The 57,074-nt window shown below is 40.2% G+C and carries 65 protein-coding genes (2 of these 65 running past the window's edge); 44 read left to right on the forward strand and 21 right to left on the reverse strand.

Translation table 11 applies throughout. From position 1 onward, the window contains the following. From rpsH to rplQ, 13 genes are all read left to right on the forward strand, one after another. Positions 1–139 carry the 3' portion of a 30S ribosomal protein S8 gene (rpsH, locus tag F4V57_RS07125; protein ID WP_070070484.1) on the forward strand. The gene continues 257 nt to the left of window position 1, outside the view, so only the last 139 of its 396 coding nucleotides appear in the window; the start codon falls outside the window, past its left edge; the stop codon is at positions 137–139. Positions 140–152: 13 nt separating this feature from the next. After that, complete coding sequence (gene rplF, locus F4V57_RS07130) at positions 153–686, forward strand: 50S ribosomal protein L6 (RefSeq protein WP_070070483.1); 534 nt, start codon at positions 153–155, stop codon at positions 684–686. Between the two features lie 14 nt (positions 687–700). Then, entirely contained in the window at positions 701–1,051 is a 351-nt protein-coding gene (gene rplR / locus F4V57_RS07135; RefSeq protein ID WP_004683268.1) for a 50S ribosomal protein L18, read from the forward strand. A 2-nt stretch (positions 1,052–1,053) separates the two neighbouring features. Then, positions 1,054–1,551, forward strand: coding sequence for a 30S ribosomal protein S5 (gene rpsE, locus F4V57_RS07140; protein ID WP_070070482.1), 498 nt, complete (start codon positions 1,054–1,056; stop codon positions 1,549–1,551). 6 nt (positions 1,552–1,557) lie between these two features. Next, positions 1,558–1,734: a 50S ribosomal protein L30 gene (gene rpmD, locus F4V57_RS07145; RefSeq protein ID WP_004924142.1), complete on the forward strand. Its 177-nt coding sequence runs from the start codon at positions 1,558–1,560 to the stop codon at positions 1,732–1,734. A 3-nt stretch (positions 1,735–1,737) separates the two neighbouring features. Next, positions 1,738–2,178, forward strand: a complete 441-nt coding sequence (rplO, locus tag F4V57_RS07150; protein ID WP_070070481.1) for a 50S ribosomal protein L15 — start codon at positions 1,738–1,740, stop codon at positions 2,176–2,178. A gap of 12 nt (positions 2,179–2,190) precedes the next feature. Continuing rightward, a complete protein-coding gene (gene secY, locus F4V57_RS07155; RefSeq protein WP_070070480.1) occupies positions 2,191–3,543 on the forward strand; it encodes a preprotein translocase subunit SecY in 1,353 nt (450 codons plus the stop codon). Positions 3,544–3,561: 18 nt separating this feature from the next. Next, positions 3,562–3,678, forward strand: a complete 117-nt coding sequence (rpmJ, locus tag F4V57_RS07160; RefSeq protein WP_000867907.1) for a 50S ribosomal protein L36 — start codon at positions 3,562–3,564, stop codon at positions 3,676–3,678. Positions 3,679–3,784: 106 nt separating this feature from the next. Continuing rightward, positions 3,785–4,141 (forward strand): 30S ribosomal protein S13, encoded by a 357-nt coding sequence (gene rpsM / locus F4V57_RS07165; protein ID WP_070070479.1) that lies wholly within the window; start codon positions 3,785–3,787, stop codon positions 4,139–4,141. Positions 4,142–4,160: 19 nt separating this feature from the next. Next, positions 4,161–4,547, forward strand: coding sequence for a 30S ribosomal protein S11 (gene rpsK, locus F4V57_RS07170; RefSeq protein ID WP_004641037.1), 387 nt, complete (start codon positions 4,161–4,163; stop codon positions 4,545–4,547). 12 nt (positions 4,548–4,559) lie between these two features. Continuing rightward, on the forward strand, positions 4,560–5,183 hold the full coding sequence (gene rpsD / locus F4V57_RS07175; protein ID WP_070070478.1) for a 30S ribosomal protein S4: 624 nt from the start codon (positions 4,560–4,562) through the stop codon (positions 5,181–5,183). 16 nt (positions 5,184–5,199) lie between these two features. Continuing rightward, positions 5,200–6,207, forward strand: coding sequence for a DNA-directed RNA polymerase subunit alpha (locus F4V57_RS07180; RefSeq protein ID WP_070070477.1), 1,008 nt, complete (start codon positions 5,200–5,202; stop codon positions 6,205–6,207). Positions 6,208–6,226: 19 nt separating this feature from the next. Beyond that, positions 6,227–6,601, forward strand: coding sequence for a 50S ribosomal protein L17 (gene rplQ / locus F4V57_RS07185; protein WP_070070476.1), 375 nt, complete (start codon positions 6,227–6,229; stop codon positions 6,599–6,601). Positions 6,602–6,831: 230 nt separating this feature from the next. Here rplQ and F4V57_RS07190 read toward each other — a convergent pair whose 3' ends face one another. Together F4V57_RS07190 and F4V57_RS07195 are read right to left on the reverse strand one after the other, a co-directional pair. Continuing rightward, positions 6,832–7,947 carry an AI-2E family transporter gene (locus F4V57_RS07190; protein ID WP_070070475.1) on the reverse strand — a complete coding sequence of 372 codons (1,116 nt, stop codon included), beginning with the start codon at positions 7,945–7,947 and terminating at the stop codon, positions 6,832–6,834. 49 nt (positions 7,948–7,996) lie between these two features. Further along, positions 7,997–8,656 carry a ParA family protein gene (locus tag F4V57_RS07195; protein WP_070070474.1) on the reverse strand — a complete coding sequence of 220 codons (660 nt, stop codon included), beginning with the start codon at positions 8,654–8,656 and terminating at the stop codon, positions 7,997–7,999. Positions 8,657–8,819: 163 nt separating this feature from the next. Between F4V57_RS07195 and F4V57_RS07200 the strand changes: the two genes are divergently transcribed. From F4V57_RS07200 to F4V57_RS07210, 3 genes are all read left to right on the forward strand, one after another. Continuing rightward, positions 8,820–9,290 (forward strand): Holliday junction resolvase-like protein, encoded by a 471-nt coding sequence (locus F4V57_RS07200; protein ID WP_070070473.1) that lies wholly within the window; start codon positions 8,820–8,822, stop codon positions 9,288–9,290. 155 nt (positions 9,291–9,445) lie between these two features. Further along, complete coding sequence (locus F4V57_RS07205; RefSeq protein WP_406564530.1) at positions 9,446–9,979, forward strand: hypothetical protein; 534 nt, start codon at positions 9,446–9,448, stop codon at positions 9,977–9,979. An 88-nt stretch (positions 9,980–10,067) separates the two neighbouring features. Then, complete coding sequence (locus F4V57_RS07210) at positions 10,068–10,478, forward strand: protease inhibitor I42 family protein (RefSeq protein WP_070070471.1); 411 nt, start codon at positions 10,068–10,070, stop codon at positions 10,476–10,478. 68 nt (positions 10,479–10,546) lie between these two features. On the opposite strand, the gene F4V57_RS07215 is transcribed toward F4V57_RS07210, so the two are convergent. Beyond that, positions 10,547–11,326, reverse strand: coding sequence for a class I SAM-dependent methyltransferase (locus tag F4V57_RS07215; RefSeq protein WP_070070470.1), 780 nt, complete (start codon positions 11,324–11,326; stop codon positions 10,547–10,549). 250 nt (positions 11,327–11,576) lie between these two features. Between F4V57_RS07215 and F4V57_RS07220 the strand changes: the two genes are divergently transcribed. After that, the gene (locus F4V57_RS07220; RefSeq protein WP_070070557.1) at positions 11,577–13,097 is read left to right on the forward strand and encodes a hypothetical protein; all 1,521 of its coding nucleotides are present in this window, start codon (positions 11,577–11,579) and stop codon (positions 13,095–13,097) included. Between the two features lie 55 nt (positions 13,098–13,152). Here the strand turns inward: F4V57_RS07220 and F4V57_RS07225 are convergent, their stop codons facing one another. The 3 genes from F4V57_RS07225 to F4V57_RS07235 form a co-directional block, all read right to left on the reverse strand. Then, the gene (locus F4V57_RS07225) at positions 13,153–14,649 is read right to left on the reverse strand and encodes a catalase (protein WP_070070469.1); all 1,497 of its coding nucleotides are present in this window, start codon (positions 14,647–14,649) and stop codon (positions 13,153–13,155) included. A gap of 302 nt (positions 14,650–14,951) precedes the next feature. After that, positions 14,952–17,249 carry a phosphoenolpyruvate--protein phosphotransferase gene (ptsP, locus tag F4V57_RS07230; RefSeq protein ID WP_070070468.1) on the reverse strand — a complete coding sequence of 766 codons (2,298 nt, stop codon included), beginning with the start codon at positions 17,247–17,249 and terminating at the stop codon, positions 14,952–14,954. Positions 17,250–17,274: 25 nt separating this feature from the next. Further along, positions 17,275–17,778: an RNA pyrophosphohydrolase gene (locus F4V57_RS07235; RefSeq protein WP_070070467.1), complete on the reverse strand. Its 504-nt coding sequence runs from the start codon at positions 17,776–17,778 to the stop codon at positions 17,275–17,277. A 183-nt stretch (positions 17,779–17,961) separates the two neighbouring features. On the opposite strand from F4V57_RS07235, the gene F4V57_RS07240 reads away from it, so the two are divergent. Both F4V57_RS07240 and F4V57_RS07245 read left to right on the forward strand, forming a co-directional pair. Further along, a complete protein-coding gene (locus F4V57_RS07240) occupies positions 17,962–18,612 on the forward strand; it encodes an HAD family hydrolase (RefSeq protein WP_070070466.1) in 651 nt (216 codons plus the stop codon). Positions 18,613–18,679: 67 nt separating this feature from the next. After that, positions 18,680–19,411, forward strand: a complete 732-nt coding sequence (locus tag F4V57_RS07245; RefSeq protein ID WP_070070465.1) for an acid phosphatase — start codon at positions 18,680–18,682, stop codon at positions 19,409–19,411. Positions 19,412–19,735: 324 nt separating this feature from the next. Here the strand turns inward: F4V57_RS07245 and F4V57_RS07250 are convergent, their stop codons facing one another. The 3 genes from F4V57_RS07250 to F4V57_RS07260 form a co-directional block, all read right to left on the reverse strand. Then, complete coding sequence (locus F4V57_RS07250; protein ID WP_070070464.1) at positions 19,736–20,875, reverse strand: 5-methyltetrahydropteroyltriglutamate--homocysteine S-methyltransferase; 1,140 nt, start codon at positions 20,873–20,875, stop codon at positions 19,736–19,738. 210 nt (positions 20,876–21,085) lie between these two features. Next, the gene (locus F4V57_RS07255) at positions 21,086–21,961 is read right to left on the reverse strand and encodes a LysR family transcriptional regulator (protein ID WP_070070463.1); all 876 of its coding nucleotides are present in this window, start codon (positions 21,959–21,961) and stop codon (positions 21,086–21,088) included. A gap of 130 nt (positions 21,962–22,091) precedes the next feature. Further along, a complete protein-coding gene (locus F4V57_RS07260; RefSeq protein ID WP_070070462.1) occupies positions 22,092–23,108 on the reverse strand; it encodes a CorA family divalent cation transporter in 1,017 nt (338 codons plus the stop codon). Between the two features lie 158 nt (positions 23,109–23,266). Between F4V57_RS07260 and F4V57_RS07265 the strand changes: the two genes are divergently transcribed. Then, positions 23,267–23,848: an LOG family protein gene (locus F4V57_RS07265; protein WP_070070461.1), complete on the forward strand. Its 582-nt coding sequence runs from the start codon at positions 23,267–23,269 to the stop codon at positions 23,846–23,848. Beyond that, entirely contained in the window at positions 23,835–24,266 is a 432-nt protein-coding gene (locus tag F4V57_RS07270) for an NUDIX hydrolase (protein WP_070070460.1), read from the forward strand. Before F4V57_RS07265 ends, F4V57_RS07270 begins: the two co-directional genes overlap by 14 nt. On the opposite strand, the gene F4V57_RS07275 is transcribed toward F4V57_RS07270, so the two are convergent. From F4V57_RS07275 to plsB, 3 genes are all read right to left on the reverse strand, one after another. Next, a complete protein-coding gene (locus F4V57_RS07275) occupies positions 24,237–24,851 on the reverse strand; it encodes a ComF family protein (RefSeq protein WP_070070459.1) in 615 nt (204 codons plus the stop codon). The two genes, F4V57_RS07270 and F4V57_RS07275, sit on opposite strands and share 30 nt — an antisense overlap. Then, positions 24,838–26,886 carry an ATP-dependent DNA helicase RecG gene (recG, locus tag F4V57_RS07280; RefSeq protein WP_070070458.1) on the reverse strand — a complete coding sequence of 683 codons (2,049 nt, stop codon included), beginning with the start codon at positions 26,884–26,886 and terminating at the stop codon, positions 24,838–24,840. Before recG ends, F4V57_RS07275 begins: the two co-directional genes overlap by 14 nt. Before the next feature lie 196 nt (positions 26,887–27,082). Continuing rightward, the gene (gene plsB, locus F4V57_RS07285; protein ID WP_070070457.1) at positions 27,083–29,653 is read right to left on the reverse strand and encodes a glycerol-3-phosphate 1-O-acyltransferase PlsB; all 2,571 of its coding nucleotides are present in this window, start codon (positions 29,651–29,653) and stop codon (positions 27,083–27,085) included. 434 nt (positions 29,654–30,087) lie between these two features. Here plsB and F4V57_RS07290 point away from each other — a divergent pair, with 434 nt between their 5' ends. The 21 genes from F4V57_RS07290 to F4V57_RS07390 all read left to right on the forward strand — a co-directional run bounded on the left by F4V57_RS07290 (position 30,088) and on the right by F4V57_RS07390 (position 47,109). Continuing rightward, positions 30,088–30,432, forward strand: coding sequence for a hotdog family protein (locus F4V57_RS07290; protein WP_070070456.1), 345 nt, complete (start codon positions 30,088–30,090; stop codon positions 30,430–30,432). Positions 30,433–30,445: 13 nt separating this feature from the next. Then, a complete protein-coding gene (locus F4V57_RS07295) occupies positions 30,446–30,907 on the forward strand; it encodes an ApeP family dehydratase (RefSeq protein ID WP_070070455.1) in 462 nt (153 codons plus the stop codon). A gap of 241 nt (positions 30,908–31,148) precedes the next feature. Further along, a complete protein-coding gene (locus F4V57_RS07300; RefSeq protein WP_070070454.1) occupies positions 31,149–31,799 on the forward strand; it encodes a beta-ketoacyl synthase chain length factor in 651 nt (216 codons plus the stop codon). Then, a complete protein-coding gene (locus tag F4V57_RS07305) occupies positions 31,793–32,575 on the forward strand; it encodes a lysophospholipid acyltransferase family protein (protein WP_141729268.1) in 783 nt (260 codons plus the stop codon). The genes F4V57_RS07300 and F4V57_RS07305 overlap by 7 nt, the downstream gene beginning before the upstream one ends. Continuing rightward, positions 32,572–32,829 carry a phosphopantetheine-binding protein gene (locus F4V57_RS07310; RefSeq protein WP_070070452.1) on the forward strand — a complete coding sequence of 86 codons (258 nt, stop codon included), beginning with the start codon at positions 32,572–32,574 and terminating at the stop codon, positions 32,827–32,829. The genes F4V57_RS07305 and F4V57_RS07310 overlap by 4 nt, the downstream gene beginning before the upstream one ends. Positions 32,830–32,874: 45 nt before the next feature. Next, entirely contained in the window at positions 32,875–33,126 is a 252-nt protein-coding gene (locus tag F4V57_RS07315; protein ID WP_070070451.1) for an acyl carrier protein, read from the forward strand. Between the two features lie 41 nt (positions 33,127–33,167). Continuing rightward, entirely contained in the window at positions 33,168–33,689 is a 522-nt protein-coding gene (locus tag F4V57_RS07320; RefSeq protein WP_406564529.1) for a COG4648 family protein, read from the forward strand. Beyond that, complete coding sequence (locus tag F4V57_RS07325) at positions 33,686–35,347, forward strand: AMP-binding protein (RefSeq protein ID WP_070070449.1); 1,662 nt, start codon at positions 33,686–33,688, stop codon at positions 35,345–35,347. The genes F4V57_RS07320 and F4V57_RS07325 overlap by 4 nt, the downstream gene beginning before the upstream one ends. Beyond that, complete coding sequence (locus F4V57_RS07330; RefSeq protein ID WP_070070448.1) at positions 35,344–36,075, forward strand: glycosyltransferase family 2 protein; 732 nt, start codon at positions 35,344–35,346, stop codon at positions 36,073–36,075. Before F4V57_RS07325 ends, F4V57_RS07330 begins: the two co-directional genes overlap by 4 nt. Positions 36,076–36,087: 12 nt before the next feature. Next, positions 36,088–37,020: an LpxL/LpxP family acyltransferase gene (locus tag F4V57_RS07335; protein ID WP_070070447.1), complete on the forward strand. Its 933-nt coding sequence runs from the start codon at positions 36,088–36,090 to the stop codon at positions 37,018–37,020. An 8-nt stretch (positions 37,021–37,028) separates the two neighbouring features. Further along, complete coding sequence (locus tag F4V57_RS07340) at positions 37,029–37,469, forward strand: acyl-CoA thioesterase (protein WP_070070446.1); 441 nt, start codon at positions 37,029–37,031, stop codon at positions 37,467–37,469. Further along, positions 37,462–38,136 (forward strand): LolA family protein, encoded by a 675-nt coding sequence (locus F4V57_RS07345; RefSeq protein ID WP_070070445.1) that lies wholly within the window; start codon positions 37,462–37,464, stop codon positions 38,134–38,136. The genes F4V57_RS07340 and F4V57_RS07345 overlap by 8 nt, the downstream gene beginning before the upstream one ends. Beyond that, entirely contained in the window at positions 38,111–40,432 is a 2,322-nt protein-coding gene (locus tag F4V57_RS07350) for an MMPL family transporter (protein WP_070070444.1), read from the forward strand. The genes F4V57_RS07345 and F4V57_RS07350 overlap by 26 nt, the downstream gene beginning before the upstream one ends. 47 nt (positions 40,433–40,479) lie before the next feature. Continuing rightward, positions 40,480–41,748 carry an NAD(P)/FAD-dependent oxidoreductase gene (locus F4V57_RS07355; protein WP_070070443.1) on the forward strand — a complete coding sequence of 423 codons (1,269 nt, stop codon included), beginning with the start codon at positions 40,480–40,482 and terminating at the stop codon, positions 41,746–41,748. A 24-nt stretch (positions 41,749–41,772) separates the two neighbouring features. Continuing rightward, positions 41,773–42,360: a DUF3261 domain-containing protein gene (locus tag F4V57_RS07360; protein WP_070070442.1), complete on the forward strand. Its 588-nt coding sequence runs from the start codon at positions 41,773–41,775 to the stop codon at positions 42,358–42,360. 37 nt (positions 42,361–42,397) lie between these two features. Continuing rightward, entirely contained in the window at positions 42,398–43,570 is a 1,173-nt protein-coding gene (locus F4V57_RS07365) for a beta-ketoacyl-ACP synthase (RefSeq protein ID WP_070070441.1), read from the forward strand. Next, positions 43,570–44,007, forward strand: a complete 438-nt coding sequence (locus tag F4V57_RS07370) for an ApeP family dehydratase (protein ID WP_070070440.1) — start codon at positions 43,570–43,572, stop codon at positions 44,005–44,007. The genes F4V57_RS07365 and F4V57_RS07370 overlap by 1 nt, the downstream gene beginning before the upstream one ends. Continuing rightward, positions 44,007–44,732 (forward strand): 3-ketoacyl-ACP reductase FabG2, encoded by a 726-nt coding sequence (locus tag F4V57_RS07375; protein WP_070070439.1) that lies wholly within the window; start codon positions 44,007–44,009, stop codon positions 44,730–44,732. Before F4V57_RS07370 ends, F4V57_RS07375 begins: the two co-directional genes overlap by 1 nt. Continuing rightward, complete coding sequence (locus tag F4V57_RS07380) at positions 44,732–45,955, forward strand: beta-ketoacyl-ACP synthase (protein WP_070070438.1); 1,224 nt, start codon at positions 44,732–44,734, stop codon at positions 45,953–45,955. Before F4V57_RS07375 ends, F4V57_RS07380 begins: the two co-directional genes overlap by 1 nt. 22 nt (positions 45,956–45,977) lie before the next feature. After that, on the forward strand, positions 45,978–46,406 hold the full coding sequence (locus F4V57_RS07385; protein WP_070070437.1) for an excinuclease: 429 nt from the start codon (positions 45,978–45,980) through the stop codon (positions 46,404–46,406). Positions 46,407–46,473: 67 nt separating this feature from the next. Then, positions 46,474–47,109: a 4'-phosphopantetheinyl transferase family protein gene (locus F4V57_RS07390; RefSeq protein ID WP_070070436.1), complete on the forward strand. Its 636-nt coding sequence runs from the start codon at positions 46,474–46,476 to the stop codon at positions 47,107–47,109. Here F4V57_RS07390 and F4V57_RS07395 read toward each other — a convergent pair. Further along, entirely contained in the window at positions 47,079–47,780 is a 702-nt protein-coding gene (locus F4V57_RS07395; RefSeq protein WP_070070435.1) for a Crp/Fnr family transcriptional regulator, read from the reverse strand. The genes F4V57_RS07390 and F4V57_RS07395 overlap by 31 nt on opposite strands. A gap of 90 nt (positions 47,781–47,870) precedes the next feature. On the opposite strand from F4V57_RS07395, the gene F4V57_RS07400 reads away from it, so the two are divergent. Then, a complete protein-coding gene (locus tag F4V57_RS07400) occupies positions 47,871–48,395 on the forward strand; it encodes an Mpo1 family 2-hydroxy fatty acid dioxygenase (protein ID WP_070070434.1) in 525 nt (174 codons plus the stop codon). Between the two features lie 280 nt (positions 48,396–48,675). On the opposite strand, the gene secF is transcribed toward F4V57_RS07400, so the two are convergent. The 4 genes from secF to tgt all read right to left on the reverse strand — a co-directional run bounded on the left by secF (position 48,676) and on the right by tgt (position 53,174). Next, positions 48,676–49,650, reverse strand: coding sequence for a protein translocase subunit SecF (gene secF, locus F4V57_RS07405; protein WP_070070433.1), 975 nt, complete (start codon positions 49,648–49,650; stop codon positions 48,676–48,678). 10 nt (positions 49,651–49,660) lie between these two features. After that, a complete protein-coding gene (secD, locus tag F4V57_RS07410) occupies positions 49,661–51,562 on the reverse strand; it encodes a protein translocase subunit SecD (RefSeq protein WP_070070432.1) in 1,902 nt (633 codons plus the stop codon). Positions 51,563–51,614: 52 nt separating this feature from the next. After that, positions 51,615–51,941, reverse strand: a complete 327-nt coding sequence (yajC, locus tag F4V57_RS07415) for a preprotein translocase subunit YajC (protein ID WP_070070431.1) — start codon at positions 51,939–51,941, stop codon at positions 51,615–51,617. Positions 51,942–52,037: 96 nt separating this feature from the next. Beyond that, on the reverse strand, positions 52,038–53,174 hold the full coding sequence (gene tgt, locus F4V57_RS07420) for a tRNA guanosine(34) transglycosylase Tgt (protein WP_070070556.1): 1,137 nt from the start codon (positions 53,172–53,174) through the stop codon (positions 52,038–52,040). 270 nt (positions 53,175–53,444) lie between these two features. On the opposite strand from tgt, the gene F4V57_RS07425 reads away from it, so the two are divergent. Continuing rightward, positions 53,445–54,023, forward strand: coding sequence for a L,D-transpeptidase family protein (locus tag F4V57_RS07425; protein WP_171257560.1), 579 nt, complete (start codon positions 53,445–53,447; stop codon positions 54,021–54,023). A gap of 13 nt (positions 54,024–54,036) precedes the next feature. Here the strand turns inward: F4V57_RS07425 and F4V57_RS07430 are convergent, their stop codons facing one another. From F4V57_RS07430 to queA, 4 genes are all read right to left on the reverse strand, one after another. Beyond that, entirely contained in the window at positions 54,037–54,600 is a 564-nt protein-coding gene (locus F4V57_RS07430; RefSeq protein ID WP_070070430.1) for a LemA family protein, read from the reverse strand. 30 nt (positions 54,601–54,630) lie between these two features. Then, positions 54,631–55,716 carry a hypothetical protein gene (locus F4V57_RS07435; protein WP_070070429.1) on the reverse strand — a complete coding sequence of 362 codons (1,086 nt, stop codon included), beginning with the start codon at positions 55,714–55,716 and terminating at the stop codon, positions 54,631–54,633. Positions 55,717–55,909: 193 nt separating this feature from the next. Next, positions 55,910–56,851, reverse strand: a complete 942-nt coding sequence (locus F4V57_RS07440) for a Dyp-type peroxidase (RefSeq protein ID WP_070070428.1) — start codon at positions 56,849–56,851, stop codon at positions 55,910–55,912. 108 nt (positions 56,852–56,959) lie between these two features. After that, on the reverse strand, positions 56,960–57,074 hold the 3' portion of the coding sequence (gene queA / locus F4V57_RS07445; RefSeq protein WP_070070427.1) for a tRNA preQ1(34) S-adenosylmethionine ribosyltransferase-isomerase QueA. The gene runs 923 nt beyond the window's last position; the window shows 115 of its 1,038 coding nt (coding positions 924–1,038); its start codon lies off the right edge, out of view; the stop codon is at positions 56,960–56,962.

Genomic DNA, 57,074 nt, shown 5'->3' on the forward strand with positions numbered 1-57,074 from the left:
ATACCGTGGCAAAGATAACTTACCTAGCGTTAAGCAAGGTTTAGGTATTGCAATTGTTTCTACAAGCAAAGGCATCATGACTGATCGCGCTGCACGTGCTGCGGGTATCGGTGGTGAAGTTATTGCTTTTGTTTCTTAATAGGTGATTCCTCATGTCTCGTGTGGCTAAAGCCCCAGTAACTGTACCAAATGGTGTAACAGTTACTCAGAACGGCCGGCAGGTCGAAGTGAAAGGTAGCAAAGGTACTTTGTCTTTCACCCTGCATGCGCTGGTCGAGCTAAAACAGGAAGAAGGTCAGCTGAAAATTGCTCCAACTCAAGAGTCTAAAGACGCTTGGATGCAAGCTGGTACTGCTCGCGCTGTTTTAAATAACCTTGTAAAAGGTGTTAATGAAGGCTTCGAACGTAAGCTACAGTTGATTGGTGTTGGTTATAAAGCTGCGGTTAAAGGTAACATTGTTAACTTAAACCTTGGTTATTCTCATCCAATCGATCATAACTTACCTGAAGGTGTAACTGCTGAAACACCAACTGCGACAGAAATCGTGTTGAAATCAGCAAACAAACAACTTTTAGGTCAAGTAGCTGCGGAAATCCGTGCATATCGTTCTCCTGAGCCATATAAAGGTAAAGGTGTTCGTTATTCGGATGAAGTTATTCTTCGTAAAGAAGCTAAGAAGAAATAAGGCGCGAGGTTCTTATGAACGAAAAGAAACAATCCCGTTTGCGTCGTGCCAAAAGCACACGCTTGCACATTCGTGCATTGGGTGCGACTCGTTTGTGTGTAAACCGCACGCCGCGTCACATCTATGCTCAAGTTATCTCAGCAGATGGTGGCAAAGTATTAGCGCAAGCTTCTACTTTGGATGCATCTTTGCGTAGTGGTGCAACTGGTAATATTGATGCAGCTACTAAAGTAGGTGCTTTAATCGCAGAACGTGCTAAAGCTGCTGGCGTTACCAAAGTAGCATTTGACCGTTCTGGTTTTAAATATCATGGTCGTATCAAAGCCTTGGCTGATGCTGCTCGTGAAAACGGCTTGGAGTTCTAATCATGGCTAAAGTTGAACAAAACGAAGGTCTTGTTGAAAAGCTGGTTGCCGTTGATCGTGTAGCCAAAGTTGTCAAGGGTGGTCGTATCTTCTCTTTCACAGCATTGACTGTGGTTGGTGATGGTAATGGTCGTGTAGGTTTTGGTCGTGGTAAAGCACGTGAAGTTCCGGCTGCTATTTCTAAAGCGCTTGAAGCTGCTCGTCGTAACATGATTACTGTTGACCTTAAAGGTACAACTTTACAACACCCTGTAAATGCTCGTCATGGTGCAAGCCGTGTATACATGCAACCAGCCTCTGAAGGTACTGGTGTAATTGCAGGCGGCGCAATGCGTGCTGTTCTGGAAGCTGCTGGTGTACATAACGTACTTGCTAAATGTTATGGTTCTACAAACGCTGCAAACGTAGTAAACGCGACTTTTAAAGGTTTGCGTGATATGACTTCTCCTGAGAAAGTCGCTGCGAAACGTGGTAAATCAGTAGAAGAAATTCAAGGGTAATCAATCATGAAAACGATTAAAGTTACCCAGATCAAATCTGCATCGCATCGTTTAAAGAATCATAAACTTTGCTTACAAGGTTTGGGTCTGCGTCGCATTGGTCACACTGTTGAAGTGCAAGACACGCCTTCTAACCGTGGTATGATCAATAAAGTCTACTATATGGTTAGTGTAGAGGAATAAGCCATGACTCTGCGTTTAAATGAACTAGCGCCTGCTGAAGGTGCTAAGCGCGAAAACCGCCGTGTTGGTCGTGGTATCGGTTCTGGTATCGGTAAAACTGGTGGTCGCGGTATTAAAGGTCAAAAATCACGTAAAAGTGGTGGTGTTCGTCCAGGCTTTGAAGGCGGTCAAACTGCACTTTATCGTCGTTTACCAAAATTTGGTTTTACTAGCCAAATCGCATTAAAAACTGCTGAAGTACGTTTATCTGAGCTGAATAAAATTGAAGGTGATATTATTTCACTTGAAACTTTGAAAGCTGCGAATGTGGTACGTCATGACCAACTTCGTGCACGTATTGTACTTTCTGGTGAAGTTACTCGTGTATTCACTGTACAAGGTGTTGCATTGACTAAAGGTGCGAAAGCTGCGATTGAAGCGGCTGGCGGTAAAGTCGAGGAGTAATCGTCTGTGTCTATGTCTCCTGGTTCATCTGGTCACGTGCACATGCAAAAAGGACAGCCTTTTTATGTGAAATACCGTGAAATCATTCGCCGATTAATGTTCCTGATAGGTGCATTATTGGTGTTTCGACTAGGAGCACATATACCTGTACCTGGTATTAATAATGCCGCACTAGATCGTTTGTTTAACGCAAATCAAGGAACTATCCTTGGTTTGTTTAACATGTTTTCTGGTGGTGCATTAGAACGTATGTCTATCCTTGCACTGGGGATTATGCCGTATATTTCGGCATCGATTATTGTGCAATTAATGTCAACAGTAGTTCCATCACTGGAAGCATTAAAAAAAGAAGGTGAACAGGGCAAGCGAAAAATTAATCAGTACACCCGTCAAGGTACATTGCTTCTGGCATTTGTACAGGCGATGGGAATGTGTGCTGGTTTAATTAGTCAAGGAATTACCTTATCTACAGGTTTGGGTTTTTATGTTCCAGCTGTAACTTCTCTAGTTGCAGGTACCATGTTTTTAATGTGGTTAGGCGAACAAATTACTGAACGTGGTGTTGGTAATGGTATTTCCATGATTATTTTTGCGGGGATTGTTGCAACACTACCTACACATGCAATGCAGACTTTTTCAGCGATTGAAAATGGTCAAAGTACATTAATTGGTGTGTTAGTTTTGATTGTAATTACAATTGCTGTTATGGCCGCAATTATTTTTATTGAAAAAGCGCAACGTCGTGTACCAGTAAACTATGCCCAAAAACAGCAAGGGCGCCGTATTTTTACAGCGCAGCAAACCCATTTGCCATTGAAAATTAATATGGCTGGTGTAATTCCTGCAATTTTTGCCAGTTCATTACTTTTATTTCCTGCAAGCCTAGGGCATTGGATAGGTAGTTCTGATGCAAATGCAAGTTTCTTTAAGCGTTCTTTACAAGATCTTGCACTTGTATTATCTCCAGGCCAACCATTGTATTTAGTGTTATTTGGCTCTTTGATTATCTTCTTTTGTTATTTTTATACTGCTTTAGTATTTAGTCCAAAAGAAGTTGCTGAAAATTTAAAACGCAGTGGTGCTTACGTTCCAGGTATTCGTCCAGGTGAACAGACAGCTCGTTATTTAGATCATATTCTCAATCGATTGACCTTTATTGGTGCAATTTATATTACGATTGTGTGTTTAATGCCAATGGTATTGCAAACTTCATTTGGGGTGCAATTTAACCTAGGTGGTACATCATTACTTATCGTAGTTGTAGTTGTAATGGATTTTATGGCGCAATTACAGGCGCACTTAACATCACATCAATATGATAATCAATCATTGATGAAAAAATCGACCGCTCATCCGAAAGGATAGTGCACATAGAGGTTTATCATGAAAGTTCAAGCTTCAGTGAAAAAAATTTGTGGTAGCTGTAAAGTTATCCGTCGTAATGGGGTTATCCGCGTAATTTGCAGCGCTGAGCCTCGTCATAAGCAGCGTCAAGGTTAATTTAATTAAGACCTGTTGATTAATTAGGTAATTTGGGTTACTATCCGCCCCTCAAGATTTTTGTGGGGCGGCTCGTTATCTCGACTGCCTTGTTGGAGAAAATTGAATGGCTCGTATTGCCGGTGTAAACATCCCGGATAACAAGCACGCTGTTATCTCTCTTACGTATATTTTTGGTATTGGTCGTCACACTGCTAAGAACATCTTAGCTGCTGCTGGTATTGCTACTACTACAAAGATCCGTGAGCTTGATGATGCTCAGCTCGATGCGATTCGTACAGAAGTTGCCAAAGTTCCTACTGAAGGTGATCTTCGTCGCGAAATTTCCATGAACATTAAACGTTTAATGGATTTAGGTTGCTACCGCGGCCTTCGTCATCGTCGCAGCTTGCCTGTCCGTGGTCAACGTACCAAAACTAACGCTCGTACCCGTAAAGGTCCGCGCAAACCGATTAAAAAGTAAGATTTCTGGAAGCTAAAAGATGGCTAAAGATACTCGCACACGCAAGAAGGTCTCTCGTACCGTCTCTGAAGGTGTTGCACACATTCACGCGTCTTTTAATAACACCATTGTAACGATTACCGATCGTCAAGGTAATGCATTGGCTTGGGCCACCTCAGGTGGACAAGGCTTCCGTGGTTCACGTAAATCAACTCCGTTCGCTGCTCAGGTAGCTGCTGAAGTTGCTGGTAAAGCAGCTTTGGATTACGGTTTGAAAAATCTAGACGTCCTTGTAAAAGGTCCTGGTCCAGGTCGTGAGTCTGCGGTACGTGCATTAGGCGCAGTGGGTTATAAGATTAACAGCATTACCGATGTGACTCCAATTCCTCACAACGGTTGCCGTCCACCTAAAAAACGTCGCGTGTAAGGAGAAACATTCATGGCTCGTTATATTGGTCCAAAATGCAAACTCTCTCGCCGCGAAGGGACAGACCTGCAACTTAAATCTGGCGTTAAACCATTTGACGTCAAAACTAAAAAACATGCAAAAGCACCTGGCCAACATGGTCAGTCTCGTGCCAAGCAATCTGAGTATTCACTACAATTACGTGAAAAACAAAAAGTACGTCGTATGTACGGTGTGTTAGAACGTCAATTTAGTAACTACTATAAAGAAGCTGCTCGTGTAAAAGGGGCAACAGGTGAAAACTTGTTACAACTTTTAGAAAGCCGTCTTGATAACGTTGTGTATCGTATGGGCTTTGGTTCTACTCGTGCAGAAGCTCGTCAGCTTGTAAGTCATCGTTCTATTACACTTAATGGTCGCCGTGTAAACATTGCGTCTATTCAAGTTAAGGCCGGTGATGTGATTGCAGTACACGAAGGTGCTAAACAACAATTACGTATTAAAAACGCAATCGAGTTAGCAACTCAACGTGGTATTCCTGGCTGGGTTGAAGTTGACCACAGCAAAATGGAAGGTACGTTTAAATCTGCACCTGATCGTTCAGATCTACCAGCTGAAATCAATGAAAGCTTGATTGTAGAATTGTATTCTAAATAATCCTTGAGGTAGCAATATGACGCGTACTGCAAACGAGTTTCTAACTCCGCAAGCGATTAAGGTCGAAGCGGTAAGCGGGACCTCGGCAAAAGTAATTCTTGAGCCTTTGGAGCGTGGTTTTGGCCATACTCTTGGCAATGCTTTGCGTCGCATTCTATTATCTTCTTTACCAGGCGCTGCCGTAGTAGAAGCAGAGATAGAAGGTGTTGAGCATGAGTACAGTACTTTAGAAGGCTTGCAGCAGGACATCGTCGAGCTCTTGCTGAACCTAAAAGGATTGTCAATTAAACTGTTCGATCAAAACGAAGCATATTTAACATTAGATAAACAAGGTCCTGGTGAAGTTACAGCAGCTGACTTACGTTTACCACATAATGTTGAAATTGCGAATCCAGAGCATTTGATTGGTACTTTGAGTGCAAATGGTCATTTAAAAATGCGCCTAAAAGTAACTCAAGGTCGTGGTTATGAACCTTCTGATGCACGTTTCCCTGAAGGTGAAACACGCCCAGTAGGTCGCTTGCAGCTTGATGCAAGTTATAGTCCAATTAAACGTGTTTCTTACACTGTAGAATCTGCACGTGTAGAGCAACGTACTGACTTGGATAAACTTGTTATTGATCTTGAAACGAATGGTACTGTTGATCCTGAAGAGGCAATTCGTAAGGCGGCAACCATTTTGCAACAACAGATCGCGATTTTTGTTGACTTGCAAAAAGATCAAGTACCTGTAGCACAAGAACCACGTGAAGAAGTAGATCCAATTCTTCTTCGTCCAGTGGATGATCTGGAGCTTACTGTTCGTTCTGCGAACTGTTTAAAAGCAGAAAATATTTACTACATTGGTGATCTTGTTCAACGTACAGAAGTTGAGTTGTTAAAAACTCCTAACTTAGGTAAAAAATCGTTGACTGAGATTAAAGATGTGTTGGCTTCCAAGGGCTTACAGCTCGGCATGCGTTTAGAAAACTGGCCACCAGCTAGTTTACGCATGGACGATCGTTTTGCCTATCGTAGCCGTTAATTGAGTAGGACTATTCACCATGCGTCATCGTAATAGTGGTGTGAAATTAGGCCGTACTAGCAGCCATCGTAAGGCGTTGTTTCAAAACTTAACCAATGCTCTTGTAGAGCATGAGTTGATTAAGACGACTTTGCCTAAAGCGAAAGAACTTCGCCGTGTTGCTGAGCCTTTAATCACTTTAGCGAAAAACGATACTGTTGCTAACCGCCGTTTGGCATTTGCACGTACTCGTTCAGCAGCAACTGTTGGTAAATTATTTACCGTTCTTGGCCCTCGTTACAAAGAACGTAATGGCGGTTATCTACGTGTTCTTAAAGCAGGTTTCCGTGCTGGTGATGCAGCACCGATGGCTTATGTAGAGCTTGTAGATCGTGAAATCAAAACTGCTGAATAATATTCAGTTAGTTGTAAAAAAAGACCAGATAATCTGGTCTTTTTTTATTTTACAATTTTTTGATAAAAAGATTTGAATGTCTTGAAATAAATTTCACTTTTTGGATTACTTTACCTTCTTTTTTGCAGGAGAAGGTAAAGTGAAATTTATCATTTATTAAAAGTATAAAGGTAATATGAAAGCAATGAGTAAATATAAAATAGATTATTGACTTTGCTCATCATAAACTTTTAGTTTTTGCTCGATTCATTGATGCAATTTAGATTTAGTTCAGGCTGAATTTCAGATTGTTGTGTACGTTCTTGTAGCCATTCTCTCCAACATGCCAAAAGAACTGCGAGAATGACTGGACCAATAAACAGGCCAACAAGTCCAAAACTGCTAATTCCACCTAAGACACCAAACATAATCAATAAGAAAGGAATTCTGGTGGCGCCGGAAATCACCAATGGTCGGATCACATTATCTGCACTACTGACGATACATACGCCCCATATCATCACGCCAATTGCCTCAACAGTATAGCCTTGTGAAAATAACCATAATGCAACGCCTGTATAAGCTACTGGAGTACCAAATGGAATTAGGGCAAGAACAAAAGTGACGATGGTGAGTACCATGGGGTTATTTACCCCAGCGACAAAATAACTAAGACCAGCAAGAAGCGCCTGAGCAACAGCAGTTAATCCTACACCATATACCACAGCACGTGTTGTTTCTGAAATGGTATCAAGATAATGATGAATACGATCACCAATAACCATTTCCAGAGCATGTTTAACTTGCCCAAGAATAATGCTGCCATCACGGTAAAAAAAGAATAAGGATAAAACTGCAAACGCTAATTTTGCCAAATTTCGGCTAATTTCAGCCAATACAAATCGTCCATAACCAAGATGCCCTTGAATCCATGCACCAATGCTATGTGTAAAACTGCTTGGATTGTTATTAAATTCTCGCAAAATACGCTGTATTTCCTTGCCAATAATAGGAAGGTCATTTAAGAATGCAGGTAAAACTAATTTTCCTGAATAAATTTGTTTTTGTAATTCAAAATATAAATTACGGCCTTCATGTTGCAAAATAAAAATTCCGGCAACAAATGGAATACCAACAACAAGTACTAGAATTGTTGTCATTAATAATGCGCTGAGATTTTTTCTATTCCCACACCAGCGATGAATGTGCTGATACATTGGCCATGTGACGTAGGCAATGATGGTTGCCCAGACCACAGGAATGATGAAGTATTTTAGGATCTCAAAACTTAAAAGAATTAAGCAGAAAAAAAGCCCGAATAACAACAAGCGTTGTAATATCGTTGCATTCTGTTGCACGTGTTGCATCCAATTATGATGGTGAGGGAAAGATCATGTTAGCCTAAATTTGTGTAAACTAGAACCAATTCTGTTGTTCTTCTGAACGATTTTGGCCTAATATCTGCTGAATCAAAGGCTCCCATTGTTGTTGAATAAGTAAATGTTGTTTTTGGTTTTTATCAAAAACACTTAACCCATTCATAGCCAATTGTGCATAGGCGGAACGTTCACTGATCCAGCTTATGGGTTGTTGATTAATTTTGGCAAAAAATTGCTGAATAGCCTGTTGATTGGCAGCACCTGCTTTTACCCGATTGGCAAGTAAGTGAATATTAACTTTGCCTTTACGAATACGTTTGATGTCTTCAATATTTTTAAGGAAGCGGCGTGTGCTATCAATATCAAAAAAAGACGGCTGTAAAGGAACAATGATATCATCGCTTTCAGCAATTAAATGTTGTGCATGTTCACCAGATAATGCTCCAGGTGCATCAATAATAAGAAAGTCTGTTTTTTTAGGGGTATCACCAATGGCACTTTCTTCACGCCAGTCCAAAGGTGAGATAGAAGTTGCAATTTTAGGTCGTAATTTAAGCCATTGCAGACTGGATTTTTGATTGTCAGCATCAGCAAGTGCAACTTTAAAACCTTTGTTAGCCAGTGCAGATGCAAGTGTAATTGCTGTCATTGTTTTGCCACAACCGCCTTTTTGGTTGGCAATTAATATGGTTTTCATTTTACTCCCAAATCGAACAATATATCTGTCTTCCCAAGCATAGCACTAAACAGCATAAGCTAATATAATGTTGCCAAGATTTACACCTGATATTCCAAGATTAAATAGCATAAAAGGTGTAAGTGAATTCTGTTAGATCGATTTCATATTAGAGTAAGGCTATATGTCAGTTACAACAGCGATGATTGTGGGTATAGGTATTGGCTTTATATTTAGTTTTTTATGGTTTTATTTGACTAAAGTTCAACAGATGAAAGCAGAATTCTCCTATGAACTGAGTGAATTACAACGAGAACACGAACAACAATTGGCTCAAGCAAAAAAACGTAGTGTTAATACCAGTCGTGCTGTTTTAAAAGGCAAAATGGCTGAGCAATTTGCACCATTATTTCCGGAGTTTGAATATTTACCTAGTGATGCCAAATTTTTGGGTGATCCAATAGATTATGTGGTCTTTTCAGGTTATAGCGATTATCGTGAGGGTTTGTTGGATGAAGATGAACTTGAAGTGGTTTTTATTGACATTAAATCTGGTCAGGCACGATTAACCAAAGGACAACAAGCTATTGCCCATGCGATCAAACATGGAAGAGTACGTTTTGAAACTATTCATATTCAATTAGAGGAAAGGTGAGTAATATAGTTTTACAAATGTTGCAATTGACCTGAAAAATCTTTCTTAATTTAACATGTTATCCATATTAAAGATGAAATATGATTGAAAATAAAGGTTAAGGTCGGATTGATTTGAGAAATGCTGTGAAGAAAATTTATTACTGGTGTGGATTAATTTGTAGTTTGCTATTGTCGGGATCTGTATCAGCCAGTAACACAGAATATAATGTGGCTAAAGGTTTAGCACCAGCGTCAAATCAATCCATTCAAACACTTAAACCCTTTGAAGGACAATTTCGTATTTTAGGATACAAATTCTATCATGATGATGAACAGGCAAAATTTTCACCAGTAGATCTTGCGGTAAGTTCAGGTTTATTTGCCGATCCACAAATTGCTTCACAAATTTCCGTTCAACAATATGATCGTTACTTAAAATGGTCTATCCCTTATTTACCTGTACCTGCAAAGCAAGCCATTGAAATGGTATTCAATATACATTTTGTTCCGGCTTCACCTGAGATTGCCCAGCAAATTAAGCAGATCAAGCGCGGTGATTTGGTTCATTTGCAAGGTGAATTAATTGAAATTAATGATAAGAATTTGGTCTGGAAATCTTCTTTGAGTCGGGATGATGTGGGTGATGGAGCCTGTGAGGTCTTTCGAGTCAATGAAATACAATGGCTGGAAAAACAGCGAGAAATTTAAATCAATATAAGAAAACAGTACAGAAATAAACTGGCAGCCTTGCAGATTATTCGCTAACGTATTCTTACAAAATCATCGGAGTATAATAATGCAATCATTTAATATCTTGGGCGCTATATGTTTAACTTTATTACTTTCAGGATGTGCAACTACAGTGACAAAACCTTCGGCTGATGTGAAACAACAATTCAAACTTGGACAAAATTGCGTACAGCCAGTCAATCTAAAGGTAGGAGAAAAAATTAGTTTTAGTGCGGCCGAAAATCCAACTACAGGATATGGCTGGCAATTACAACAGCCACTCAATTATTTGACGGCAAATAGCCAATATGTTGCAGATCCAGTCGAAAAACAAATTGTTGGTAGTGGTGGTACCAGAACTTTTTACTTTACAGCAACCCAGTCAGGACAAGAAAATATTCAATTGGCTTATGTTAGATCTTGGGCAAAAGATCAACCCGCTCAAAGTTGGCAGTGCCAAGTCAATATTCAACCATAATTGGTATGTACGGCACTATTAAACTTTAAAAATATCCCTAGTTTTATCAAAACTGGGGATATTTGTTTTTAACATTTCTTCTCATAATGATAAGCATAAGTCACATAAGGAAAAGTAATTTCATCTTCAGCTGTTTTGTTGCAGTATTTCTGTATGATTTCTAATAACTGCTGGCGAATATATAGTTTTTCAGCATCAGATGCAGCGGAAATAAAACTAGTGGACAGAATACGGTTGACCACGACTTGTTCAACAGATCCCTGATGTTCAAGATGAAATTTTTTTAAGGATTTAAGCTGAAATAAAGATTTTTCCTGTTCAAAAATTTTTTGCCAATGTCCGTTATGAAAGCGTGGCGTGTCCTGTTCCAGAGGCGTAAGTAAATCTGCAATTGCTTGAACCCAATCCACAGCCGTATCACGTTGATTCCAGATTAAACCTAGGGCAGCTTGTGGTTTTAGAACATGATAAATTTCGTACAGGGATTCTGCATTGGCAAACCAATGAAAAGATTGAGCGCAGCAAATGGCATCAATACTATTGGAGGGGAGGGTTAAATTCTTACTGTCTGTTTGAATGGTATAGACATCAGGATGTGCGAGTTTGAGCTGTGCCAGCAGCTCATCAATAGGTTCTATGGCAAAGACCTGATCAGAAACTTGTTTTAAATAAGGTAAAAATTTGCCTGTACCCGCACCCAAGTCAATCACTTTACTTTTTTTACTGATATGTAATTGATGTGTGAGCCAGTCGATCAGATCCTCGGGATAAGCTGGTCTGGCTTGCTGGTAAAGCTCGGCGCCAAGGCTAAAGCCTTGTTGAGCGGCTGGATGAAGAACACTGGACATACGCTTATACTTTGGTAATCAAGTTTATTCTAGCTTAGGTTAAAGCTATATTTGTTCAAGCTAATCAATGTAAAGTTATCGCAGTATTTATGATAATTACTGTTGTGATGTTAACCTGAATAGATATGTAAATAGGCAGTCATGCATAAAAAATGTATGATCAACATATTGTGTGTAAACAAAACAATATTGCATACATTATTTGTTAAAATGAATAATCATAAGGATCAGAACATTAGTGCAGGAAGATATGTCAACATCCCAACATCATGAAGGTATTCAGTTTCCACCGGATCAGCATACCCAGCAAATTAGCACTTCTGCTGTAGGAAAAACCATTATACAAGCTGCTTTGCAAGCTGCTGCTGCACCCGAAGCTGTGCAATTATTACAGGAAAAAACTTGGCGAAAACAGTATCCAAAATACTTTAAAGCCTTAGTAAAGCACAGTATCTTATCAGGAAAGGATTGTGAAAAAATTGCCCAACAAGGCTTGGCTATGGCGGAAAAGAGCTTTGTGTTTTATCGAAATGGACAAAGCCAACCACTGAATATTGCCATGCAGCATATTGATTCACATTCTTTTTATACTACGATATTTAAAGGTCAAGGAGATAGTCAAGTCGCAGAATGGGGTATTCCTTATCATGGATCGCTTTTGCAAGGACAAGCATTAATCAGGCAAATTGATTTATGGCAACAGCAAGGCATTATTGACCCTAGTAGTGCACAGGCATTGAAGACTGTACAGCAACATCCCGAATGGTTTGATTTGTCTAATCGGACAATTGTGTTATTTGGTGCCGGATCAGAAGCAGGTCCATTAACTTGGTTATCAAAATGGAAGGCCAATATTATTGCAATTGATCTACCTAATGAAGCCATCTGGCAAAAAATTCAGCAGACAATTCGGCAAGGTAATGCAACTTTAATTGCACCAACTTGTCACAATACAAATGCAGATCAGATACTGGGTGCAGATTTATTGACACAGACACCAGAAATTGCAAATTGGCTGGCAAGTTTTGAGCAACAACTGGATTTGGCAGGCATTGCTTATCTGGATGGTGAAAAGCATGTTCGGGTATCGATGGCAATGATCTCTATCATGAAAAAAATCAGTGCATTAAAAGCAGATAGTAGTTTAATGTTTATGCTGACGCCTACAGATATTTATGCAGTACCTGAACAAGTCATCAAAGCCGTGGATTTACACAAACAGAAACGCCATGCTGTTGAAAAACTTTTATCTAGCTTGGCATTTAAACTATCATTCTCACACTTTTTCCAACCAAATGATGAACAGTTATACGATGCTGGTCGGCAACAGCGCTATGGTATTGCAGATTGTATGGTGGTTGAGCAGGGGCCAAATTATGCATTGGCAAAACGTTTGCAGCAGTGGTATGCCTTACAGGCTCGCTTACAGGGGCAAAAAGTTTCGATTAATATCGCACCTTCAACCACAACAAAGTCTGTGATCAAAAATCCTTTATTAAAAGCCGCATTTGAGGGTGCAAGTCTATTTGGGGTAGAGGCCTTTGAACCTGAAACCACCAACGCCATCATGGCTGCACTGTGGATTTATGATCTTAATAGTCCTGAAAGTCTTGCCAATCCTACAAAAAAATTATCACATCCCTTACAGTTGATTATGCAAAATGCCAATCATGGTGGTTTATGGTATGTGCCTTATTTAGCCAGAACAGCTTTACCTTTTGCTGCATTGTATGGTTGGACCAGCGCAAAATTTGCAAGGATAAAAAAATAACAAAGACAGCAATGATGCTGTCTTTGTTGAAATAATCAGCAAACTTGTGGATAAATTAATGGTTATCCACGGCTGGGAATGCCTTTGATGGATTTAAGCGAGAAAGTGCTTCACGAACACCTTTGGCATAATCCGGATGACATTTTTCACAATTTGCCACGTGACGTTCTTTAATAAAATCTAATGCATCCCCTAATGCACGGGCAGTATTTTCAAATAATGCCTGTCTTGCTGCATCATCCATTAATTCAAACAATGCACGAGGTTGGCTAAAATAATCGTCATCATCTTCACGGTAATCCCAGAAATCAGCATCACCTGTAATTTTTAATGGTGGTTCACGATATTCAGGTTGTTCCTGCCACTGTCCAAAGCTGTTTGGTTCGTAATGTGGTCGGCCACCATAATTGGCATCAACACGACCTTGACCATCCCGATGATTACTCATTACTGGACAACGTGCCTGATTTACTGGAATTTGATGGTGATTTACACCTAAACGGTAACGTTCGGCATCGGCATAGTTAAATAAACGAGCCTGTAACATCCGGTCAGGAGAAACACTAATTCCAGGAACCAAGTTACTTGGCGCAAATGCTGCCTGTTCTACATCAAGGAAATAGTTTTCAGGGTTTTTATTTAATTCAAAATAACCGACTTCAATTAACGGATAATCACCATGCGGCCAGATTTTAGTTAAATCAAAAGGATGATAAGGGACTTTTTCTGCATCTTGTTCAGGCATAATTTGTACATATAATGTCCATTTTGGAAAGTCACCTCGTTCAATGGCATCAAACAAATCCCGCTGGCTACTTTCACGATCACTGGCAATAATATCTTCTGCTTCAGCATCAGTTAAGTTTTTAATGCCTTGTTGGGTTCTAAAATGGAATTTTACCCAGAAGCGCTCATTGTCTGCATTGATAAAACTATAGGTGTGGCTGCCAAAGCCATGCATGTGACGATAGCCCGCAGGGATCCCACGATCTGACATCACAATTGTTACCTGATGAAAAGCCTCTGGTAATAATGTCCAGAAATCCCAGTTATATGTTGCACTACGCAAATTGGTTTTTGGATCACGTTTGACAGCTTTATTTAAATCAGGAAATTTACGTGCATCCCGCAAGAAGAATACGGGTGTGTTATTGCCTACCATATCCCAGTTACCTTCTTCGGTATAGAATTTTAAGGCAAAACCACGAATGTCACGTTCAGCATCTGCTGCACCACGTTCACCAGCAACTGTAGAAAAACGGGCAAACATTTCTGTTTGTTTACCAATTTCACTAAAAATTTTAGCGCGTGTATATTGTGTAATGTCATGTGTGACGGTAAATGTACCAAATGCACCTGAACCTTTGGCATGCATACGGCGTTCTGGAATAACTTCTCTGACAAAATTTGCAAGTTTTTCATTTAACCAGACATCTTGTGCAAGTAATGGTCCCCTTGCACCTGCGGTCATACTATTTTGATTATCAATGACAGGCGCACCGTTACTTGTGGTTAAACGGGTATGGCTGTAAGGACATTTTTTGTCGCTCATGGCATTCTCCTGAATATCTATATTAATTAGTGATTTAAACAATAATTGGCAAAAAGTTCCTGAATGATATTCAGGCTTGTTTTGTGTTCTATGTCATTAACCTGCTTTTGCATCCGGTTAGCCTCCACAATAAAGTAAATTGAATATTGCTATGTTGGAATTCAGTATAGGTTATGAATTTTAATTTTTAAAACAGATAAAAATATTAAAAGTAATTTGTTTTTCCGATGTGTTTTGCTTAAAAAAACCAGATAATGCGCAATGATCTGGTTTTCGAAGCTATATTTGATGAAGTGAAAAAATTATACGCTGACAACACGTGTGGATTTCACCATATCAGCCAAGCCATGCGTTCTGAAATAATGTTCCAACATACTTTTAATAATTAATGGATTATCGATAACCAATGCTTCATCCAGTAGTCGCTTTGCATCGCTCAGTGGTACATGACAAATGGCTTTACGTACCCGTAAGATATTGCTAGAACTCATGGAGAGAGTATTAAAGCCCATTGCCATAAGTAGAATTGCAGTGAGTGGATTTCCTGCCATTTCGCCACAAATGCTCACAGGCTTGTCAAATTTATGACATTCTTGAATCAACCGGGTTAATGCACGAATAATTGCAGGGTGAAAATGCGAGTATACACTGGCAACCCGAGGGTTATTACGATCAACAGCCAGTAAATATTGAATAAGATCATTGGAGCCAACAGAGAAAAAATCGACCAGCTCTGCAAACTCATTGATCTGATATAAAACACTTGGCACTTCAATCATGATGCCGATTTTAGGCTTATTGATTTTGACTTGTTCTTCTTCTTGTACTGCAGCAAGGTCACGGTCCAGCAGATAGAGAACTTCTTCCAGTTCACTTACACTGGTCACCATAGGCAACAAAATATGTAAATTGTTTAGACCAATACTGGCTTTGAGCATGGCACGAATTTGTGAGGAAAAAATTTCAGGATGATCCAGAGTAAAACGGATGCCTCGCCAACCTAAAGCAGAATTTTCTTCGTCAATTGAAAAATAAGGTAAATCTTTATCTGCACCAATATCCAGTGTTCGCATAACCACGGGTTTATTGGCAAAATGGCTAAGTTGCTGACGATAAATCAGGCGCTGTTCTTCTTCACCGGGGAAGCGTTCCCGTAGCATAAATGGAATTTCGGAGCGGTACAATCCCACACCTTTAGCGCCACGTTGCACCCCACGAACCACATCAATCATCAATCCGGTATTCACAAACAATGGTAGTGTATGGCCGTCAGGGGTAATGGCACTTTTGGTTTCATATTGCTTTAAATCTTTCGCAATTTGTTCTTCTTCTTTTTTAATTTCTTTATAGCGTGTTCTCAGACGGCGTGGTGGATGGAGAAAAACTCGCCCCTGATAGGCATCCACAATAATTTCTGCATCGTCCAGTGTATGAATGGGCAATTCTGTAACACCAACTACAGTTGGAATCCCTAGCGCACGCGCCACAATGACCATGTGAGAATTGGCTGCACCTTCTGTAGTGACGATGGCTGAAATATTATGAATAGGCATTTCGACCAGTGCGGCTGTACTGATTTCCTCACCAATTAAAATGGTATCCTCAGTAATTTCTTTATGGCTAGTATCGGCTGTTTGTAGATAAGCCAGTATCCGTCGTCCCAAATCTTTCAGGTCGGATACCCTTTCACGTAAATAGTCGTCTTCCATTTGGGCAAAGATATTGACGTGTTTTTCAATGACGCGACGGACAGCACCTTGCGCCCAGTGCCCATCACGAATCATTGTACTGATTTCTGCCGGTAGGGCAGTATCATCCAGCATTCGTAAAAATACACTGAATAGGGCACGTTCTTCCGACATCAGTGAGTCCTGCATTTTTGCATCGAGATTCTTGATGTCACCACGCACTGCAGCGACGGCATTATTTAGCAATACCAGTTCTTCGCTGATATCTTCTGCTTCACGATCCGGAATGGCAGAAAGATCTGCGGCCGGATAAAGAATCACTGCGCGACCTAGTGCAATGCCATCGGCACCGGCTACACCTTGATACAGTTGATAACTTGGTCCACTGGTACTTTTTCGAAAAATTTCAATATTACCCGCAGCATGAGCATGAGCAATTGCTCCGGATAATTGCGCACATAAAGTGACTAGAAATGATTCTGCTGCTTCACTAAAGTCGTGGCTTTCTTTATTTTGAATGACCAGTACACCCATCACCTTACGGCGATACATGACAGGTACACCGAGAAAAGAATTATAAATTTCTTCACCGGTTTCGGGTAAATAAATAAAACGTTCGTGTTTTGATGCATTTTCCAGATTGACAATTTCTTCTCGCTGACCAACCAGCCCGACTAATCCTTCGCTAATATCCAAAGACACGTTGCCGACAGATTCGGGACGTAAACCATGACTTGCCATCAAAATGTAACGATGATTGCGTTCGTCCAATAGATAGATAGAACACACTTCAACGTTCATGGCCTGTGCAACTTGATCGACCATAACATCCAGCGCTTCATGTAGGCTTGGGGAAGCGTCAACTTCCTGTACGATTCGCCGAAGTGTTTCAAGTTGCATGGTATTTGCCATTGCCTAGACCCTTATGACATGAGATTTAGCCTAAATTATGCTGATGGTTGTAAAGACAAACAGGCATGTGAATACATAATTCTGATAATGCGCGGCGGTATACATCTCTTTTGAAATTCACAACCTGACCCAATGGATACCAGTAACTAACCCATTGCCATTCATCAAATTCAGCAGGTTCGGTGGTATTTAAACAAATATTGTTTTGCGAACCCACCAGTCGCAGTAAAAACCACTTTTGTTTCTGACCAATACATACAGGATTGGAATCAGTTCTAATGTAGCGATATGGCAAACGATACCTTAGCCAACCTCGGGTTTGTGCAATAATGTCCACATGCTCTGGTAATAACCCGACTTCTTCATATAATTCTCGATATAAAGCTTGTTCTGGGGTTTCACCATACTGAATACCTCCTTGTGGAAATTGCCAGGCATTGTGTCCAATGCGTTTTGCCCATAGTACTTGTCCAGCGTCATTTGCCAAAATGATCCCGACATTGGGTCGGAAACCTTCAGAATCGATCATTTGGCACCTAAATTTTTATCTATGTTGTGGACTTTGCGAGTTGGGTAAGTTCATATATCATGCTTACCGAGTGATCACAAAGTCAAAGCAATTGAAATTGCTATGATCTTAACGAATTTCTGTGCTTAGCGGTAACAGAATTACATTTTTTTTACCAATTTTTTTAAGAATTTGAGGCTTGTTATGAAACTGGCGCTGTTTGATCTGGATCATACTTTATTAAATACTGATTCAGATCATTCCTGGGGAGAATTTTTGGTCAGTGAAGGACTGGTTGATCCGATATACCACCGCCAGATGAATGATAAATTTTATGAAGATTACAAAGCCGGACAGCTTGATCCCATTGCTTATAATGAATTTGTTTTTGATTTTTTAACTAAACATGATCGAAAATATTTAACGGATTTACATCTGTTATTTATGGAAAAAATAATTCGTGCGCAGATGCGTTCTAAAGGTTTTTCTACAATAAAAAAGCATCAGGATGCCGGACATGAAATCGTAGGAATTACGGCAACTTCGGATTTTATTACTACGCCTATTTTTCATGAATTTGGTATCGATCAAATTATTGCCACCAATGCTGAAGTGGTGGCTGGAGCTTATACTGGAAAAGTTGCCGGTGTACCTTGCTATCAAACTGGTAAGCTCACGCGTTTGCAGCAATGGTTGGCAGGGCGTGAAGTAACGGAATCATGGGCTTATTCAGATTCGATTAATGATCGTTTTTTACTGGAATATGCAACACATGCCATTGCAGTTAATCCTGATGATCGTTTACGTGCCTTGGCTCAGGAAAATGACTGGGATATTCAAGATTGGCAAGAATGATATAATGTAACAATGGTGTAAACACTCAGGATTATATTAGGGCTTTCGTTTACTGTGATCCAATACAATGAAGTATGTCATTTCTCTGATATTTGCCATTTTTCCAATCTCGACAGTGGTATTTGCTGAAAACTCGCCATCTTTTTTAACAGCTGATCAAACACCAGACAGTTTAGTGATTTTGCCACCGCCTCCTGCATTTAATAGTGTGGCATTTTTAAATGATACGGCCGCTTATCATGAGGCACGAAGTTTAATTGGTACGGAGCGCTGGAAACAGGCTGTGCATGATGCAGATTTATCAGATGAAAATTTAACCAAGCCTTTTTCTGCTGCATTTGGTATGGAAATTTCTGTAAAAAATACACCTGTGACCTATGATTTACTGAAAAAACTGCGGACGGATAGTGGTCACTACGCAACACAAACTGCAAAACAACATTATATGCGTTTGCGTCCTTTTGTGTTCTTCAATACACACAGTTGTACGCCTGAAAGTGAAGCAAGTTTAAGTCAAAATGGTTCATATCCATCAGGTCATACCACTATTGGTTGGTCCACAGCGTTGATTCTGGCAGAAATTCGTCCGGATCGACAAAATGAAATTCTAAAACGTGGATATGAATATGGTCAAAGTCGTGTTATTTGTGGGGTACACTGGCAAAGTGATGTTGATGCTGGACGAATTACCGGAGCTGCGGAAGTTGCTCGTCTACATGCAGATCCAAATTTTATCAAGCAATTAATGCAGGCCAAGCAGGAAATTCAGAAAAAAATTAAGCATCCTGTGGTTCACTGATTTGACGAGTGAAAGCTATTTTTATTTATGTATTCATCGTTGTTTTTAAAGATTGCTATTGCATAAAATTTCTCAGATTTTTTAGGGCGTGTTGAGAATTCAGTACATATTGAATTTAAGCTTTAAATAAACTCATTTACGGATTATTTTTGCATGAAAAATGGTTGGATTAGACTTATATTGCTTTAACCTGTTTACGAATATGCTCATATTGGTTTCACTGATTATCGTGTCTAAGCCTAATTTTTTTCATATCATTGCAAAGATCAAATCTCAACATGCTCTAGTTGATCTGAGGGTATTTACGTAAAAAATTTCAGTAATTTATTGTTCCCAGACTTCAGCAACAATTTCATTAATCAATTCTAATTTTTTCCACTGAGCATCGTAATCTACACGGTTACCTTCTTCGGTGGAGGAAAAGCCACATTGTGGGCTAAGTGCCAATTGTGTTAACGGCAGAAATTCCGCAGCTTCGTGAATACGTGCGATAATAGCTTGTTTATCTTCAAGTTGCTCAACTTTGGATGTAATCAACCCCAGAACAACTTCGGCATTTTTACCTTTAAGCTTGGCCAGAGGTGAAAAACCACCGGAACGCTGGTCATCGTATTCAAGGAAATAACGGTCTACATTTTCGATTTGTTGGAAAATATAATCTTCTACACTGTCATAACCCCCTTCGTAAATCCAGGCTGAGGCAAAGTTACCACGGCAAATATGCATACCTATGATTAAATCTTCAGGTTTATATTCAAGTGCAATATTTAATGTTTTAACACAAGCTTTGGCAATTTCTTCTGTAGAATCGCCAAATTTTTCAGCTTCATCATGACGTTGTTTCGACACCAAAAATGCCCAGTACACATCATCCAGTTGTAAGTAACGGCATCCTAGATCATAAAAATGGCGAATACTTTGCTGATATGCTTGACCAAGATCTTCTGCATATTGCTGTAGATCATTACCATATACATCGTTAATTCGGATTTTACGCTGCATAAACATGTTTGGGCTTGGAATGGTCATTTTTGCAGTGTGTGTTGCATCATCACCCAATGCATCTTTTAGAAACTTAAAATGTTCAAAGTGTGGATGATGTGGATTATAGGCAAGTTTGCCAGTGATACGTACCTGATGTGGTTTGGTTTCTACACCGTGGAATTTATACCCTTCCTGTTCGTCAAAACCTTCAGCACCCAACAAATTTTCCATAAAATCAAAATGCCACCATGCACGACGTAATTCACCGTCAGTAATGGCTTTGACGCCGTGTTGTTTTTGTTGTTCGATCAATTTTAAGATTTCTTCATTTTCAATCTGAGTTAAATCTTCATGAGAAATTTTGCCTTGAGCAAATTTCTGACGTGCTTGTTTTAAACGTTCTGGACGTAGAAAGCTGCCGACATGATCAGCTTTAAAACCGACATACTGTGCTTTTGCAGCGATATTAGTATTACTCATGACAAAAGGCCTATAAAATTTTAATCATGGCTATATTGAATAATATTTCTCACGATTTGTCGAATAACATGAAATTTATTAATATTTAAATTAAAAATTTTAATTATCAATAAATTAATTAGCATCCTGCAAATAAAAAAGTTCTCAAAATGAGTAGTGTTCAGCCTAGACTGAATAAATATCATGATAAAGAGTGTGAGTGTCTATTTTTCATACTGTTGTGTCGGAATGTAAAATCATTTGCATCAAAGTTTGCATGGCTTTGGATTGACTACGTTCCGGATGCCAGACCATACCCAGCTGACGCTGCAAATGAATATCTAGCTGCAAGACCTGCAAATCCTGATTAATCAAAGTTTGTGGTAATACTGACCAGCCTAAGCCGATGGAAACCAGCATACGAATCGATTCCAAAGGGTTGGTTGTCATGGAAATTTGTGGTTTAAGGTGATGCTTTTCAAATTCTGCAAGCGTAATTTGACTGGTGTAGGTATGAGCTGCAGGCAACAAACTGGGAAAACGAGTTAAATCCTGTAATTGCAATTGTTTTTGTTGTGCAAGAGGGTGAAATGGTGCAGCAACGAAAATCAGGGGATCTTGCCATAAGGGTTGATAATGTAATCGTGGATCATTCTGCGGTGGCAAGGTTAAAAATGCCAGTTCGATATCGCCAGCCAATACTAGCTGGTGCGCACGTTCGGAGTCGACAAATTGAATATCCAATTCAACTTGTGGATAGTGTTGTGCAAAGGGTTTTAAATATTTAGGCAGATGATGCAAACCAATATGATGGCTGGTGCCAATTTTTAATTTACCCTGAATATTTTGTTGGGCTTGACTGGCATCACGTTGAATATCTTCCAGCTCATATAGCCATTGTTTGATTCTGGGTAAAATTTGATGTGCAGTTTGGTTCGGTTGAATACCGCGACCCACCGCTTCAAATAGCTTTATGCCCAAATAATCCTCAAGGCTATGAATACGTTTAGTCACGGCAGGTTGTGTCACAAATAATTTTTCTGCAGCAATGGAAATTGAACCTGTTTCCATTACTTTGATAAATGCTTCAAATGTAGCAATATTCATCTTGTCACACACATTCGCCATAAAACAATATCTTAGCCTTGTTTGGGTAAGGTCGGCAATGCTGAATTAAATTTGTGTCGGGGGGATTGGCATTGTTGCAGCCCGACACGGAGAAGGTATGTAACAGGGATTAAATCCATTTTTTCCAGCGGAAATAAATGGTAGGCAAGACAAATGACAGTACAATTAACACAGAAACCGTAATGAAACTCAAAGTACCATGTGCAAAAGGTAGTTCATCAGTATTCATGCCATAAACGCTGGCAATAAGCATGGGAGGGGCTAACATGCTTGGTAGAATCGAGAATCGCCGGATTGTATCGTTTTGTTCTGTGTTAATAAATCCTGAAGTGGTATCAAGCAGGAAGCGAACTTTCTGGAACAGGAATGCATTGTGCTCGATTAAAGAGCGGACATCTTCACTGAGTTCGCGAATATCGGCATCATAAATGTGGCTACCCAACGCCCGTGGCCTTGCAAGAAAGGTCAAAACACGACGTAAGTCAATTAAACATAATTGTGCTTTTCCGAGCATGTCTTCCTGATGTGCCAGACGGGTAATCATGTCATCAAGATCAAGAATTTGTTCCCGATGATGATTATTCAGAACTTCTGTGGAATAGCGTTCCAGATCTTTGTGGATATCTTCAAGGATATCCGCAAGTTCATCCAGTTTGGCTTCCAGTAAACTCAGCAAAATCCAGACAGGATCCTTGTAATCCATGTCATAGTCATTACGGCGGGCACGGGCACGAAATGCACGAAACGCAACCAGTTTTTCACCACGCATGGTGATCAGTCGTTCTTTGGTCAGGATGAATGCGACAGTTTGTACTGTTGCTGCCAGTCTATTTTCAAAATCTTCGGTTTCATCATCTACATGAAAATTTTTATTTTTGGTCAAAAAATAGGTGCTGATATGTAGCACACCATCATCATCACGATAAAAACGGGCTGAAGATGAGATATCTTCCAGAGATTTAAGTGTAGGAAGATTTTGTTCATAGGCATCAAGTACCCATTGCTGTTCTTCCTGTGTTGGCGCAATTAAATCAATCCATACCAGATCAGGATGGAGATCGAAGCTACCGTTAATAGTGGCATCTTCTAAACTACCGCGCTCAGTGGCATAAAAGGCTTCTAGCATATCTATCTTCCTTGCGCGATGGTGAAAGGGAAAAAATCACTGCATATTTTAGACAAGCTTATGACTAAAAAGCACGAACTAAAAATTTTTTTTCTGAAAAAGATAATCTGCTTATAATGCAGCAGTGTGAACATTCAATGACTTGTAGTAGAAATTTTATGAAAGCAATTGCAATATTTTGTGGTTCCGCCACAGGAACAGATCCGATTTTTTTACAAAGTGCGCAACATGTAGGCGAAATTCTCGCTAAAAATAATCTCAGCTTGGTCTACGGTGGTGGTAAGGTTGGTTTGATGGGTGCTGTGGCAGACAGTGTTCTGGCACATGGTGGACGTGCAATCGGTGTGATGCCTCGTGCTTTGGTTGACCGTGAAATTGCACATACAGGTTTAAGCGAATTATATGTTGTGGAAAATATGCATCAGCGCAAAATGCAAATGTCTGAATTAGCAGATGGATTTATTGCTTTACCGGGTGGTGCTGGAACATTGGAAGAAATTTACGAACAATGGACTTGGGCACAATTGGGTATCCACGAAAAACCTTGCGCTTTTTTAAATATTAATGCTTATTACCAACCGTTATTGGACATGGTACAGCTAATGGTAGACAAGGGATTCACTCAGCCACGCTATGCCGAAATGCTAATCCAATCTGACAATATTGCAGACATTTTGACTGCATTTAAACATTATCGTGCGCCTCAGGCCAAATGGACCAATGCCAATGTCAAACCCTAATCAGCCTGTTATTGAAGTTGCGTCAGCCATTATTCTCAATGCAAAAGGAGAATTACTTCTGGTACGCAAGCACAATACCTTTGCATTTATGCAGGTCGGTGGCAAGTTGGAAATGGGTGAAACTCCTGAACAGGCTTTACAGCGAGAAGTATTGGAAGAAATTGGTTGTCAGATCAAAACACTACAATTTATTGCAGTGTATAAAACACAAGCTGCCAATGAAGCCAATCATGCTTTGATTAGCCATACTTTTTATGTAGAGTTGGATGGTATCGCAACCGTACATGCAGAGCTTGCAGAAATGTGTTGGGTGAATATAGCATCGGCTCAGCAATTGCCTTTGGCACCCTTAACCCGTGATTTTATTCTTCCATGGGTGCAACATAATTTAACATTGCTGGGCATCACACAGGCATAAGGCCTGCACATGGGTACAGCCCAATTGCTGTAATTGCTCCTTGAGTTTGCCAAGGCTTGCACCTGTGGTAATCACATCATCAAGCATTAATACATGTTTGTACTTTGCCTGTGTTTTCAGTGCATAAAATTGTTGTTCAAGGTTATGTAAGCGATCCAGACGATCCAATCCGCGCTGACTATGGCGACTTAGACGAGCAATGGGTTGCCAGATGGGAATCTGCCATTGTCTGGCAAGTTGTTGTGCTAGCAATATACTTTGATTAAACCCACGTTGAATAAGTTTTTCTGTTGCCAGAGGCATGGGAACGATGGCCTGTATTCGAGGTTTTTCAATTGTACTTAGCGCAGCAGTTAGAAATGGTAAATAATGTAAAGCAGCCTGATCCTTAAAACGTTGCAAAATATGATCAAGTGGATAGACATAAGGAAAAATAACCTGACACTCTAGCGCATGACGAGTCACGATTTGTTTTTTCCAAGGCAAATCTTGCCAACATAATCCACATAACTGATATTGTTGTGCCGGATTCTGTCCACAGAGTAGACAGGGTTGTAAGCGATGAATAAGCTTAAACAAAGGCATAACGGGGGGCTTCCGGTAACCAGCGTTGCATCAATGCCTCTGCTTTATCTGGATGTTGTTGCAAGATACGCTGTGCCACCTGATGTGCTTTTTCCAGTAGATAGTCATCCCGTTGTAGGTTGGCGACTTTAAATGACAATTCACCAGTTTGTTTGGTACCTAAGACATCTCCCGGGCCACGTAACTCCAGATCCCGTTCTGCAATCACAAAACCATCATTGGTTTGTCTGAGAATATCCAGTCGAGCCTGTCCATTGTGTGATAAAGGAGATTTATATAACAGCACACAAAAGCTTTGTTGAGAACCACGTCCAACTCGACCACGTAACTGATGTAACTGGGACAAACCCAAACGTTCCGCATTTTCAATGACCATGATCGAAGCATTGGGCACATCTACTCCGACTTCGATAACTGTAGTTGCAATTAGCAGTTGAAGCTTATTCTGTTTAAATTCCTGCATCACTGCTTGTTTTTCTTCGGCTTTAAGTTTGCCGTGTGCTAATCCTAGTTTTAAATCTGGAAACTTTTGTTTAATTTCGGCATAAATTGCTTCTGCTGCCTGTGCATCCAGTGTTTCGGATTGTTCTACCAATGTACAGACCCAATACGCTTGTTTACCTTGCATACAATTGTCATAAATTCGCTGTAAAACCTGTTCTCGCTTATCAAGTGGCATGGCAACAGTTTGAATTGGTGTACGGCCGGGGGGAAGTTCATCAATGATAGACGTGTCTAAATCACCATAAGCACTCATGGCCAATGTACGTGGAATTGGCGTTGCTGTCATCACCAACTGATGTGGTGTATGTCCGTGATGTCCTTTATCCCGTAAGGCAAGCCGTTGATCGACGCCAAAACGATGTTGTTCATCAATAATGACCAATCCCAAACGTTGAAATTTTACTTGATCCTGAAATAGTGCATGTGTACCGATTACAACTTGTGCGCTGCCTGTAGCGATTTGTTCCAGTGCTTTATTTTTTTCTCTGGTTCTAAGTTTGGAGGCCAAAAATACAACATCCAGTCCAAGCGGTACAAACCATTTGGCAAAATTAATAAAATGCTGTTCGGCAAGAATTTCGGTTGGTGCCATAATCGCGACTTGCCAGCCATCTTCAAGTACATGCGTGGCTGCCATGGCTGCAACCAGTGTTTTCCCTGCACCAACATCGCCTTGTACTAATCTGAGCATGGGTTTATTTTTTTGTAGATCCTGTAAAATTTCCTGTGTTACACGCTGCTGTGCCTGTGTAGGGGAAAAGGGTAGTTGTTGTAATAAATGTGCTAAAAAAGTTTGACTAGGCTTAATCGGTACAGCCTGAATCTGCTGAATGTAAAGACGTCGTTGCAATAAACTGATTTGATGAGTCACTAATTCCTCGAAGATCAGGCGTTGCTGTGCGGGGTGACGTGCTTCACGTAATTGCTGAATATGACTGTTTAACGGTGGATGATGGATAAACTTCAATGCATCTTTAAGTGCATAGTGTTTGGCAATTCCTTCCGGCATATATTCAAATAAATCATCACTATGCTGTTTTAAACAGAGATCAATAATCTGACGTAGCTTTGACTGTTTTAAACCATCAGTTGTTGGATAAATGGGAGTGAGTTCTGATTTTGGCAGGGGATGATGATCGGTAACGGGTGTAATCTCCGGATGATACATTTCCATGCCTCTTGCACCCAGACGCACTTCTCCAAAGACCCGAACCTGCTTGCCAACACTGAGTTGTTCAGTTAATGCCTTATAAATATGGTAAAAGCGCAGGGTAATTTTACCACTTGCATCCTGTAATAGGACAGCCATGGATTTACGTTTTCCAGGTGGGAAATCTACAGATTTGACTTCACCCTGTAATAAAACGGTTCGACCAACCTGTAAACCCTGCATATCAATAATAGTACTGCGATCCTCATAATCACGAGGTAAATGAAACAGTAAATCATGAGAATTGAATAAATTAAGCTTTTCCAATTGCTGTGCAACTGTTGCCGTTACACCGGTAATTTGCCGAATTGGAATAGCCATGAGTTCAAATCCTCGTTATTGTGCATGCCATCTGATCACATGAAAATCTATGCTGTTGCGAGTATGATTTTATTGATGGTTTGAAAGCGTTAAAAATCAACTGCGTTGAACATTCTCAGAATGCTATCCTTTTTAACCAGATACAAATAAAAATACCAGCATCTTTTGATGCTGGCATGTTTTATTTTTAATAGAATTATTTTTTTCGGGCTTTTGCCTTGCGTATACGTGATTTTTGCCGTGCTACAGCGTCTAAAGCCTGTTTTAATTCTTCATCATTGAATTTGGTAATTTGCGCCAGCATTTGTAAAGTATCCTCATCCAGTACTAATGGTGCATCCTTGGCAATAGCACTTAAACGTTCATCAAATTCGATTAATCCGCTTTCATTGGTTTGGATATAGCCTTGCTGCGTTAGTACTTTAATAAAGCTTTGGAATAGGCCTTTATCAAAGAATTCTGGCGAATTAAATTCATAAAGAACGGATAAGCGCTGTCCAAGTAGCTGGCTAAGATCTTCCACTTGGCGAGCAGAAATTTGCCCACTACCACGTTGGGCAATCAGTGCCAGTGTCATAAAGTAGCGTTCCAAACTTTGGCGTACCGGTGTAGCTAATATCAATAATTGTCTATGTTGTTCGCTATTAGGTGCAGGGCTGTACAGACCTTGATCATCATCAAGTAACAGATTTTGCTGACTCAAGACCTCACAATATTGATCAATAATTTGATCCAGTTCTTGTGTTTGCCATTTTAAAAACAATTCTGCTTTTAGAAATGGATACAGCGCTTTAATGACATGGATTAATTCATCCCGTTGTAAACGCCCATTATGCTCAACGAGAGACGCAACCAGAGAAGGAAGAATAAACAGGTGTAAAATATTATTGCGGAAGTAGGTCAGTAAAACTGCCTGATTATCTTCAATGGCAATAATGTCGCCTAATGCATGTTTGATACGTTTAATTAATTTAAGTTTTAAGCCATAAGCAATGATTTCTTTACCAGATAATGCGGTTAATTGGGTGCGTTCATCATATGGCAGCAGTTTGCTAAGATTTTGATAGGCTTCAATCTGATGAATACAGGATTGTTCGTCTAATGTATGTTTATCGGTGGCGAGTAAAATAAGTGACAATAAGGACACCGGATTGATGACCGCAGCGCGGTTAATGTTTTCCATGATTTGATGTGCTGCCACAACAACCACATCGGAAACTTCATTGGGTAGTGCATCTTTATTAGACTGCAACAAAGGTTTGGTAACTTGCTGTTGTTTAAAGACATCATCTAAAAATACGGGTTCACCAAAATTTAAATGTACTTTACCAAAAATACGTTCAATTTTTCTTAGGGTTTTAAACAGCCCCCAGACGGATTCTGCTTCTTTCGGCTTACCTTGCATTTCACCAACATAAGTTGCACCCTCCATTAAGCGTTCATAACCAATATAGGTTGGGATAAATGCAATAGGTTTACTGCGACCACGCAAATGGCTATGAATGGTCATGGCAAGCATCCCCGTCTTGGGAGGTAACAAACGTCCGGTACGAGAGCGTCCACCTTCAATAAAATATTCCAGTGGTGTATTGCGGGAAACGATGCTGTATAGATATTCTTTAAAAACAGCAGTGTACAATTGTGCGCCATTAAAGGTACGGCGAATAAAAAAAGCACCACCACCGCGGAGCATCTGACCGACAAAAGGTAAATTCAGGTTGTCACCAGCCGCAATATACGGCACACGCAGACCACGTTTAAAAATCACATAAGACAGCAGTAAATAATCAATATGACTACGGTGGCAAGGCACATAAATAATTTCGTATTTATCGGCCAGATCACGCACGGTACTAAAATTATTTACCTCCACGCCATCGTAAAGTTGTGTCCATAATCGGGTGAGCATGGTTTCGGCAAAACGTACAGTCGAGTAAGAATAATCTGAAACAATTTCATTTAGATGGGCAATAGCCCGTTGTTCAGCCTGTTCAACACTGATCTTACTGCGAATAGTTTCTTGTAAAATGGCTTCCTGAACATCCCTGGACTTAATCAGGCTTTGCATGACATTACGCCGGTCGGAAAGATCTGGCCCCAGAATGGCTTCACGCTTGCTATCCAGACATTGATTCATGTGGCTGATGACATACGTGGCTGCAGATAAATTTGGAGTATGTTCCCGGGCATAAGTGATCAGTTCACGTAAGGATTGGCCTTGATGAAATTCAATAAATGTTTGTCGTCCATGCACGCCAATGTTCACCAATTGTTTAATTTTACTTGGTGTACTCCATGAGTCGGTGAACAAAAGTTTAAATAGGGAATCTTCTTTGTCTGGTTCACGTCCCCACAAAATAGTGACGGGAACCAGTTCAATATCTAATTCAGGATGCTGTTCAAGTGCTTCAATCAGGCGTAATAGACGTGGAGGAAATGTGGTGCTTGTACTGCTATGCAAAGATTGTTGCTGAGGTTGCTGCAAGAAAATCACAGCATTTTTTTCAGTTAAACTGGTGTGATGTAAAGGCTGTAAGGCACGAGGTAGTTTGAGTCGTTCAGTTTCATTATCCAGCAAAATAGCATTGCTGCGGGAATAGTTTTGCAGTACATATACCGTAAGACGGTTAGAAACCTGATCAACAGCGTTTAATTGTACTACTGGTGTGTTGGAGGGTGCTTCTCCCAGTAATTTGGGTTTAACCATCAAATCAAGCAATTTACTTGATAAGCGATGTGAAAGTTTGGAAAAACCTGATTGATCCACCAGAAGCTCCTCGTTGTTCAAGAGAATTTTTTATTGCTGTAACGATATGGCATTGTTAGCCAATATCATCAGGCATGGTATTTTAAGCTAAAAAAACCTGTAGAAGTATATAAAAAAATAAGCAGTCGCATGTATTAATTATTTTGGCGAGATATTTTGTCTTATTAAAAACACATCAATGACTCAGTATGATGAAGATCATCACCAGATCTGATCTGAACACTTTTATATGTGGATTGGATCTAAAATATTTAAAAATTGTTACATTTAATGGCAATGAAATGGTGTTTTTAGACAATCTAGGCAAAATTGGAATGTGTTGAATTGCCATTGTTGCCATGATGATTGCGCTTTAACCTTTACGGTTTACGAATGTTCACCGCAGTGAGTACTTTGTAACGAAATGATATTCTCCATTAGAAGGTCAGCAGTATATGACAGCGTTTATTCCTACGACAGAGTGCTTACAACAGGATGAGCATGCATTGTCGCTCAAAGCGCATGTAGGAGCGGAGCTTTTAGCATTTAAAGGGCATTTCCCTGAATGTGCAGTTTTCCCTGGTGTGGCGCAAATTGCTATTGTGCGTCAGGCAGTTGCGCAATATTTTGCCAGTCTTGGGGAAATTCAGCGTATTGAACAATTACGCTTCCAGAATTTTATTTTACCTGATCAAGATGTATTTATTCAGCTTGAGCAGAATGCAGAAACGGTTCAGTTTAAATTGACCAATAGCCAGCAAGCAGTGGTTGCAAGCGGCCGTATCATTTTTAAAAATTAATCAGGATCAGTTCATGCAATTGTCAGATTTACCTAGAAATGCCGATTATTTTATTCCACACCGTGCTCCAATGTTATTGGTGGATGAATGGGTGGAAATGAAAGACAATGGCTGTGTGGCAAAAGTTAAAATTCATCCTGACATGCCATTTATTGAAGATGCGGGTTTGCCAAGCTGGGTCGGTATTGAAATTATGGCACAGACTATTGCCATTTATGCAGGTATACAGCAGCGTTTAAAAGGTGAACAACCAAAACTTGGCTTTTTGCTGGGTTCAAAAAAGTTTGAGATGGCACAAACGCATTTTGCGATTGATGAAGAATTAATGATCGAAATTAAATTACAATTCTTAAATCGTCATCAAATTGGCATGTTTGACTGTCATATTGATACCGTACAAGGGCGTTCAGAAGCAACGATTCTGGTTGCACAGCCAGAAGATGTTTCCAGCGTATTGCCCATAAAGCAGTGCTGATTTAAACAGAGTTTCTCAAAATTACCGCTCTGAATAATGATTATAGAGCGGTATTGGTTCATGTATATAGATTGTCTAATTCAAAGTGAATTGATTTTTAGTGTATTTTCATTTTAATAAAAAATTTTGATGGGATTTCTCTCTACAGTTATAATACATCAAATTTTTAAGCTGGGCTTTAATAGGGTTTCGTTTTGGTAGACCTTTGTATTGGAGCTTTTTTATTGCATGGGTTTTTGCAATGTTTCAATGTCGTATTCATCACATGCATTACTGCGATCACAACAGTGATTTACAGTCCATACAAGCTATTCCGGCTATGCAGCGGCGCAGATTATCCGGTTTAGCAAAACTTGCACTGCATGCTGCTCAACTGGCAAAACAACAATATAATCAACCAATTGACTATATTGTGTGGAGTTCACATTATGGTGATGAAAAAAACACCTTGAATATTTTGATGGACATTGCAGAAAATCAATCGCCTTCACCAACACAGTTTTCTACTTCGGTGCATAATGCCATTGCAGGCTTATATTCCATTTTATTTCAAGATCCAACACCATCTACCAGCATGAGTAGTGCTGCACATCACAGTTGGCAGGATGCCTTATTCGAAGCATACGCTTATCTGAAATCCAATCATCAGCAATCCGCATTATTGATTTATTATGATGAGCCTTTACCACAAGTCTACAATCAGGATTACGCAGTGGTGTCACAGGCGTATGCCATTGCAACGGTAATTTCTTTAGTGCAACCCAATCTACTGTTACAACCTGCCGATCAGATTACGGATCATCAAGTTGAATCGGTACAGGCGTTTTATCAATTCTGGCAAGGACAGGCAATGAACTGGCAACATCAGGGCTGGATATATCAAAAATGTTAAAACAAAAAGTAAATTATGCGTGGCGTATGGCTGCGACTGGGCTGAGTTTTAGTACCTTTGGTGTAGGCGGTGTCATTATTGGCAGTATCATTGCTCCGATTGTAAAGTGTGTCAGTAAGGATGCTGATCGTCAGCAACAACTAACACAAAGAACCATTAAATATAGTTTTAAGGGTTTTGTGGAAATGATGTGTAAACTTGGCATCATGAGTTATGACGTTCAGGGGCTGGAAAAGCTGCAACACAGTCAGGGTGAGTTAATTATTGCCAATCATCCGACATTAATTGATGTGGTTATGCTAATTGCCTTTTTACCGCAGGCCAATTGTGTGGTGAAACAGTCATTATGGTCAAATCCTTTTACTAAAGGGCCGGTCAGAAGTGCAGGCTATATTTTAAATTTGGGATCCCAGACATTTATTGAAGCTTGTGTGGAAAAATTTCGACATAAAGACGCGGCTTCACTGGTTATTTTTCCGGAAGGAACTCGAACGGAAAAACAGCAACAATTAAATCCTTTTCAACGAGGTGCGGCAAATATTGCCTTGCGTGCAGATGTGGCCATTCGACCGGTTGTGATTCGTTGTACACCGTCAACGCTCACCAAGAATGAAAAATGGTATCATATTCCGGATCGTCCGTTTCATATTGAGATGCGGGTACTCGATTCCATGCAGGTAAGTGACATTATGGCTTGTCGTGACGTCAATCCAAAAAATGTCCGTAAATTAAATGCGTGGTTATACGATTTTTTTGATAAAGAGCTTTCTAAATGAGCAATTTGGTAGATGAGTTAAAGCAGATGATCATTGATGTACTGGTACTAGAGGATCTCAGTATTCAGGATATTGATGCGAATGCACCATTATTTGGGGATGGTCTTGGTTTGGATTCTATTGATGCATTGGAGTTGGGTGTAGCACTTAAAAAACGCTACAACATTCAATTGAATGCGGAATCTGATGAAACCCGACAACATTTTCAGTCCGTCAACAGTTTAGTGGCATTAGTTCAATCACAACAAGCCTGAATTTAGTGGCTTTGGGATTCGTTCAGTTTTTTTAGTGAGAGTTACATGGTTAGCCAAGAGCAAATTTTACAACAGCTACGTCAATGGATGGAGGAGTTGTTTGAAATTGAACCGGAAAAAGTGCAGTTAAATGCACATCTTTATAATGATCTGGATATCGATAGCATTGATGCAGTTGATTTGATTGTAAAAATTCGGGCATTAACAGGAAAGCCAATCAAGCCGGAAGATTTTAAATCAGTACGTACAGTTGCAGATGTTGTTGATGCAATTGATAAAATGCAACACGCCCAGTGACATGAATGCGTAAGCCAGTTTTTGTTTTTTTGACCCTATGTATGTTGATTTATCCTTTTGCTGTGGCATGGGCTTTATCACAAGGGCAATGGTTATGGCTAAGTGCAGGATTAATGCTGGTGGCATTGTTACGTTATTTTTTAAATCCTGATACTTTGTTTGCACCCTTAACTTTATTGGCATTATTCTGTGGTGGTCTGAGCCTTTTGCTCAAGGATTCATTTTGGTTAAAATTTTATCCGGTATTGATGAGTCTGGGATCATTTGTAATTTTTGCCATGACTTTAAAATATCCACCTTCCATGATTGAACGGTTTGCCAGATTACATCAGGATGATTTTCCTGAGTCTGCTCGGCAATGGACTAAGCGAGTTACACAGGTCTGGTGTGGTTTTTTTATAATAAATGCTTTGATTGCCTTGGTTACAGTTTTGTTTGCTTCTAACCAGATTTGGGCGGTGTATAATGGATTTATTTCCTATCTTTTGATGGGTGTTTTGTTACTTGGGGAATGGGTGTTGCGTAAACGTCATCAAGCCAGACACATGGCCGATTTATCATGATCAGTCAACTGGTCAAAAATTTTCACTCACAAAAACCCTTGATCATTGATGATCAGGGACAGATTGTTTTTGCAGATTTCTGGCAAAGGGTTACCGAGCAATATGTTTATTTAAAACAGCAGCCAGAGCATCGATTTGCGCTTTGGAGTGATGATAGTTATGCGTTTTTAAGCTGGTTATGGGCAGCGATACTTGCCGATAAATCTTTGGTTTTGCCACCTCATCGTATTTCACAATTAGAGCAGGATTTTGCCGAACAAGGTATTATTTTTATTGATGATCACTGTGTCGTCGATACTGTGGCACAGCGTATTGATCATCTGGATATTAACTGGCAACAACAACTCGACAAAGCGCAACTGATTTTCTTTACTTCCGGTTCAACTGGACAGCCCAAGCATATTCCTCGATCCATGCGCCAATTACTGACAGAAGTGGCAACACTGACACAGTATTTTTCGTTCCAGACGGCAATAACCATGTTGGCCAGCGTTAGTCATCAACATATTTATGGCATCTTGTTTAAAGTGTTATTGCCATTATGGGCGGGGCAGTCATTTTATCGCTATCAACTGCTTTATCCTGAACATATTGTGCAGGTACAACAGCGACTTTGTACCTTGGGACAGCAGCATTATTTGATTGCCAGCCCAGCTTTACTTAAACGTTGTGTTGGTACATTTGATTTTGAGTTGAGTTCGTTGATTTTATCTTCCGGTGGTCAATTGGATCGTGGAATTCGTGCGTATTATCCACAACCTATTGTAGAAATTTTGGGTAGCTCAGAAACTGGTGGAATTGCCATACGCCGTCAAGATGATGATGTGTGGCAACCAATGTTGGATGTTGATGTTCGTGTTGATGACAGTCAGCAATTATGGGTTAAAACTGCACATGCTTTTAGTCCAGACTGGATTGCAACAGGAGATCTGGCCAAATTTAATGGTAAGTCCTTGCAGTTATTAGGACGTAGTGACCGTATTGTTAAACTAGAAGAAAAAAGAATCAGTCTGGATCAAATTGAACAAACAGTATTACGTTTGTCACAAATAGCGCAATGTCATGTAACGCTAACCAAACATCAGCAGCGGGATTTTGTTTCGATTGTGATTGTGCTACATGCACAACAACGACATTTGCTCTGTACTCAGGGTAAAAAAGCCATGATTGAACAATTAAAGTCACAATTACAGGGGCAACTGGAATCGATTGCCATGCCGCGATTATGGCGTTTTGTTGAGGAAATTTCCCGTAATACACAGGCAAAAATCAGTAAACAGTGGATTGAGCAGTTATTTCAGCCTTTGTATTACCCCGTCATTCATCAGCAGCAACTGGCACAGGATCAGGCAGATTATCGACTGGAATTTATTGCAGAAATGGCTTGCTTTAAAGGTCATTTTAAAGATTTTCCGGTATATCCTGGTGTTGCACAATTGGGCTTGATGATTCATTTTTCCCGCCAAAACTGGACAGATTTACAAGATTGTCTGGGATATGAGCAACTAAAATTTCAGGGGTTGATTCGCCCTTATGATGTATTAGACTTGCATTTGCAACGGGATGGTCACAAAATTAACTTTAACCTACATAATCAACAGCAGCAGCGTGTTGCTGGTGGGCGTATATTATTTCAGCTTGCAGGTGATCATGAATGAATGCTTGTTTTATTTTGCCTGTTTATAATCATCCCCATTATTTGCATCGGCTACTTGCACAGTTACAATCTTATGCTTTACCAGTTATTTTGATCGATGATGGCAGTGAGCAAAGTTGTAAACAGGTGATCGCCGAGCTTGAGCAAACCTATTCAATCACTGTATTAACGCATCGTCAGAATATGGGTAAAGGTCAAGCTGTGATGACGGGCCTCATTTACGCAAATCAGCAAGGATTGAGTCATGCTTTGCAGCTTGATGTGGATGGGCAGCATGATTGGTCGGATATTGATAAATTTTTATCCGCAGCAGCACAATCACCACAAGCCATGATTGTTGGTCAACCAATTTTTGATCAAAGTGTTCCCAAAAAACGTTTGTATGGACGTTATGCAACACATGTCTGGGTATGGATTAATTCGCTTTCCTTACAAATCAAAGACAGTATGTGCGGTTTTCGGGTTTATCCGGTTGCCATGACTTGCCAAATGTTTGAGCGTTATCATTTGACACCACGTATGGGTTTTGACAGTGAAATTCTGGTTTACCTCAGCTGGCATGGGGTTACTTTTATTAATATTGCAACGCAGGTGGTGTATCCCAAAGATGGTATTTCTCATTTTGATGTGTGGCAGGATAATCTGGCATTGAGCAAAATGCATGGCAAACTGTTCTTGGGGATGCTAAAACGTGCCCCCCGGCTGATTCAGCGTAATTTTCTGGATTAATTTGGATTATTTATGTCGCAGCGCTGGGATGGACAACAGGAAAAAGGTAGTTTCTTACTGTTAAGATTGACGTTGTGGTTATATCGCTGCTTAGGGCGTCGCATATTTATGCTGATTCTTAGCGTAATTATCTGGTGGTACTGGTTGTTCGCACGGCAGGCACGACAATTTTCATGTGAATATTTACAGCATTTACATCAATATGCCGGATCTCAATCCCCATTTCCAGCTTTACCCAATGAATGGCACAGTTACCAACATTTAAAACAATTTGGTATGAGTATTCTGGATAAAATGACTGCATGGCTAGGTATTATTCCAGAACAGGAATTGCAGCTTTTTGGGCATGAGCATTTGCAGCAGTATTATGGCAAAGGCGCGATTATTCTGGTGTCACATTTTGGCAATATTGAATTATTGCGTGCAGTCAAATCTGAGCATGTACAAATGGTCAATGTGTTGGTTTATCGCAAACATGCTGAGCAATTTAATGCATTTTTGAGGAGTATCAATCCTAAAGCGGGTGTAAGGTTGATTTCTGTGGATGATATTGGTGTAGATACTGCATTGTTACTACAGCAACGACTGGATGCCGGAGAGTGGATTATTGTGGCTGCCGACCGTATTCCCATCAATTCACAGCGTCAGCAAAATGTCTGCTTTTTGGGGCAGCAGTCGATGTGGCCTGAAGGTGCATGGTTACTGGCGCATGTATTGAATGCTCCGGTATTGGCAGTGTTTTGTTATCGTTATCAGCAGCAATGGCAGGTACATATTCATTCAATCAGTCAGAATTTGCAATTGTCACGTCATAACCGTACCGGGCAATTACAGAATTATATGCAGCAATATGTACAATTGGTTGAACAGCACTGTTTGCGTGCGCCATATCAATGGTTTAATTTTTATGATTTTTGGCAGCAAACGCCAGTACAAAACAGGTAAATAATAACATGCGTGCAGAAGTTGAAATTGATATTCCATTTCATGATGTAGACAGTATGGATGTGGTCTGGCATGGACATTATTTAAAATATTTTGAGGTTGCGCGTTGTCAGTTACTGGATCAGTTTGGTTATAACTATCAACAGATGAAAGCTTCAGGTTATGCCTGGCCGATCATTGAGAGTTACGTTCGTTATGCGCATGGCATTGTATTTGCGCAGCGTATTAAAGTTGTTGCTATTTTAAAAGAATGGGAAAATCGTCTGAAAATTGATTATCAGATTTATGATTTGCAAACCCGGAAACGCTTAACCAGAGGTTATACCACACAGGTTGCTGTAGACATGACAACACGGGAGTTATGTTATGTTTCACCAGCAATTTTGTTGGAAAAACTACAACAATGGCCAGCATTTCAGGATACATCGGGGCAAGTCACACATGATTAAAGACAACAAAAAAATCCGTGCTATGTTAAGGGTAGGTCTATTTAGTTTGATCACTTTCTGTGCCTGTACGCCGATAAGTGGCATGGCTGCAAGTACAGCAGAGTTACAGCAGGCACAGCGTGTATTTACACAACTTGCCAGTCAGTCTATGGTGCGTGCAAACTTTATACAGCAGAAACAAATTGCAAGTGTAAATAAAATTTTTAAATCGACTGGACAAGTGGTTTTTGCCAAAAATGTCGGGGTATTGTGGAACATTCAATCTCCTGTTCAAGCAGATTTGATCATGACTGAGTATGCATTAGTACAGAAAACCGCCAATACCCAAAATAAAATTACACTGGATAAAAGTCAGTATGCGGCTGTTGCCAATGTATTTTTACAGTTGATGTCGGGAAATCAAAAAACTTTGCTGCAAAATTTTGATTTACAATCTGTACAGATGGGTCAAGGTGCGATGGCAACATGGCAAATCCGTTTGACGCCCAAATCTGCCATGCTCAAAAAACTTTTTCAGCAAGTTGAAGCATCCGGTGGGCAATATGTGCAACGTATTGTGATTCATGAAAAAAGCAATAGCATCACCACGATTCAATTTAATCAACAGCGCAATCAACCTCAACAATTAAGTAGCTCAGAAAATGCGTTGTTCCAATTGGCAAAATAAGGCTTCGTGGATATGGTTAATGGTGATTACCGTAGTCACCATAATCATGGCTGTGATGTGGTGGCAAAAAAATATTCATATTCAGAGTAATATCTTTAAATTATTGCCTGAAATTAGTGAAAATCAGGCGGTTTTAAATAGTTATGCCCGAGTCAATGCACAGTTGAATAATCAAGTCTTTGTCATGCTGCAAAGTACAGATGAACAGCAATTGAATCGGGCAATCCAGCAATTTGTAAAGACGGCGCAACAGTCTAATTTATGGCAACCCATCAAAAGTAATACATCACTTGAACACTTTACCCGACAATTATTTCAGTATCGAACAGGATTACTGAGCCAACAATCTAGACAATTATTACAAGAACAGCACTATCAGGCTGTTCTGGATCAAAGCATGCTGCAATTGCTCAGTCCGATTATGCCTTTGTCTGCCCAGATGTTAAAACAAGATCCATTGTTGTTGTTTCCACAATTTTTAATGGAAAAATCACAAACAGGTAATGCCGAGATTACGCTGGAACAAGGTTGGGCAACTGTACATCAGGTGCAAGACAATGGAACAGAAAAAATTTTCCGTCTAGTGGTGTTACAAACCTTGCAAAGTCCATATCACGTAGATTATCAGGAAAAAACATCGCAGTGGTTTACACAGGTTACGCAACAATTTCAGCAGCAAAATATTGCGTTAAGCTGGACAGGCACACTGGCATTTGCCAGTTATGGCACCCAGTCAGCGCAACAGGAAATTTCTACTATTGGTCTGGGGTCAAGTCTGGGGCTGGTGTTATTGGTTTTATTTGGATTTCGTTCATTACGACCTTTATTGACGGAATTTATCGCAGTTTCAACCGGATCATTGATGGCATTTGCAGTGACACACTGGATTTTTGGTGAAATTCACTTGATGACGCTGGTGTTTGGTGCCAGTTTAATTGGGGTATGTGTTGATTTCTCTTTTTATTTCATGGCCATGCAATCGCAATATCGAAATAAAAATGGTTTTGCTATTTTAACGCCATTATTGCCCAGTCTGTTTATGGGATTGATGACCACGATTATTGCGTATCTTTTTTTATCCTTTACACCCTTTCCTGCATTTCGGCAGATCTCGGTATTTTCCATGGTCGGATTATTGGCAGCATGGATTACCAGTATCTTGTTATTACCACGTTTGCCGGCATTAAATGCCGAGCCTGCGTTAAAGCGCATGCATTTTTTAGGGCAATTGCGTAATCAGATTGTACCGTATGCCAAACGGCGTTATTTGATGATAGGTTTGGTGATTGTAATCAGTGCTATTGGTTTATCACAACTGAAATTTAATGATGATATTCACAATTTACAGAGTGTTGATGCCGGGCTAAAGCATAACGATCAGCAGATTCGACAATTATTTACCCAAAGTCAGGACAATGATTATTTTATTGTGTCAGCCTCTAGTGCCGCATTGACTGAACAGGCGGAAGCTCGGTTGCTTACACAGCTCCAGAGTTTGCAGCAGCAAGGCCAATTGGGACAGTTTCAAGCCGCAGGTCAGTGGTTTAATACAGTGATTCAGCATCAAAATATCAAATTATTGCAAAGCATTCCTCAGTCCGATTTACTGCATTATGCACAGACAATGGATTTAAATGTGAATGATGTGCTGAATTGGCAAAGTTCACTTGCTCAGGCGCCATTATTAACCTGGCAACAATTTAAGGCGCATCCATTGTCGCAACTGGTTTTATCCGAAACAGAGCGTGTTGTGTTATTGAATGGTATTCATGATCGTCAAGCTTTACAGGCCTTGCAAACATCGCAGGTACATTTTATTCAACCTGTGTATACCTTGTCAGAACAATTTAGCTTGCATCGTATTCAGGCACAGTGGTTATTGCTGGGTGCAATACTGAGTCTTGGTGTGATTTTGGGTGTGTTATATGGTAAGGCCTCGATATTACCATTGATGTTACCTGTGAGTTTGGCATTATGTCTGACTTTTGCCATTCAGGCTTTGCTTGGTGTGGAGCTAAATCTGTTTAGTATTATGGGTTGCTTTCTGATACTGGGAATTGGTGTCGATTATGCAATTTTTTATCGACATGCCAAACAACACAGCCATTTGGTGGCGATGGCATTGTTTCTGTGTATGATGTCAACCCTTTTAGGCTTTGGTCTGCTGGCACTAAGTCATACTTACGCGATTTTTTGTTTTGGCATTACCGTGTTATGTGGCGTAATTTTTTCTTTCGTGTTTGCAACCTGCCTGACCCAAACAGAAGATCCGCAGATTAACGATACGCAGCCATAAAATAGAGTTTCACTGGGTAGATAGAATAAAACAGGGGTAAAACCATTATGAAACAACAGACAGATGTATTAATTATTGGGGCTGGACCATCTGGAAGCTCGGCAGCATGCCTGCTTCGGCAAAAAGGTTATCAGGTTACGATTATCGAAAAACAGTATTTTCCAAGATTTTCTATTGGTGAGTCATTATTGCCGCAATCTATGGTTTTTTTACAGGAAGCTGGTTTATTAGATGCGGTTGCAGAGCATGCAAAACCTTGTCACTTTCAGTTTAAAAATGGTGCAGCTTTTCTGCGAGGTGAACAAACCAATTATTATGATTTCACGGAAAAATTTAGTGAGGGGCCCGGAACAACATGGCAGGTTCGACGGGCATTGTTTGACGAAATTCTTGCTAAAGGCGCACAGCAACAAGGGACAGATCTGCGTTTTGGTCACGAAGTGATCGCGGTAGATATTGCAGCAGATCAACCTTGTTTAACTGTTAAAAACCCAGAGGGTGAACAATATCAAATTCAGGCCAAATTTTTGCTTGATGCCAGTGGTTTTGGACGCATCTTACCTAAATTGCTGGATTTGGAATATCCTTCAGACTTTCCTGTGCGTCAGGCATTATTTACCCATATTGAAGATGGTATTCAGCAGCATCCGGCTTTTGATCGTAATAAAATTCTGATTACTGTACATGAAAAAGATCATCGGGCATGGTATTGGACCATTCCATTTGCGGATGGTCGTAGCTCTTTTGGGATTGTAGCCGAGCCTGAGTTTTTTCAGAAATATCATGTGGCTGATGCCAGTCAGAATGAAAATGATGTACTGATGAAACGAATTCTGGCAGATGATGCTGCATTATCCGATGTATTAAAACATGCAAAATTTGATACACCCGTACGTACATTGGTCGGGTATTCTGCCAATGTAAAACAATTATATGGGCGTCATTTTGCATTGTTGGGTAATGCCGGTGAATTCTTGGATCCGGTTTTTTCTTCGGGTGTCACCATTGCATTAAAATCATCAAGTATGGCTGTACCTTTAGTTGATCGTGTATTGCAGGGACAATCAGTCGATTGGCAACAGCAATATGAAACGCCTTTACGCCGAGGGATTCACGTATTTCGTGCTTATGTTGAGTCGTGGTATCAAGGGGAATTTCAGGATGTGGTATTCTCAGTTAATCAGAATGACGATGTGCGCCGTATGGTGAGTGCATTGTTGGCAGGCTATGCATGGGACGAGAGTAATCCAATGAACAATGAATCTAAACGCCGCTTGAAATCTCTGGCAGAGTTTTGTCGTTTGCAGACAGCTTAAAGTGCGAAGCAAAGGAAACGGGAAATGATGTCAAGATATTGTTACGTTATAGGATTAAGTATTTTAGTCGGTACATTGACTGGCTGTCAGATTCTGCCAAAAGCACAAGGTTTACCGAATAGGATGCAGCTTGAGCAACAACAGTTGTTATCTGAGCAGCAGGCTGAGATTCTTTGGCGTGATCAATCTTTTAGTTTTCTGTTGTATCAAAAACAGCAAAGCAATTATCTACAGGTACTTGCTTTGAGTATTTCTGGGCAAGTGCTGTTTGAGTTGCATTATGATGGTAAAAAGGTGCAGGTTATCCAGCGGATTCCTGAAATGAAATATTTGCCTTTTGATTTTTTGTTGCGGGATATCCTCTGGGCAACCTTGCCAGTACAACAAGTGCGACAAGATGTTGAACCATTAGGCTTGCAAGTGTTAGCACAGCAACATGATCAGCAGGATATACGGGAAATTCAACAACAATCACAGACCAAAATGCAAACAAAAACTCTGTTGCGGGTAATTCATCATATTCATCCGCAACAGGGTATTCAGATTGAAAATTTTGTGGTGCCATATCGTATGATTCTGACCCCTGCATCGGCCAGTTTTTTTGCAGAATAAATTGGGTAATGATAACCATGAATTTAGGAAGAGCAAGATGCAGGCAGTAGGTATTCAATGTAGTACGGCTTTGTCGGCACTGAACCAATCATTGCATTTACCTTTGTCACATTGGTTATGTGGTGATGAAAATCCTTTGACCTTGCGATCAGATTTTTTATCAAAGCCAGTCTGGGTTGGGGCTTATCCACACCCCTTAACTGTACAGATTCCGCAAACCATGCAGCATTATGCTTCCCGTAATCTGCAATTTGCGCTTGAAGCTTTACATCCGATGATGACGCCTTTGCAACAAATTACCGCAGGTGTTGCAAAACATCGTTTGGCAATTATTTTGGGTACTTCAACTTCAGGCATTGCCGATAATCAACAATTACTGGAACAACAATGGTCTGCACAACAAGCCATCCAACTGGATTATGCCAGACAGGGCATGAGTGCTTTGGCACAAGGTCTACAGCAATATTTGGGCTGGTATGGTGTAGCTTATAGTATTTCAACAGCATGTTCATCCAGTGCCAAAGCATTAGCTGCCGGACAGCGATTACTCAATAGTGATTTGGCAGATGTGGTGTTGGTTGGTGGTGTGGACACTTTGTGTAAATTGACCTTACAAGGGTTTAACAGTCTGGACAGTTTATCTGCGCAAGTTTGTCAGCCCTGTGGGGCGCAACGTGATGGTATTAATATTGGCGAGGCAGCAGCATTATTTGTTTTGACTCGGGATCGTGCGCCTGTATTGTTATGTGGCGCAGGTGAATCAATGGATGCTTGGCATATTTCTGCGCCGCATCCGCAAGGGCAAGGTGCAGAGCAGGCCATGCAAGCGGCATTGACAGCAGCACAGCTTGAGCCATCACAAATTGATTATGTTAATTTGCATGGTACAGCAACGATTCAAAACGATGCGATGGAAGCCAAAGCCATTTCCCGGGTATTTTCACATGCGGTCTGGGTCAGTAGTACCAAGCATAAAACCGGTCATTGTCTGGGTGCAGCAGGGGCGATAGAAGCTTATATTTGCCAGCAAATTTTACAGGACACACAGTCTTGGTTGCCTTGGCATCATCAAAGTGAACTGGATATGGCATTGGCACATTTAAATTACGTGCAGCCACAATCCCAAATTCAGCCTGTACACTATGCAATGAGTAATTCATTTGCATTTGGTGGCAGTAACATCAGTTTGATTTTTGCAAGAGGCATGTGATGAGTGAAAGTGCTTTACCTTATATTCCACATCAAGCACCAATGATTTTTATTGATGAGTTGCTGGAATGTGGCATCGACCATGCTGTTGCAAAATTAACGATTCATCCTGAGCTGATGTTTCTGGAACCACAAGGTTTACCGACATGGACCAGTATCGAGTTGATGGCACAGACCATCAGTTTGTATGCGGGTGTGCAGGGAAAGGCACAGGGGCAACCACCCAAGATTGGCTTTTTATTGGGAACACGTAAATTGCATTTACCTTTTCCTTATTTTCCATTGCACAGTGAGGTGCAAATTACAGTGCATAAAAATTATATGCATGACAATTTGGGGATGTTCCAGTGCGAAATTATTGCACAGGAGCAGACAATAACAGCAGTATTAAGTGTTTATGAACCAGACTCAACAGAGTCGGAGCGACAAGGGTTGTGATGAACAGAAGAATTTTAGTAACAGGCTCCAGTCGTGGCATTGGTAAGGCGATCGCTTTACAACTGGCACATGCCGGATTTGATATCACGGTGCATGCACGCTCACGAATTGAAGAAGCTCAAAGTATTGTGGAACAGATTCAGGCTATGGGGCGAAATAGCCATTATTTACAATTTGATGTGAATGACCGTGAAAAAATCAACACAATTCTAGAGCAGGATGTTGAGCAGCATGGGGCATTTTATGGCGTGATTTTAAATGCTGGATTAACTCGGGATGCTGCATTTCCTGCGTTGAGTGATGAGGATTGGGACAGTGTCATCAGTACCAGTCTGGATGGATTTTATAATGTACTAAAACCTCTGACCATGCCAATGATCCGTTTAAAACAAGGTGGACGGATTGTGACATTATCTTCGGTATCAGGCGTAATGGGTAATCGCGGTCAGGTCAATTACAGTGCTGCCAAGGCTGGTTTGATTGGCGCAAGCAAAGCATTGGCGCTGGAATTGGCAAAGCGTAAAATTACGGTCAATTGTGTTGCTCCTGGATTAATTGATACCGAAATGGTTACTGACGAAGTTCGTCAACATGCCTTGAATATGATTCCAATGCAGCGTATGGGTACAGTCGAAGAAGTAGCTGCTGTAGTGAAGTTTCTGTGCTCGGATGATGCAGCATATATCACCCGTCAGGTCATTTCAGTCAATGGAGGACTCATCTAATGAACCGTGTGGTTGTCACTGGTATGGCTGGAATCACTTCATTGGGTGAAACTACCCAACAGATTTTTCAAGCCATGAATCAGCAACAAAGTGGTGTACGTTATATGCCTGAGTGGGAGCAATATCCAGATTTAAATACCAAACTGGCTGCCCCAGTCACAGCGTTTAGTTTGCCAACACATTTTACCCGAAAAACCACACGTGGTATGGGGCGAGTTGCCTTACTTTCCGTGGTGGCAGCAGAACAGGCATTAGAGGATGCAGGATTAAGACAACATCCAGTTTTAACTTCAGGAAAGGCAGGCGTGGCCTTTGGTTCATCTTCAGGTAGTGTCGATGCCGTAATGGAAATGGGTGAATTTTTAATTCAACAAAGCAGTAAAAGAATTAATGCAACCACATATATCCGTATGATGTCGCATACCAGTGCAGTGAATATGACCGTCCATTTTGGACTACAGGGTTTAACACTGCCTACGTCCAGTGCCTGTACTTCAGGTTCAATGGCAATTGGTCAGGCCTATGAAGCAATTAAATATGGCAAACAAACTGTAATGCTGGCAGGTGGTGCAGAAGAACTCAGTGCCGCAGGGGCCGCCGTTTTCGATGTGTTATTTGCGACCAGTTGCAAGAATGCTACTCCACAACAAACGCCACAGCCGTTTGATCTTAATCGTGACGGATTGGTAATTGGTGAAGGTAGTGCCTGTTTGATTCTGGAAGACTATCAACATGCTCAGGCACGTGGCGCCAAGATTTATGCAGAAATTATTGGTTATGGTTCCAATACTGATGGGCAGCATGTAACTCGGCCTGAAAGTGAACAAATGGGAAAATGCATGCAGCTTGCACTTGATGATGCCGATATCTCAGCGCAACAGATCGATTATGTCAATGCGCATGGTACAGCAACCGAACAAGGCGATATTGCAGAAACACAGGCGACAGCAAGTATATTGGGTATAAAACCCATCAGTTCATTAAAAAGTTATTTTGGCCATACATTGGGTGCATGTGGTGCAATTGAAGCATGGTTAAGTATCGCCATGATGAATCATAATCAGTTTGTTCCAACCTTAAATTTGCAGCAAATAGATGAACGCTGTGGAAATCTGGATTATATTACTGGAGAATCGCGGAGCATCTGTGCGAACTATGTCATGAGTAATAATTTTGCTTTTGGCGGGATTAATACATCTTTAATCTTTAAGAAAATAAACTAACACCTAAGTTTGGGGGAAAATCATGTTAAAAAGAACCATTATGTTGGGATTATTTGCTGCTGTAGCCAGTACAAGTTACGCAAAAGATGAACCACATCATTTTAATTTTAATCAGGCAGTTCAAAATGCCACGGATGCCGGTGCAATTGATGGCTCAGTTAAGTTCTATCTTGCCGATACCCGTTCAGGTGGAAAATTGATACGTGCCAATGTCATTACCAATCGTAAAACCAATGGTTTTGCTAAATCCGCAGAAACATCGTGTGATTGGGCAATTCGTGCGGCATTAATTCAATTACAGCAATCTGCTAAGGCTCAGGGTGCCAATGCGGTCACCAATATTGTCAGCTATTTCCGCAAAAATGAATATCGCAGCCGTACTGATTATGAATGTTATAAGGGAACAGCCGTATCCGCAGTAACCTTAAAAGGCGATTTTGTGAAATTTTAATCTGTTATCAATTTTGTGCCAATGCTTTTTGCCAGCGTTGCAAAAAGCATTTTTAGCCTGAGCATCCATGATTTATCTTCTTTATCGATCTATACAGGAATTGTTGCCAGAGCAAGCCATTAGCAAAAGAATGACGGCACAACAGCGAGAATCTATCCGTGATTATCGCTTTCATTATTTAAGTCGGTTTTGTGCGCAGCAAGATTTACCGCCACCTCAATTACAGCATCATACCCATGGCAAGCCTTATTTTGGCAATCTGCCACAACTACATTTTAATCATAGTCACAGCCAACAACATTATGCATTGGCTTATAGTCAGGATGAAATTGATCTTGGTGTAGATGTTGAGGATTTGCGGCGTCAAGTACGAATGCGGGCATTGGCCGAGCACGCTTTTCATCCTGATGAATTGTCTATGTGGCAACGTACTGATTATGATCGTCAATTTTGGTTCAAGGTCTGGACCATTAAGGAAGCTGTACTTAAAGCACATGGTCTGGGTATTCGCTTAAGCCTGAACATGCTCAATACACAGGCACATCCCGATTGGGATTTTGGTATGTTACAACATGCACAACTGGGTGAATTTTATTATCAGCATTATTGTACTGGACAATCAATGATCACTTTGGCATATCGCAAGCAATCATCTGATGGATTGGCAAATATTTATTGGTGTACAGAAGATTCTTCCGCATAGTATGTTAATTTTTCAATATCCAGAATTCGGATATGTTTAAACTCGCGTTTTAAAATGTTTTGTTGTTCCAACTGTTGTAAAGCTGCGTTAATACTCTGGCGGGAGCTTGATAGCATTAGTGCGAGTTTTTCCTGCGACATTTCAATCCGTCGTTGTTGTGCACTGGATTGTAATTGATAACCAGAAATGATCAGTAATAAACGTCTGGCCACACGTTGTAATAAAGATGCTTCGCCTTGTATTTCCAGTTCTTGTAATAGTGGACGAATTTTTTGTGTGACTAAGCAGGCGATATGTTGCCAATAGTGAGGCTGCTGATTGAGTAAAGTAAATAAGTCGGACTTTTCCAAGAAAAGCAGTGTTGTTGTTTTCATGGCAACGGCATCATGTGTTCTAGGGTTGCCATCAATTAGAGAAATTTCACCAAACCATAGCACAGGCTCAGCGATAAGCATTAAATATTCATGTCCACTTTGATGATTGAAGCCGAGTTGAATCGCACCATTTATGAGTGCATATAAGCCATCTGCTTCATCACCCCGATAAAATAAAACTTGTCCTTTTTCTAGGTATTTTAATTTACCTCGCTTTAGAATGAATTGCTGAAATTCTAAAGTTAGCTGGTTAAACCATATATTTTGATGTAATAAAATTGAAACCGTATTTGACATAAAAACCTTCCTAAGTTGTCATCTACCTGACAAATCCATATTTCATGACAAGGTATCATGTTTTTTGTCTAGCCAAGAAGGGATTCAATAATGGATAAATTAGCTCAAAACTTAAGTCAGTATGCAGCGTATCATTTGAGTCGTAAAAATATCATGACGCATATCATAGGTATTCCATTGATTGTGGCTTCAATAATTCTACTTTTAGCACGAGTACAATTTATATTACTTGGATGGGATATTTCTTTAGCACATCTGATGATTGCACTCAGTTGTTTGTTTTATCTGAGATTAGATATTGTCTTGGGTAGCGTGTTACTTATGGTTTTCGTCTTATTTTTACTAATGTTATCTCCAATTGCACAGATGCCAACTTTAATTTGGCTCAGTAGTGTATTGGGATTGTTTATTATAGGCTGGATATTCCAGTTTATTGGTCATTACTTTGAAAAAATGAAACCTGCTTTTTTTGACGACATTAAAGGCCTATTGATAGGACCTTTATTTATCGCAGCCGAGTTATTGTTTATGCTGGGTTATAAGCCAAATTTACAGCAACAAGTACAGTATCAGGCTGTACAATTACGGCGCCAGCTCCAGCAAAAAATCAGATGAAAAAATCTTTGTCGCAAGAATAAATATTCATTTGTTGTGCTTATTTGCAAAGATTTTTATGCAATGAAATGAGTAACGAAACCATACCTTGATGATGAAGGTTTAGTGTAAAAATAAGAAAATAGTTTTAACTTAAGAGTGGGTTTTCAATGTTTATAAATAAAAAATAATCAAATATAAATTATTTTATTGATTGAGAAAAAACCAGCCCTATTCATTGTTAATTGAATAGGGCTGATTCGTAGTCAAAGCATCTCTAAATGCTGTTTTTTAGGGAGACTTAATGCGGAATTTCTTGCTCATCTTCAAATTCAGGTTTGACCTGAACAATAAAGCTTTGACGATCCAGACCACGCCATAAAGCAAAGGCTGTACCAATATAAATTGAAGAGTACGTTCCCACAAACACCCCGATACACATAGCAACAGAGAACCATTTCAAACCTTCACCACCCAGAAACATCATGGCCAGAACAACCAGTAACAGCGTCATGGATGTATGAATGGTACGGCGTAATGTTTCCGTAAGGGAGATATCCACCACTTCTCTTGGTGTTGCACCACGAATTTTTCGAAAATTTTCACGGATACGATCTGAAACTACGATGTTGTCATTCAGTGAGAAACCAATGACTGCCAATAATGCTGCCAATACGGTTAAGTCAAATGGCCATTGCAATAAGGCAAATATTCCTAAAGTCACAAGAATATCGTGACAAAGGGACAATACAGCACCCATGGCCAATTTAAACTCAAAGCGAATGGTGACATATACCAGCATCAGCAGCATTGCCAATGCAACAGCACCGGCAGAGCGTAAATATAATTCATTGCCGACTTGTGATCCGACAGAGTCAATTTTGCTGACGGTGAGTTGATTGTTTGGTAGTGTGGCAACTTTCTGAATATGTGCTTTTAAGTTATCAACACTTTCATCTGTGGCAGCCATACGAACCAATAAATCGCGCTCACTACCTAAAGTTTGTACGACAGGTTCCTTAAAACCGGCCTGTTTTAATGCATCTGTAACTGTCGATTGATTGACCGGTTGAGTGTAATTTAATTCGGCAGAAATACCACCAGTAAAGTCCAGCCCAAGGTTTAATCCTTTGGTTGCCAGAAAAAATACACTGAGTAGGGTAATGATAATGGAGAAGATTGCGGCCGGTTTGGCAATCTTCATAAAGTCTATGACTTTTTCATTATCAGGGCGGCCATATTGTTTTTTCTCTGGTTGAGTCATTTCAGTGCTCATCATGCTCTCCTTAAATGCTCAACTTTTTCAAGTTGCGGCGTTTGCCATAAATCAGTTGCACAATGGCACGTGTTACGGTAATCGCAGTAAACATTGAGCAAACAATACCAATCATCAGGGTGACAGCAAAACCTTTAATTGGCCCTGTACCGATTGCAAACAAAATTAATGCAACGATAAAGGTGGTCAGGTTTGAGTCAAAGATGGTGTTATAAGCACGATCATAGCCTGCCACAATGGCCTGTTTAGGTGAGGCTCCCCAACGAATTTCTTCTCTGATCCGTTCACAGATCAAGACGTTGGCATCAACAGCCATACCAATGGTAATGACGATCCCTGCAATCCCCGGTAAAGTCAGAGAAGAACCAATCAGTGACATGATTGCAAGAATCATGGCAAGGTTACAGATCAGAGCGACATTGGCAATGATACCGAATAGACGGAAGAACACGATCATCCAGATTGCAACGAGAATAAAACCGACTTCAGTAGACAGAATCCCTTTGTCGATATTTTCCTGTCCCAGACTTGGGCCTACTACACGTTCTTCAACAAAGTACATTGGCGCAGCTAATGCACCGGCGCGTAGCATTAATGCCAGTTCAGATGCTTCCTGTGGCGAGTCCAGTCCGGTAATACGGAATGAAGAACCCAGTACAGCCTGAATAGTCGCAGCATTAATCACCACAGATTCGGTATATGGTGTACGAACTTCAGTTTGAGTACCAGTTTTTGGATCGGTGACATAAGAGATTTTTTGTTTATTTTCAATAAACAGGACTGCCATACGTTTTTGTTGTGCATTACGTGTGGCATCGGTCATTAATTTACCGCCGGCATTGTCCAGAGTAATATTAACTTCGGCACCACCAGAGTCCTGACTGAATCCTGAACGAGCATCCTGAACACGTTCACCTGTCAGAATACGTTGTCTGTTCAAGAGCAATTGTTTGCCACTGTCCAGTGATTGGTATGCAAATAATTCGGTACCAGCCGGAATGGCCTGACCGTTATATTGACCTGTATATTGGTCAATCACTTGATCATTTTGATCAGCGACCAGACGAAATTCCAGATTGGCGGTACGACCCAATACACGTTTTGCTTCAGCCGTATCTTGTACACCAGGTAGATCTACAACGATACGATTGCTGCCTTGACGCTGTACCAGTGCTTCGGCAACGCCCAATTCATTGATACGGTTACGCAATGTTGTCAGGTTCTGCTCAACTGCATAGGTTTCAATTTCCTGACGTTTTGCTTCACTGTAAGTCAGATTTAATATACTGCCATCTGATGAAGCCAATGCCTGCTGGGTATATTCATTACCGTTACGGCGTAAAAAATCCATAGCTTTGCTACGATCATCATTATCGGCAAAACGTACAGTAATTTGATTGTTATTCAGGTTAAGCTGATTAAATGCAATATTGTTGCTGCGTAATTGCTGGCGTAAATCTGCCGCAGATGTTTCCAGACGCTGGCTGATGGCTTTATCCATATCTACTTCGAGTAGAAAGTGAACACCACCACGTAAATCCAGGCCAAGTTTCATTGGCTTGGCACCTAGTTTTTGCAACCATTCCGGTGTGGTTGGTGCAAGGTTAAGCGCCACAACATAATTATCACCCAGACTCTGGCGCAGAACTTCCTGAGCTTTCAACTGTGATTCGGCATTATCTACACGTAACAGGGCAGCATTATTGGTAAAGCTGTTATTGTGTGTAGCAATTTTCGATTGTTGTAGAGATTGTTCGGCTTTATTCAGGATGGATTGGTCAATGAGCGTTCCAGCCTTTGCTCCTGAAATCTGCACTGCATGTTCATCAGGATAAAGACTTGGTAACGCATAGATGGTACTCAACGTCAGTACGAAGATGATGAGTACATATTTCCATGCAGGGTAACGCATTATCTATTCTTCTTAAATGAAAAGTCGTGCGGCAGGCACGACTTTAAATGAATTAAAGGTTATTTAAAGTGCCTTCAGGTAATACAGAGATCACTGAAGAACGTTGAATTTTTACTTCATTACCACGGCTCAATTCGATGACGGCATAATCACCCTCGATTTTGATGATACGACCCATCAAACCACCGGCAAATACGACTTCAGAACCTTCAGATAAGCTTTCAACCAGCGCACGATGTTCTTTCATGCGTTTGGATTGTGGACGGATTAAAAGGAAGTAAAAAATTGCAATCATCACAACAATCATGATGATAGACATATATGGACTTTGTGCCTGTGCACCACCAGCCGCATGTGCAGTCGAAATAAATAAACTCATGTTATTTTCCTAAAAAATCAGTCAAAGAAACAATGTTAAAAATTAGGCGTTAAACTCTAGTCATGCAATTTACATGGTATTGCCAAACTACGCAAATTATTCCACGTCATCTATCGGACAAGCCGGAACTTCCTGACCACGGCGCTGGTAAAAGTCCTGTACAAAGGCTTCAAATGCACCTGCATCCAGTGCATCACGAATCCCTTGCATTAGACGTTGGTAATAACGCAAGTTGTGAATTGTACCCAGCATGGCACCCAACATTTCACCGCATTTTTCTAGATGAAATAAATAGGCACGGGTAAAGTTTTTGCAGGTATAGCAGTCGCAATGTGGATCAAGTGCTTGTTGATCATGGCGATACTGGCTGTTACGAATACGGACCACACCATCAGTCACAAAATAGTGCGCATTGCGTGCATTCCGGGTTGGCATGACACAATCAAACATATCTACACCACGGCGTACGGCTTCAACGATATCTTCCGGTTTACCTACGCCCATCAGGTAGCGAGGTTTCTCCGCCGGCATTTTTGCAGGTAAATAATCAAGTACCTTGATCATTTCTTCTTTAGGTTCACCTACGGATAAACCGCCAATAGCATATCCATCAAAGCCAATTTCCTGCAAACCATTCAACGAAATTTCACGTAAATCTTCGTACATACTGCCTTGAATAATACCAAACAATGCATTTGGATTGCCATTTTCATCGTGCTGGGTTTTACAGCGTTTTGCCCAGCGTAATGACAACTGCATAGATTTTTCAGCCTCTGCATGTGTTGCCGGGTAAGGTGTACATTCATCAAAAATCATCACGATATCCGAGTTAAGTACACGCTGGATATCCATTGAGATTTCAGGAGATAAAAAGATTTTTGAGCCATCAATCGGTGAGCGAAAAGTGACACCATCTTCGGTAATTTTGCGCATTTCGCCCAAACTAAATACTTGAAAACCACCTGAATCGGTAAGAATCGGTTTGTCCCATTTTACAAATTCATGTAATCCGCCATGTTCTTTAATAACTTCCAGACCCGGGCGTAAGTACAAATGAAAAGTATTGCCTAAAATGATGTGTGCACCAATGTCTTCGATATCACGGGGCAACATACCTTTTACTGTTCCATAAGTACCTACAGGCATAAAGGCTGGCGTTTCAACCTGACCGTGGTTAAGGGTAAGACGGCCACGGCGGGCACGTCCGGATTGATTTAATTTTTCAAACTTCAACATAACAGACCTAATAAGGCGAAAAAACAGTTCGCTGGTTGATACCAATAATGGCGGCATATTGTCTTAGATTTTGGCTTTTAGTGCCAGTATTGATGATGGTACTAAGTAACTTTTTGTATGAGGTTATTGTGGTGTGCTGGCATTTATGAATAAATAATAGATTAGAGTTGTTGTCTTATTTTGCTATTTTAAATAGCAACAAATAAAAAATTACTGATAAGCCAAATAGCATGATGATACGATACAAGGTTAATGATGCAGACATGGATGAGCTACAAACACTGGGTAATGGTATTTTGCTTAAGCGCTCTAATTTTATTATTGTTTGCTTGTCAAAAAAATAAAGTTGATTTACCCAGCATAATAGAGCATAAAACAGTCATACAACCTATAGATTGGTCTAATATAGCGGTTGATAAAGTCATTGTGTACAAAGCAAAAAGAGAACTTCAGCTTTTGCAACACGGACAAGTGATTAAAAGCTATAAAATGCGTTTAGGATTTAACCCTGTCGGTCATAAGCTCATGGAAGGCGATGGTAAAACACCCGAAGGAATTTATACGCTGGATTGGCGTAATCCAGAAAGTAAATTCTATAAATCTCTGCATATTTCTTATCCCAATGCACAGGATCAGGCACAGGCAAAATCTAGAAATGTCAGTGCAGGTGGCGACATCATGATTCATGGTTCTGCCAATTATCTTGGAGCAGAAAAAGGTAGTTTATTTTATGCTTATCTGCCTCAGGGAGATTGGACACAAGGCTGTATTGCGGTGTCCAATCAGGATATGGATGAATTATGGCATCAGATTAAAGACCATACGGTAATTGAAATTTTGCCTTAATCTTTTGCTGGCATCAGAGATGAAAATTAGGACGATAATCAAAATTTTGCTGCACCTGATCTTTAAATGGTCGTAAAGGTTTGCGACTTAAACTCATTGTATTGACAATGTTATTTGGAAAAATCTGAATGGTATTATTAAACTGCTCTACATTACGATTAAAAATATTGATCGCTGCACCGACATTGGCATTTTGATCAGTGATTTCCTGCATCACCTGTTGATAGATCTCACTGGCTTTTAATTCCGGATATGCTTCAATCTGGACATGAATCCCTTGTAGTAATTGTGCAGTTTGTTGTTCAATATCTTCAAGTTGTCGTACATTTTGTGCATCGTGCGGTAAGTTAAGAATATTTTGGCGCAATGCCGTAATTTGTGACAGGGTGCCTTGTTCAAACTGACTATAACGACCAATAAGGGGTTCCAGATCATCCAGAATTTTTACTTTTTGTCGCTCGAAACTGGTCACATCTGCCCATGCTCGTTTGGTAGCATTTTCATGTTTGACAATTTTATTGCGAATATAAAAGAACCCAAGAAATAATAAAATAATAATTGCCAAAAAAATGTACATTTGCTGCTCCGGAAGTTTGTTATGTTGTTATTACTGTAACGGGATTACTTTATCATCTTTGCTTTTATCCAGTAAATTTTTATTCTGAAAATAGGGAATGAGCGCAACAAGATTTTTTTGCATGCATTCATAATGCGGTGCTTGTAGCGTGCGTAAAAAACCACGTAACTGTGAAATATCTGTGATTGCTTTTTTTGGTGGTTTAATTTTAAAAATATTTTGCTCACTTAAATAGCACATGATATTCAGTTGATGATGGAACATCAGGCAACCTCGCATATCTTGTAAATGTTCGGCGAGTGCCAGAATTCTTTGTGGCGTTAAACTTTTTGCCAATTCGTATTCTGATTGTCCGGCAAGATAAAATTGCTGATTAAAACCAATATCACTGCTGTCCCATTCTACAGGGTAGCTGGGAAAATTCTGATTTTTATTGCTGATCACAACGGCCAGATTGGGCATGTTAAAGACACAGGCACCCCAGCGTTGAGTTTCAATTTGTTTGGTGTACTCGTTACCATTTTTATCCGATAAAGTAACTTCGGTAATGGCGATATAATGCACCAGTAAAACAGGGTATAGATCTTCATTGACTTGCCATGTTGTACCCGCAAAATCAATAATTTCATTATCACTACGACCTTGTTGAAAACAATCAAACTGATTTTTGATTAAGGTGAGTAGATAAGAGGGGTTATTTAAATCTACACCCAAAGGTGGAAATTCATTAAATTTAAAATCATATTGAAATTGGAGGGTTTTGTGCGCAAGCATTTGAATAACCCGTTCAATATATTCGGGCTGTTCGATAGATAAATAGGCATAACATCCCGCAGTAAAACCAATGATCCACAGAAACAGTAACCATAAACCGGTCTGATAAAAATAAAATGTGGCTGCTCCAGTCAAGACGACCGACAAAGCCAGTAAAATATAACTCCACGTATTATTAAATGTTAATAAAGGAGATAGACGCCATGGATGTAATGCATCCAGAATGTCTTGTTTTGACGTGGCATTTAGTGCAATACGACGCAAACGCTCCACGTTGTTCCAGACTTTTTTATTCATGCGGCGGTGCAAACGCCAGTGTTCCTGCAAGTTCTCAATTGGCATATATAACGCAAATATGATCACAACATAATCATACTATTATATGTGAAAACAGGGCGGATTGTCCTGATTGCTCACCAGATTTAATCATTAGAGTTTTTACAAAAGTATTGATAATTTTTTACTCTTACAGACGGAATGTAAGGACTTTCGCAAAAACTCTACGATCATGGGTAGTTTGCAGACTGGTATTTATTTAGTCGTCACCTAAGTCATCAAGAAAATCATAGGTTGGTACAAAGAATAAAGTTCCTGAAATTGGTGTACTAAAATCCAAAAGGCGATCTACAAAACCATCTTCATTGCCTGTAAACATATTTTTAAGCATTTGCTGTGTAACACTAAAGGAACGGGAATAGCCAATAAAATAAGTTCCATATTCATTTTTGGATGGTTGGGCAAAAGCAACATTGGCACGCAAAATTTTTAATTCATTGCCATCTGCATCGTGTGCTTTACTGACATTGTTATGTGCAGTACCCGGTTTTTCATCATCATCAAGTTCTATATCATTGAATTTGCGACGACCAATGACCTTTTCCTGTTCTTCTGTAGATAGCTCACGCCATTTTTGCATATTGTGCAGATATTTTTGGATAAATGCATAACTCCCATATTTGAATTGAGGATCTTCATCACCAATTACTGCATATTCAGGTGCAATAACACTTTCAGGATTTTCTGTACCATCAACAAAACCAATAATGGCCCGTCCGTCTAAATAACGAAAGCCGTGTGTTTCATCAACTGCGCTAGTAACTTGCTCCAATAATTGATGAATAATCGCCGATAGTTCAAAACAAATATCCTGACTATCGGCTCTTATATGAAAAAATAAATCGCCGGGAGTCGCAACAGCAACATGTTTTTCGCCACGAATTTCCTGAAAAGGTGCTAATTCTTTAGGTTTTGGCTGATTGGGAAATAGTCTGTCCCATGCATTGGAACCAAATCCCATAACCGCATTAAAGTGACTTTGTGGAAAGCGTTTGCCAAGACTTCTAACCAATGCTGTGAAGCCGCCTGCAAAGTCACGAACCGTTTCTAATGCAGCAGGATCAGCATTAATATTTAATATGATAAATACAGCATTTTCACCAGGTGGATTGGTCACTGGCTGAATTCGGATGTTTGACATAATAAATCACTCTCTTGGCTGTTCGGCTGTGTTGATCATAAGCAAAAATCATATAAAAGTATAATCGAACACCTGATCAAAGAAAAATGCTGGATTAATGGTATGGGTTTAGGTCGAGGAAAGATCAATCAGCATGGCATCCCCATAACTAAAAAAACGATATTTTGCAGCTACAGCATGTTCGTAGGCAGCTAAAATCTTTTCTCGACTAGATAGAGCAGAC

The sequence above is a fragment of the Acinetobacter qingfengensis genome (assembly GCF_008693185.1).
GTDB lineage: Bacteria > Pseudomonadota > Gammaproteobacteria > Pseudomonadales > Moraxellaceae > Acinetobacter > Acinetobacter qingfengensis.

Coding starts and splice junctions, on each gene's coding strand:
- rplF (WP_070070483.1), top strand. CDS start 153: ATGTCTCGTGTGGCTAAAGCCCCAGTAACTGTACCAAATGGTGTAACA.
- rplR (WP_004683268.1), top strand. CDS start 701: ATGAACGAAAAGAAACAATCCCGTTTGCGTCGTGCCAAAAGCACACGC.
- rpsE (WP_070070482.1), top strand. CDS start 1,054: ATGGCTAAAGTTGAACAAAACGAAGGTCTTGTTGAAAAGCTGGTTGCC.
- rpmD (WP_004924142.1), top strand. CDS start 1,558: ATGAAAACGATTAAAGTTACCCAGATCAAATCTGCATCGCATCGTTTA.
- rplO (WP_070070481.1), top strand. CDS start 1,738: ATGACTCTGCGTTTAAATGAACTAGCGCCTGCTGAAGGTGCTAAGCGC.
- secY (WP_070070480.1), top strand. CDS start 2,191: ATGTCTCCTGGTTCATCTGGTCACGTGCACATGCAAAAAGGACAGCCT.
- rpmJ (WP_000867907.1), top strand. CDS start 3,562: ATGAAAGTTCAAGCTTCAGTGAAAAAAATTTGTGGTAGCTGTAAAGTT.
- rpsM (WP_070070479.1), top strand. CDS start 3,785: ATGGCTCGTATTGCCGGTGTAAACATCCCGGATAACAAGCACGCTGTT.
- rpsK (WP_004641037.1), top strand. CDS start 4,161: ATGGCTAAAGATACTCGCACACGCAAGAAGGTCTCTCGTACCGTCTCT.
- rpsD (WP_070070478.1), top strand. CDS start 4,560: ATGGCTCGTTATATTGGTCCAAAATGCAAACTCTCTCGCCGCGAAGGG.
- F4V57_RS07180 (WP_070070477.1), top strand. CDS start 5,200: ATGACGCGTACTGCAAACGAGTTTCTAACTCCGCAAGCGATTAAGGTC.
- rplQ (WP_070070476.1), top strand. CDS start 6,227: ATGCGTCATCGTAATAGTGGTGTGAAATTAGGCCGTACTAGCAGCCAT.
- F4V57_RS07190 (WP_070070475.1), bottom strand. CDS start 7,947: ATGCAACACGTGCAACAGAATGCAACGATATTACAACGCTTGTTGTTA.
- F4V57_RS07195 (WP_070070474.1), bottom strand. CDS start 8,656: ATGAAAACCATATTAATTGCCAACCAAAAAGGCGGTTGTGGCAAAACA.
- F4V57_RS07200 (WP_070070473.1), top strand. CDS start 8,820: ATGTCAGTTACAACAGCGATGATTGTGGGTATAGGTATTGGCTTTATA.
- F4V57_RS07210 (WP_070070471.1), top strand. CDS start 10,068: ATGCAATCATTTAATATCTTGGGCGCTATATGTTTAACTTTATTACTT.
- F4V57_RS07215 (WP_070070470.1), bottom strand. CDS start 11,326: ATGTCCAGTGTTCTTCATCCAGCCGCTCAACAAGGCTTTAGCCTTGGC.
- F4V57_RS07220 (WP_070070557.1), top strand. CDS start 11,577: ATGTCAACATCCCAACATCATGAAGGTATTCAGTTTCCACCGGATCAG.
- F4V57_RS07225 (WP_070070469.1), bottom strand. CDS start 14,649: ATGAGCGACAAAAAATGTCCTTACAGCCATACCCGTTTAACCACAAGT.
- ptsP (WP_070070468.1), bottom strand. CDS start 17,249: ATGGCAAATACCATGCAACTTGAAACACTTCGGCGAATCGTACAGGAA.
- F4V57_RS07235 (WP_070070467.1), bottom strand. CDS start 17,778: ATGATCGATTCTGAAGGTTTCCGACCCAATGTCGGGATCATTTTGGCA.
- F4V57_RS07240 (WP_070070466.1), top strand. CDS start 17,962: ATGAAACTGGCGCTGTTTGATCTGGATCATACTTTATTAAATACTGAT.
- F4V57_RS07245 (WP_070070465.1), top strand. CDS start 18,680: ATGAAGTATGTCATTTCTCTGATATTTGCCATTTTTCCAATCTCGACA.
- F4V57_RS07250 (WP_070070464.1), bottom strand. CDS start 20,875: ATGAGTAATACTAATATCGCTGCAAAAGCACAGTATGTCGGTTTTAAA.
- F4V57_RS07255 (WP_070070463.1), bottom strand. CDS start 21,961: ATGAATATTGCTACATTTGAAGCATTTATCAAAGTAATGGAAACAGGT.
- F4V57_RS07260 (WP_070070462.1), bottom strand. CDS start 23,108: ATGCTAGAAGCCTTTTATGCCACTGAGCGCGGTAGTTTAGAAGATGCC.
- F4V57_RS07265 (WP_070070461.1), top strand. CDS start 23,267: ATGAAAGCAATTGCAATATTTTGTGGTTCCGCCACAGGAACAGATCCG.
- F4V57_RS07270 (WP_070070460.1), top strand. CDS start 23,835: ATGTCAAACCCTAATCAGCCTGTTATTGAAGTTGCGTCAGCCATTATT.
- F4V57_RS07275 (WP_070070459.1), bottom strand. CDS start 24,851: ATGCCTTTGTTTAAGCTTATTCATCGCTTACAACCCTGTCTACTCTGT.
- recG (WP_070070458.1), bottom strand. CDS start 26,886: ATGGCTATTCCAATTCGGCAAATTACCGGTGTAACGGCAACAGTTGCA.
- F4V57_RS07290 (WP_070070456.1), top strand. CDS start 30,088: ATGACAGCGTTTATTCCTACGACAGAGTGCTTACAACAGGATGAGCAT.
- F4V57_RS07295 (WP_070070455.1), top strand. CDS start 30,446: ATGCAATTGTCAGATTTACCTAGAAATGCCGATTATTTTATTCCACAC.
- F4V57_RS07300 (WP_070070454.1), top strand. CDS start 31,149: ATGTTTCAATGTCGTATTCATCACATGCATTACTGCGATCACAACAGT.
- F4V57_RS07305 (WP_141729268.1), top strand. CDS start 31,793: ATGTTAAAACAAAAAGTAAATTATGCGTGGCGTATGGCTGCGACTGGG.
- F4V57_RS07310 (WP_070070452.1), top strand. CDS start 32,572: ATGAGCAATTTGGTAGATGAGTTAAAGCAGATGATCATTGATGTACTG.
- F4V57_RS07315 (WP_070070451.1), top strand. CDS start 32,875: ATGGTTAGCCAAGAGCAAATTTTACAACAGCTACGTCAATGGATGGAG.
- F4V57_RS07320 (WP_406564529.1), top strand. CDS start 33,168: ATGTTGATTTATCCTTTTGCTGTGGCATGGGCTTTATCACAAGGGCAA.
- F4V57_RS07325 (WP_070070449.1), top strand. CDS start 33,686: ATGATCAGTCAACTGGTCAAAAATTTTCACTCACAAAAACCCTTGATC.
- F4V57_RS07330 (WP_070070448.1), top strand. CDS start 35,344: ATGAATGCTTGTTTTATTTTGCCTGTTTATAATCATCCCCATTATTTG.
- F4V57_RS07335 (WP_070070447.1), top strand. CDS start 36,088: ATGTCGCAGCGCTGGGATGGACAACAGGAAAAAGGTAGTTTCTTACTG.
- F4V57_RS07340 (WP_070070446.1), top strand. CDS start 37,029: ATGCGTGCAGAAGTTGAAATTGATATTCCATTTCATGATGTAGACAGT.
- F4V57_RS07345 (WP_070070445.1), top strand. CDS start 37,462: ATGATTAAAGACAACAAAAAAATCCGTGCTATGTTAAGGGTAGGTCTA.
- F4V57_RS07350 (WP_070070444.1), top strand. CDS start 38,111: ATGCGTTGTTCCAATTGGCAAAATAAGGCTTCGTGGATATGGTTAATG.
- F4V57_RS07355 (WP_070070443.1), top strand. CDS start 40,480: ATGAAACAACAGACAGATGTATTAATTATTGGGGCTGGACCATCTGGA.
- F4V57_RS07360 (WP_070070442.1), top strand. CDS start 41,773: ATGATGTCAAGATATTGTTACGTTATAGGATTAAGTATTTTAGTCGGT.
- F4V57_RS07365 (WP_070070441.1), top strand. CDS start 42,398: ATGCAGGCAGTAGGTATTCAATGTAGTACGGCTTTGTCGGCACTGAAC.
- F4V57_RS07370 (WP_070070440.1), top strand. CDS start 43,570: ATGAGTGAAAGTGCTTTACCTTATATTCCACATCAAGCACCAATGATT.
- F4V57_RS07375 (WP_070070439.1), top strand. CDS start 44,007: ATGAACAGAAGAATTTTAGTAACAGGCTCCAGTCGTGGCATTGGTAAG.
- F4V57_RS07380 (WP_070070438.1), top strand. CDS start 44,732: ATGAACCGTGTGGTTGTCACTGGTATGGCTGGAATCACTTCATTGGGT.
- F4V57_RS07385 (WP_070070437.1), top strand. CDS start 45,978: ATGTTAAAAAGAACCATTATGTTGGGATTATTTGCTGCTGTAGCCAGT.
- F4V57_RS07390 (WP_070070436.1), top strand. CDS start 46,474: ATGATTTATCTTCTTTATCGATCTATACAGGAATTGTTGCCAGAGCAA.
- F4V57_RS07395 (WP_070070435.1), bottom strand. CDS start 47,780: ATGTCAAATACGGTTTCAATTTTATTACATCAAAATATATGGTTTAAC.
- F4V57_RS07400 (WP_070070434.1), top strand. CDS start 47,871: ATGGATAAATTAGCTCAAAACTTAAGTCAGTATGCAGCGTATCATTTG.
- secF (WP_070070433.1), bottom strand. CDS start 49,650: ATGAGCACTGAAATGACTCAACCAGAGAAAAAACAATATGGCCGCCCT.
- secD (WP_070070432.1), bottom strand. CDS start 51,562: ATGCGTTACCCTGCATGGAAATATGTACTCATCATCTTCGTACTGACG.
- yajC (WP_070070431.1), bottom strand. CDS start 51,941: ATGAGTTTATTTATTTCGACTGCACATGCGGCTGGTGGTGCACAGGCA.
- F4V57_RS07425 (WP_171257560.1), top strand. CDS start 53,445: ATGAGCTACAAACACTGGGTAATGGTATTTTGCTTAAGCGCTCTAATT.
- F4V57_RS07430 (WP_070070430.1), bottom strand. CDS start 54,600: ATGTACATTTTTTTGGCAATTATTATTTTATTATTTCTTGGGTTCTTT.
- F4V57_RS07435 (WP_070070429.1), bottom strand. CDS start 55,716: ATGCCAATTGAGAACTTGCAGGAACACTGGCGTTTGCACCGCCGCATG.
- F4V57_RS07440 (WP_070070428.1), bottom strand. CDS start 56,851: ATGTCAAACATCCGAATTCAGCCAGTGACCAATCCACCTGGTGAAAAT.